The sequence below is a fragment of the Dysgonomonadaceae bacterium zrk40 genome (assembly GCA_016916535.1).
GTDB lineage: Bacteria > Bacteroidota > Bacteroidia > Bacteroidales > Dysgonomonadaceae > Proteiniphilum.
Genome location: CP070277.1, coordinates 57672 through 113345, shown reverse-complemented (window position 1 = coordinate 113345; position 55674 = coordinate 57672). Strand labels below are relative to the sequence as shown.

At 60.1% G+C, this 55674-nt stretch carries 58 protein-coding genes and 5 pseudogenes (2 of these 63 running past the window's edge); 11 read left to right on the top strand and 52 right to left on the bottom strand.

What is annotated here, in order from left to right:
* The 3 genes from JS578_13340 to JS578_13330 form a co-directional block, all read right to left on the bottom strand.
* Window positions 1-958: the 5' portion of a VWA domain-containing protein gene (locus JS578_13340; protein QRX65050.1), read on the bottom strand. 806 nt of this gene lie to the left of the window's left edge; the window shows 958 of its 1764 coding nt (coding positions 1-958); the start codon lies at window positions 956-958; the stop codon falls past the left edge of the window.
* A 26-nt stretch (window positions 959-984) separates the two neighbouring features.
* On the bottom strand, window positions 985-1959 hold the full coding sequence (locus tag JS578_13335; GenBank protein ID QRX65049.1) for a hypothetical protein: 975 nt from the start codon (window positions 1957-1959) through the stop codon (window positions 985-987).
* A gap of 109 nt (window positions 1960-2068) precedes the next feature.
* Window positions 2069-3019 carry a helix-turn-helix domain-containing protein gene (locus JS578_13330; GenBank protein ID QRX65178.1) on the bottom strand — a complete coding sequence of 317 codons (951 nt, stop codon included), beginning with the start codon at window positions 3017-3019 and terminating at the stop codon, window positions 2069-2071.
* Window positions 3020-3166: 147 nt separating this feature from the next.
* On the opposite strand from JS578_13330, the gene JS578_13325 reads away from it, so the two are divergent.
* Together JS578_13325 and JS578_13320 are read left to right on the top strand one after the other, a co-directional pair.
* Complete coding sequence (locus tag JS578_13325; GenBank protein ID QRX65177.1) at window positions 3167-3868, top strand: IS6 family transposase; 702 nt, start codon at window positions 3167-3169, stop codon at window positions 3866-3868.
* Between the two features lie 59 nt (window positions 3869-3927).
* A pseudogene (locus JS578_13320) lies at window positions 3928-4275 on the top strand (transposase).
* Between the two features lie 206 nt (window positions 4276-4481).
* Here JS578_13320 and JS578_13315 read toward each other — a convergent pair.
* The 11 genes and pseudogenes from JS578_13315 to JS578_13265 all read right to left on the bottom strand — a co-directional run bounded on the left by JS578_13315 (window position 4482) and on the right by JS578_13265 (window position 12992).
* Window positions 4482-5132: an ATP-binding cassette domain-containing protein gene (locus JS578_13315; protein ID QRX65048.1), complete on the bottom strand. Its 651-nt coding sequence runs from the start codon at window positions 5130-5132 to the stop codon at window positions 4482-4484.
* An 8-nt stretch (window positions 5133-5140) separates the two neighbouring features.
* A complete protein-coding gene (locus JS578_13310; protein QRX65047.1) occupies window positions 5141-5908 on the bottom strand; it encodes an ATP-binding cassette domain-containing protein in 768 nt (255 codons plus the stop codon).
* Entirely contained in the window at window positions 5901-6746 is an 846-nt protein-coding gene (locus JS578_13305; GenBank protein ID QRX65046.1) for an alpha-D-ribose 1-methylphosphonate 5-phosphate C-P-lyase PhnJ, read from the bottom strand. The genes JS578_13310 and JS578_13305 overlap by 8 nt, the downstream gene beginning before the upstream one ends.
* On the bottom strand, window positions 6739-7752 hold the full coding sequence (locus tag JS578_13300; protein QRX65045.1) for a carbon-phosphorus lyase complex subunit PhnI: 1014 nt from the start codon (window positions 7750-7752) through the stop codon (window positions 6739-6741). The genes JS578_13305 and JS578_13300 overlap by 8 nt, the downstream gene beginning before the upstream one ends.
* Window positions 7736-8311, bottom strand: a complete 576-nt coding sequence (gene phnH, locus JS578_13295; GenBank protein QRX65044.1) for a phosphonate C-P lyase system protein PhnH — start codon at window positions 8309-8311, stop codon at window positions 7736-7738. Before phnH ends, JS578_13300 begins: the two co-directional genes overlap by 17 nt.
* Entirely contained in the window at window positions 8308-8727 is a 420-nt protein-coding gene (gene phnG, locus JS578_13290; GenBank protein QRX65043.1) for a phosphonate C-P lyase system protein PhnG, read from the bottom strand. The genes phnH and phnG overlap by 4 nt, the downstream gene beginning before the upstream one ends.
* 34 nt (window positions 8728-8761) lie before the next feature.
* Window positions 8762-9277, bottom strand: coding sequence for a hypothetical protein (locus JS578_13285; protein ID QRX65042.1), 516 nt, complete (start codon window positions 9275-9277; stop codon window positions 8762-8764).
* A gap of 20 nt (window positions 9278-9297) precedes the next feature.
* Window positions 9298-10050 (bottom strand): ABC transporter ATP-binding protein, encoded by a 753-nt coding sequence (locus JS578_13280; protein QRX65041.1) that lies wholly within the window; start codon window positions 10048-10050, stop codon window positions 9298-9300.
* Complete coding sequence (locus tag JS578_13275; protein ID QRX65040.1) at window positions 10047-11099, bottom strand: iron ABC transporter permease; 1053 nt, start codon at window positions 11097-11099, stop codon at window positions 10047-10049. Before JS578_13275 ends, JS578_13280 begins: the two co-directional genes overlap by 4 nt.
* Window positions 11096-12193, bottom strand: coding sequence for an ABC transporter substrate-binding protein (locus tag JS578_13270; protein QRX65039.1), 1098 nt, complete (start codon window positions 12191-12193; stop codon window positions 11096-11098). The genes JS578_13275 and JS578_13270 overlap by 4 nt, the downstream gene beginning before the upstream one ends.
* A 193-nt stretch (window positions 12194-12386) precedes the next feature.
* Window positions 12387-12992: pseudogene (locus JS578_13265) on the bottom strand (hypothetical protein).
* An 829-nt stretch (window positions 12993-13821) separates the two neighbouring features.
* On the opposite strand from JS578_13265, the gene JS578_13260 reads away from it, so the two are divergent.
* Window positions 13822-14799: a LysR family transcriptional regulator gene (locus tag JS578_13260; GenBank protein QRX65038.1), complete on the top strand. Its 978-nt coding sequence runs from the start codon at window positions 13822-13824 to the stop codon at window positions 14797-14799.
* Between the two features lie 39 nt (window positions 14800-14838).
* On the opposite strand, the pseudogene JS578_13255 reads toward JS578_13260, so the two are convergent.
* From JS578_13255 to JS578_13240, 4 genes and pseudogenes are all read right to left on the bottom strand, one after another.
* Window positions 14839-15144: pseudogene (locus JS578_13255) on the bottom strand (IS21 family transposase).
* Between the two features lie 8 nt (window positions 15145-15152).
* Window positions 15153-15404, bottom strand: coding sequence for a hypothetical protein (locus JS578_13250; protein QRX65037.1), 252 nt, complete (start codon window positions 15402-15404; stop codon window positions 15153-15155).
* Between the two features lie 281 nt (window positions 15405-15685).
* Window positions 15686-16054 (bottom strand): hypothetical protein, encoded by a 369-nt coding sequence (locus JS578_13245; protein QRX65187.1) that lies wholly within the window; start codon window positions 16052-16054, stop codon window positions 15686-15688.
* Window positions 16055-16372: 318 nt separating this feature from the next.
* Window positions 16373-16816, bottom strand: coding sequence for an Rrf2 family transcriptional regulator (locus tag JS578_13240; GenBank protein QRX65036.1), 444 nt, complete (start codon window positions 16814-16816; stop codon window positions 16373-16375).
* 129 nt (window positions 16817-16945) lie between these two features.
* Between JS578_13240 and JS578_13235 the strand changes: the two genes are divergently transcribed.
* Window positions 16946-17635: a hypothetical protein gene (locus JS578_13235; protein QRX65035.1), complete on the top strand. Its 690-nt coding sequence runs from the start codon at window positions 16946-16948 to the stop codon at window positions 17633-17635.
* Between the two features lie 5 nt (window positions 17636-17640).
* Here the strand turns inward: JS578_13235 and JS578_13230 are convergent, their stop codons facing one another.
* From JS578_13230 to JS578_13195, 8 genes are all read right to left on the bottom strand, one after another.
* Window positions 17641-18834, bottom strand: coding sequence for an NnrS family protein (locus JS578_13230; protein ID QRX65034.1), 1194 nt, complete (start codon window positions 18832-18834; stop codon window positions 17641-17643).
* A gap of 8 nt (window positions 18835-18842) precedes the next feature.
* A complete protein-coding gene (locus JS578_13225) occupies window positions 18843-20063 on the bottom strand; it encodes an NnrS family protein (GenBank protein ID QRX65033.1) in 1221 nt (406 codons plus the stop codon).
* On the bottom strand, window positions 20060-20812 hold the full coding sequence (locus tag JS578_13220) for an ATP-binding cassette domain-containing protein (protein ID QRX65032.1): 753 nt from the start codon (window positions 20810-20812) through the stop codon (window positions 20060-20062). The genes JS578_13225 and JS578_13220 overlap by 4 nt, the downstream gene beginning before the upstream one ends.
* On the bottom strand, window positions 20809-21651 hold the full coding sequence (locus JS578_13215; GenBank protein QRX65031.1) for an ABC transporter permease subunit: 843 nt from the start codon (window positions 21649-21651) through the stop codon (window positions 20809-20811). Before JS578_13215 ends, JS578_13220 begins: the two co-directional genes overlap by 4 nt.
* Entirely contained in the window at window positions 21629-22645 is a 1017-nt protein-coding gene (locus JS578_13210) for an ABC transporter substrate-binding protein (GenBank protein ID QRX65030.1), read from the bottom strand. Before JS578_13210 ends, JS578_13215 begins: the two co-directional genes overlap by 23 nt.
* An 85-nt stretch (window positions 22646-22730) precedes the next feature.
* Window positions 22731-23159: a pseudoazurin gene (locus JS578_13205; GenBank protein QRX65029.1), complete on the bottom strand. Its 429-nt coding sequence runs from the start codon at window positions 23157-23159 to the stop codon at window positions 22731-22733.
* A 372-nt stretch (window positions 23160-23531) separates the two neighbouring features.
* Entirely contained in the window at window positions 23532-23783 is a 252-nt protein-coding gene (locus JS578_13200) for an AraC family transcriptional regulator (GenBank protein ID QRX65028.1), read from the bottom strand.
* A gap of 9 nt (window positions 23784-23792) precedes the next feature.
* Window positions 23793-24560, bottom strand: coding sequence for an IS6 family transposase (locus tag JS578_13195; protein ID QRX65027.1), 768 nt, complete (start codon window positions 24558-24560; stop codon window positions 23793-23795).
* 69 nt (window positions 24561-24629) lie between these two features.
* Here JS578_13195 and JS578_13190 point away from each other — a divergent pair.
* A pseudogene (locus JS578_13190) lies at window positions 24630-25598 on the top strand (transposase).
* A 235-nt stretch (window positions 25599-25833) separates the two neighbouring features.
* On the opposite strand, the gene JS578_13185 reads toward JS578_13190, so the two are convergent.
* From JS578_13185 to JS578_13150, 8 genes are all read right to left on the bottom strand, one after another.
* The gene (locus JS578_13185) at window positions 25834-26805 is read right to left on the bottom strand and encodes an arginase family protein (GenBank protein QRX65026.1); all 972 of its coding nucleotides are present in this window, start codon (window positions 26803-26805) and stop codon (window positions 25834-25836) included.
* Between the two features lie 75 nt (window positions 26806-26880).
* On the bottom strand, window positions 26881-27573 hold the full coding sequence (locus JS578_13180; GenBank protein ID QRX65025.1) for an ABC transporter permease subunit: 693 nt from the start codon (window positions 27571-27573) through the stop codon (window positions 26881-26883).
* Window positions 27570-28259, bottom strand: a complete 690-nt coding sequence (locus JS578_13175) for an ABC transporter permease subunit (GenBank protein ID QRX65024.1) — start codon at window positions 28257-28259, stop codon at window positions 27570-27572. The genes JS578_13180 and JS578_13175 overlap by 4 nt, the downstream gene beginning before the upstream one ends.
* A 5-nt stretch (window positions 28260-28264) precedes the next feature.
* Window positions 28265-29029 carry a transporter substrate-binding domain-containing protein gene (locus tag JS578_13170; protein QRX65023.1) on the bottom strand — a complete coding sequence of 255 codons (765 nt, stop codon included), beginning with the start codon at window positions 29027-29029 and terminating at the stop codon, window positions 28265-28267.
* 96 nt (window positions 29030-29125) lie between these two features.
* The gene (locus JS578_13165; GenBank protein ID QRX65022.1) at window positions 29126-29896 is read right to left on the bottom strand and encodes an ATP-binding cassette domain-containing protein; all 771 of its coding nucleotides are present in this window, start codon (window positions 29894-29896) and stop codon (window positions 29126-29128) included.
* 151 nt (window positions 29897-30047) lie between these two features.
* Window positions 30048-30977, bottom strand: a complete 930-nt coding sequence (locus JS578_13160; protein ID QRX65166.1) for a LysR family transcriptional regulator — start codon at window positions 30975-30977, stop codon at window positions 30048-30050.
* Between the two features lie 81 nt (window positions 30978-31058).
* The gene (locus JS578_13155) at window positions 31059-31940 is read right to left on the bottom strand and encodes an amidinotransferase (GenBank protein ID QRX65176.1); all 882 of its coding nucleotides are present in this window, start codon (window positions 31938-31940) and stop codon (window positions 31059-31061) included.
* A 51-nt stretch (window positions 31941-31991) separates the two neighbouring features.
* Window positions 31992-33035, bottom strand: coding sequence for an ornithine cyclodeaminase (locus JS578_13150; protein QRX65165.1), 1044 nt, complete (start codon window positions 33033-33035; stop codon window positions 31992-31994).
* 123 nt (window positions 33036-33158) lie between these two features.
* On the opposite strand from JS578_13150, the gene JS578_13145 reads away from it, so the two are divergent.
* Window positions 33159-33614: an Lrp/AsnC family transcriptional regulator gene (locus JS578_13145; GenBank protein ID QRX65164.1), complete on the top strand. Its 456-nt coding sequence runs from the start codon at window positions 33159-33161 to the stop codon at window positions 33612-33614.
* Window positions 33615-33727: 113 nt separating this feature from the next.
* On the opposite strand, the pseudogene JS578_13140 reads toward JS578_13145, so the two are convergent.
* Window positions 33728-34138 (bottom strand): annotated as a pseudogene (locus JS578_13140) (hypothetical protein).
* Between the two features lie 44 nt (window positions 34139-34182).
* On the opposite strand from JS578_13140, the gene JS578_13135 reads away from it, so the two are divergent.
* A complete protein-coding gene (locus JS578_13135) occupies window positions 34183-34884 on the top strand; it encodes an IS6 family transposase (GenBank protein QRX65175.1) in 702 nt (233 codons plus the stop codon).
* A gap of 254 nt (window positions 34885-35138) precedes the next feature.
* On the opposite strand, the gene JS578_13130 is transcribed toward JS578_13135, so the two are convergent.
* Together JS578_13130 and JS578_13125 are read right to left on the bottom strand one after the other, a co-directional pair.
* On the bottom strand, window positions 35139-35840 hold the full coding sequence (locus tag JS578_13130) for an SMC-Scp complex subunit ScpB (protein ID QRX65163.1): 702 nt from the start codon (window positions 35838-35840) through the stop codon (window positions 35139-35141).
* A 2-nt stretch (window positions 35841-35842) separates the two neighbouring features.
* Window positions 35843-36787 (bottom strand): DUF1403 family protein, encoded by a 945-nt coding sequence (locus tag JS578_13125; protein QRX65162.1) that lies wholly within the window; start codon window positions 36785-36787, stop codon window positions 35843-35845.
* Window positions 36788-36933: 146 nt separating this feature from the next.
* Here JS578_13125 and JS578_13120 point away from each other — a divergent pair, with 146 nt between their 5' ends.
* On the top strand, window positions 36934-38013 hold the full coding sequence (locus tag JS578_13120) for a site-specific integrase (GenBank protein QRX65161.1): 1080 nt from the start codon (window positions 36934-36936) through the stop codon (window positions 38011-38013).
* 25 nt (window positions 38014-38038) lie between these two features.
* On the opposite strand, the gene JS578_13115 is transcribed toward JS578_13120, so the two are convergent.
* The 5 genes from JS578_13115 to repA form a co-directional block, all read right to left on the bottom strand.
* Window positions 38039-38365, bottom strand: a complete 327-nt coding sequence (locus JS578_13115) for a helix-turn-helix transcriptional regulator (protein ID QRX65160.1) — start codon at window positions 38363-38365, stop codon at window positions 38039-38041.
* Window positions 38358-38723 carry a type II toxin-antitoxin system RelE/ParE family toxin gene (locus JS578_13110; GenBank protein QRX65159.1) on the bottom strand — a complete coding sequence of 122 codons (366 nt, stop codon included), beginning with the start codon at window positions 38721-38723 and terminating at the stop codon, window positions 38358-38360. The genes JS578_13115 and JS578_13110 overlap by 8 nt, the downstream gene beginning before the upstream one ends.
* A 177-nt stretch (window positions 38724-38900) precedes the next feature.
* The gene (locus JS578_13105; GenBank protein QRX65158.1) at window positions 38901-40220 is read right to left on the bottom strand and encodes a replication initiation protein RepC; all 1320 of its coding nucleotides are present in this window, start codon (window positions 40218-40220) and stop codon (window positions 38901-38903) included.
* 156 nt (window positions 40221-40376) lie between these two features.
* Window positions 40377-41363, bottom strand: a complete 987-nt coding sequence (gene repB / locus JS578_13100) for a plasmid partitioning protein RepB (GenBank protein QRX65157.1) — start codon at window positions 41361-41363, stop codon at window positions 40377-40379.
* 72 nt (window positions 41364-41435) lie between these two features.
* Window positions 41436-42641, bottom strand: coding sequence for a plasmid partitioning protein RepA (repA, locus tag JS578_13095; GenBank protein ID QRX65156.1), 1206 nt, complete (start codon window positions 42639-42641; stop codon window positions 41436-41438).
* Between the two features lie 900 nt (window positions 42642-43541).
* On the opposite strand from repA, the gene JS578_13090 reads away from it, so the two are divergent.
* The 3 genes from JS578_13090 (at window position 43542) to JS578_13080 (ending at window position 45234) form a co-directional block, all read left to right on the top strand.
* On the top strand, window positions 43542-44123 hold the full coding sequence (locus JS578_13090; GenBank protein QRX65174.1) for a L,D-transpeptidase: 582 nt from the start codon (window positions 43542-43544) through the stop codon (window positions 44121-44123).
* Between the two features lie 102 nt (window positions 44124-44225).
* Window positions 44226-44582 carry a hypothetical protein gene (locus tag JS578_13085; protein ID QRX65155.1) on the top strand — a complete coding sequence of 119 codons (357 nt, stop codon included), beginning with the start codon at window positions 44226-44228 and terminating at the stop codon, window positions 44580-44582.
* 319 nt (window positions 44583-44901) lie between these two features.
* Window positions 44902-45234, top strand: a complete 333-nt coding sequence (locus JS578_13080) for a DUF736 family protein (GenBank protein QRX65173.1) — start codon at window positions 44902-44904, stop codon at window positions 45232-45234.
* 62 nt (window positions 45235-45296) lie between these two features.
* Here JS578_13080 and JS578_13075 read toward each other — a convergent pair whose 3' ends face one another.
* From JS578_13075 to JS578_13030, 10 genes are all read right to left on the bottom strand, one after another.
* Window positions 45297-46217: a DUF2493 domain-containing protein gene (locus JS578_13075; GenBank protein ID QRX65154.1), complete on the bottom strand. Its 921-nt coding sequence runs from the start codon at window positions 46215-46217 to the stop codon at window positions 45297-45299.
* A gap of 273 nt (window positions 46218-46490) precedes the next feature.
* On the bottom strand, window positions 46491-47537 hold the full coding sequence (locus JS578_13070; GenBank protein ID QRX65153.1) for a toprim domain-containing protein: 1047 nt from the start codon (window positions 47535-47537) through the stop codon (window positions 46491-46493).
* Window positions 47534-51757 carry a strawberry notch family protein gene (locus JS578_13065; GenBank protein ID QRX65172.1) on the bottom strand — a complete coding sequence of 1408 codons (4224 nt, stop codon included), beginning with the start codon at window positions 51755-51757 and terminating at the stop codon, window positions 47534-47536. The genes JS578_13070 and JS578_13065 overlap by 4 nt, the downstream gene beginning before the upstream one ends.
* 299 nt (window positions 51758-52056) lie before the next feature.
* Window positions 52057-52635, bottom strand: coding sequence for a hypothetical protein (locus tag JS578_13060; GenBank protein ID QRX65171.1), 579 nt, complete (start codon window positions 52633-52635; stop codon window positions 52057-52059).
* 76 nt (window positions 52636-52711) lie between these two features.
* Window positions 52712-53011, bottom strand: coding sequence for a HigA family addiction module antidote protein (locus tag JS578_13055; protein QRX65152.1), 300 nt, complete (start codon window positions 53009-53011; stop codon window positions 52712-52714).
* 12 nt (window positions 53012-53023) lie between these two features.
* Window positions 53024-53299 carry a type II toxin-antitoxin system RelE/ParE family toxin gene (locus tag JS578_13050; protein ID QRX65151.1) on the bottom strand — a complete coding sequence of 92 codons (276 nt, stop codon included), beginning with the start codon at window positions 53297-53299 and terminating at the stop codon, window positions 53024-53026.
* Between the two features lie 261 nt (window positions 53300-53560).
* Window positions 53561-53965 carry a type II toxin-antitoxin system VapC family toxin gene (locus JS578_13045; protein ID QRX65150.1) on the bottom strand — a complete coding sequence of 135 codons (405 nt, stop codon included), beginning with the start codon at window positions 53963-53965 and terminating at the stop codon, window positions 53561-53563.
* Entirely contained in the window at window positions 53962-54222 is a 261-nt protein-coding gene (locus JS578_13040) for an AbrB/MazE/SpoVT family DNA-binding domain-containing protein (protein ID QRX65149.1), read from the bottom strand. Before JS578_13040 ends, JS578_13045 begins: the two co-directional genes overlap by 4 nt.
* A 60-nt stretch (window positions 54223-54282) precedes the next feature.
* A complete protein-coding gene (locus tag JS578_13035; protein ID QRX65148.1) occupies window positions 54283-54840 on the bottom strand; it encodes a hypothetical protein in 558 nt (185 codons plus the stop codon).
* 126 nt (window positions 54841-54966) lie between these two features.
* On the bottom strand, window positions 54967-55674 hold the 3' portion of the coding sequence (locus tag JS578_13030; GenBank protein ID QRX65147.1) for a ParB N-terminal domain-containing protein. Its footprint extends 1401 nt past the window's final position; 708 of the gene's 2109 nt are visible here — the last part of the coding sequence; its start codon lies off the right edge, out of view; its stop codon occupies window positions 54967-54969.

Here is a 55674-nt window from a genome sequence, read left to right as displayed (position 1 = left end):
CTTCGGCCTCGACCACCTCCACCGGGGCGGAGCCCAGCACACGTGTGCCCTCGTCCAGGAGATAGCGCACCTCGTAAAGGCCCGGATCTGCTGGAGCGATGAGGCTCGCTTCTGTTTCGTCCCGTACGCGCTGGTAGTCACCATAGGTGGTGTCATCCGCCCCAACGGGAACGATGGTGACATAATCCTGCGGATCGATCGCAGACGACCACGAAACGGTGAAGCTGGCACCGGTGAGCACTGTAGCGGGCACTTCAAGCTCGATCTCGGCATCGGCCTGCTGTTCCGGTTCGGGTTCAGGCTCCGTCACGGGCTCGGGCGGGGAGAGCGGCTGAAGGTCCACCACATTTTGCACATGAGCCAGCGCATCACGCAGCTCATCGGCATCTTGTGCGGGCACAAACACCCCGCCCGTGTTTTCCGCAATACAGGCAAGGCCGGCATGTTCTTCTTCGGTCAGATCAAAGCCGACCACATGGGCGGTGAAGTTGACGCCTTGCTGCGCCAGTTCCGCCGACAGCGCACAAGGATCGGCCTGGCAGGTTTCCAGTCCATCCGAAATCAGGATCACGGTAGCCTGCGTGTCGCGATACGAAAGAAGTTCGGCGGCCTGACGAACCGATTCGGTGAGCGGCGTGCGCCCGCGCGGTGTCACCTCGTTGACTGCCGAAATGAAGGCCGGCTGGTCCGGCGGGGACGGTACAATCAGGGTCTCGATGTCGGAGCAGTCTGCTTCGCGCCGGTGCCCATAGGCCATGAGCCCCACATTGGCCCCTTCGGGCCAGGTCGCGATGAGGTCACTCATGACATCGCGCGCGATCTCGACCTTGGAGACGCCGTCGATCTGCCCCCACATCGAACCTGAGCCATCATAAACGACCATCACATCCTCGGCGACCGCGATGGACGGCGTGCAGGCCGCGGCGAGCGTCAGCAACAAGACGGCAAAGGGTCTCATGATCAACTTCCTCGTATTGTTTCCCATCAGGCAAGTTCGGCGCTGGCATCTGGCCGTGCCCGCTCGCCGAAGGCACGCGCCTTGAGCTCGCGGAACTTGCCCGACATCTGCTCGAGCCGCGCATCCCATTCGGGATCGGGCCGCTGGCCTTCGATGGACTTGAAATAGACCTGCATCAGGCAGGTGATGGCGAAGGGTTCCAAAACTGCGGCCTTGACGGCCCAGGCGAACAAAAGCGCGAACACGAACCCGCCAGCCGACCATGCGCCCGGCATCAGGTAGACGATCAGCGCCGCGGGCGCGAGCATCACCAGAAAAACGACAAAGCTCAGGAGATAAACGATGATGGCCAGCCAGGCGGCGTTCTTGAGCATCACCTTGTAGTTCTGCCCATAGAGCACCAGCGCGTCCTTGGCCGAACCGCACGGATTGGTCGAGCCGGTTCTGATGGCGTAGGCCAGGATCACCTCGTCGATGAACCCGACCGCTACCCTCAGGAAGGCATGCAGGATGCCGGTCAATTGCCGGGCGCCGGGTATCGGCAATATGGTCAGAATACCCCGGACCAGCCCCGTGATCGCCCGCAACACGCCTTTGATGAGCTGGTCGACGGCGAATAGCACGCTGGCCTGCGCGAACCGCTCCGTCACGACGACTCTGCCATGCCCGACCTGCGAGCGCCCCGCGGGCATTGGCTTGCCGTCCATCAACTCGACCAGCACGGCAATATGCCCCGCCTTGACGATGTAGAGGATGTATTCGCGCGCCCAGTACATGACGGCTCCGACAATACCGAAGCCGATCAGGCCGCCCCAGAAGGTCGAACCGGCCTGAAAACCGGCATCGCCCAAAGCACCAACGCCAAATCCGATTCCCGCGCCAGCGCCGGTCACAAGAATATAGGCCAGCGTGATCCCGAAATAGACCGCCATCCTGAGCACGACGAAAGGCAGGGTCTGCATCATCAGACCCATCGCCCTGCCAACACTAAAATCCCACATGCACCCTCCGGTTACGCCCGCTCTCATCTGGCAGGCTACCCAAGGTATACCGAGTCCAGGCTCGATTGAGAATAGAGCATTTGCCCTATTGACAGCGCAGCACGGGCAGTTACTTCCCGCCAGCAAGTGTCGCGAGCTGCGCTTTACTGGAAATACCGAGCTTTTCGTAGATGTGTACAATCTGATTGCGAACGGTGGAGGGCGATGTGCCCAGGGCACGCGCGACCTGCTTGGTGGTCATGCCGGATGCGAACAATCGAGCGACTTCGCGTTCACGCGGAGACAAGCTCGAAAGGATCGGATGGATCGACAGGTGAACGAAATAATTTCGGCCGAATGGAGACAAACGCATGTCCAGCATTTGTCCCCGCCACCGTCGGCCGCGCTTGAGCGCGCTCATAACGTGGGCGGGAAGCTGTGCGACACGCGCACCCCATTCGTTTGCGGTAAAATCATGGAAAGGCCCATGGACGCACAGCACCCAACCTTCCCCGTCGATCAGCCCGACAGCTTCATGGCCTATCGCGGCGCGGCCGGTCCACAGTTCTCGGTTCATGCGCAGCGCCTGGGACAAGTGCGGCATAAGCAACTGCTTGAACATGCGCTCGGTGTCGGAGAAAGTCATCGGCCTGTCATCCGCGCAAAGTCCCACGAAGCTGACATAGCCGTCGGTTTTTTCACCGACGATGGTGGCCATCATGTGCGAAGCGTCGAAGCGTCGCCAATGCTCGTTGTAGGCCAGACTTGTGCGATAGTCCGGAACGTCATCGAAGCGGGCCGTCGCGCCCAGACGATTGAGTGTCAGATCGCAGAAGGCGTCCTCCCGGGCGACAGATGCCCACTCGCCCAATATCGCCTCGCTTTGGTTGAGAACGGTCAGGTCCGTGACCAGCCGGCCATCCGCCCAGCCGCCACCCCACACCCCGAAATCGAAGGGAATGAAGCGCTGCAGGTTTTTCAATACGCGGAGGCGGAGTACGTCGGGCGTACATTCCGAGGCGTCATGGTAAAGTTCCAGCAGAAAATCGCTGACTCTCAGTGCGTTCTCCGTTTCCCCCATCGCGACAGGCGCCTCTCCCTGTAAATGCTCCGTGCCAGCAAGCATATACAGAAGACGAGCAAATCTAAATGCTCAAGGGGAACAATACCAGTGCGTTAGGCATCGTCAACTTAACGAAGCTTGGACCTGAATGTGGGATGCTCGGCCATGACTGACCGAGATCCTCTTTACCGCCGCCATCGTTTTCCACCCGAAATCATCGCCCATGCGGTGTGGCTCTATTTCCGCTTTCCCCTGAGCCTGCGGATGGTAGAGGATTTGTTGGCGGCGCGTGGCATCATTGTCTCGCATCAGACCGACAGACTGTGGGCGGAGAAGTTTGGCCGGACCTTCGCCAACGAGATCCGTCGCCGGTCATCCGGGCGGCTTGGTGATAAGTGGCACCTAGATGAGGCCGTTATCTCGATCCGGGGCAAGAAGCATTGGCTATGGCGCGCCGTGGATCAGGACGGTTTCGTCCTGGAGGTCCTGGTGCAAAGCCGCCGCGACACCAAGGCGGCCAAGCGCCTGATGCGCAAGCTTTTGAAAGGCCAGGGACGATCGCCGCGCGTGATGATCACCGACAAGCTTCGCTCCTATGCAGCCGCAAAGCAGAAAATCATGCACGGCGTCGAGCACCGCTCGCATAAGGGCCTGAACAATCGGGCGGAGAATTCCCACCAGCCAGTCCGACGGCGAGAGCGGATCATGAAGCGCTTCAAGTCAAAGCGACATCTCCAACGCTTCGTTTCCATTCACGATCCGATCGCCAACCTCTTCCACATCCCTCGCCACGACATTTCCACCAGCCACCATCGCGAACTGCGCGCCTCAGCCATGAGCATATGGGCGGAAATCGCTCGGATTTAGTCGACAAGTCGAGCAACCGGGCAAACCAGAGCCTATCGGGTGTTAAGTTTACGGTGCCCCTTGATGGCCCCATCAATGGCATCGCCTTCACAGCATGGGTCCAGCAATGCCTGGTGCCAACGCTGAAGGCTGGCGATATCGTCATCCTCGACAATCTGGGAAGTCACAAAGGAAAGCCGGCCCGCGATGCGATCCGTGATGTCGGCGCGCACCTCTTCTTCCTGCCGCCATACAGTCCAGACCTCAATCCCATCGAGATGATGTTCGCCAAGCTCAAGACGCTCGTCAGAAAGGCGGACGAAAGAACCGTGGAAACAACATGGAGACGAATAGGTGAACTCCTGAAGGCGTTCAGCCCGCAGGAGTGTTCCAACTACATCAGACATGCAGGATATGGCTCAAAGTAAACCTGACAGACTCTAGGTTTGCTACTTCCTCGACTGTTGCCGTGCGCTGGATGATGGATGTGGGACGATGCGCCATGACGAAGTCGCGGGCGACATCTTCTCCGACAGGCCCGGTGCCCACCTTGCGCTCAACGAATACGGCAGCTCATTCTCCACCGCCGTTTCCGCCTCAATGAGCCTCCGGAATTACACCACGTGCGCGGACGCTACCCTTTTGTTAGATCCAGTGAGATCGCTGTCCTTGCCGTTGGGATGCCGTCCTCGGTTTGGTGCACGCCGATGAGCGACGCGGTGCCCGCTCTCGCCAAGTCCGATAGAAAAGACCAAATGATGGGGTGCAGCGGTCGATCGAGCGAGGCGAAGGGCTCATCGAGTAGAAGTATTCGCGGTCGCCGCAAGGCGGCGAGCGCGATGTTGAGACGTTGCTTCTCTCCACCGGACCAGGTCACGGCAGGCAGGTCCCAGATATGTGGCGGCAGCGCCAACTGCTCAAAGAGCCCTTCTATTTCGGTGAGGCAAGTGCCGGGCGCGGCCATCTCTCGGGCAAGGTCGAGTCCGGACTTGCCCGGAATAGCTGTCAGAAACTGCGTGCAATAGCCAATGGTCGAACGCCTGATCGAGATCAGTTCCACCACGGAAAGGGTGAGAAGATCGCGCCGCCACCCGCCGGTATCCAGGATCGCCGTGCCCGCGCTCGCCACGCGAGTACCGTAGATAAGGTCCAGCAGCGTCGATTTTCCCGAGCCCGAGCCGCCGACGACCAGTCCCACCTCGCCCGCCGTCAGCGTGAAGGTCGCCGGGCCGATTGTCCGGTCGCCATAACGTTTCGCAAGGCCTTCGACACACAGGATCGTCATTCGAACACTCAAATCATCGACGCGACGAGATCGCGACTTGCTGGATGGCAGGGATCGGCAACCAATCGGTCCGGCGGCGCTTCCTCGACGATCCGCCCCTCGTGCAGAACGATGACGCGGTGCGCGAGGAGTCGGGCTATGCGCAAGTCGTGGGTCACGAGCAGCATCGCCACGTCCGTCCGGCGCTGGAGTTCGGACAAGAGCCTCAGGAGCCGCGCCTGGGCGGACGTGTCGAGGCCCGTCGTTGGTTCGTCCAGGAGCAGGATGTCCGGCTCGTGCACGAGCGCGCGAGCGATTTGCAGCCGCTGCTGCATGCCGCCGGAAAAGGCGCCTGGCAGGTCCCGCATCCGCGCTTCATCAAGGTCCAGTGCCCCAAACCAGTGCCGTGCAGCCTCCAAGGCCCGGCCGAAGTGGCGTTCGCCATTGTCGAAGAGCGTCTGGGCGATGTTGGCGGCAGCGCTCGCGGCCAGGTCGAGCGTATCGCGGGCATCCTGTGCGACGAAGCCGAACCGCCGGCGGCGGAGCGGGACGAGGGCCTGCTCCGGCAGATCGTAGAGAGACAGCGGCGTCCCGTCATCGACGGAGAGCAGGACCTGACCCTTCGTCGGAGGCAGGCATCCGGCCGCCGTGCGCAGCATTGTCGACTTTCCCGCGCCGGATTTTCCAACGAGACAAAGAACCTCGCCTGGATAGAGCGAAAGCGAAGCACCTCGCACGATGCGCCCGCCGAAGGAGATGTGGTCAAGCGTCAGGAGGGGCTGCGGTAGGTCAGGCACTGGCGGCTTCCTCCGCACGCTCGGCACAGCATTCCGTGTCGGAGCAGACCCATTCGCTCGTTCCGTCGTCCTTGAGGAGAAGGTGGTCGAGATGGCTCGTGGCGCACCCGCATATCACGCATTGCCGTCCGTCCGAGGGATGACTGGTGTTAAAGGGAACGTCCTCGAAGGCGATGCTTTCCACGCGCGTATAGGGTGGCAGCGCATAGAGTCGGCGTTCGCGTGCCGCGCCGAAGATCTGGATGGCCGGTGAATTGTCGAGGCGGACATTGTCGCGCTTGGGGATAGGAGAAGGTGACATCAGATAGCGACCTTCCACCATGACGGGATAGTCATAGCCGGGCTGGGCGACGCTTCCGCTTCCCGCCCTCTCCTCGAAGAGCCGCGTATAGACCCGACCGTAGTCAGATGCCGCGTGCATGCGGGCCGCCTCGCCGGCTGAATTGACGAAGGCGCGCAGCGGGTCCGGCCGCGGCACCTGGTAGACGACGACCTGTCCCTCTGCGAGCATCGCCTCGGGCACGCGCTGGCGGACCTGGATCAGCGTTGCCTCACGGGTCCGGGTCGTGGTGGCAACGAAGGCGGTGCGCGTGAAGAAGGCGCGGATATTGACGGCATTCACGGTCTCGTCGGAGCCGTGGTCGGTCACTTTCAGACGGTCGTCTGCACCGATGAGGCTTGCGGTCACGACCATGCCGCCAACACCCCAACCATAGGCGATCGGCATTTCCGGCGCGATGAAGGGCACCTGGTAACCGGGAACGGCTAGTGCCTTCAGAATGGTACGACGGACGGAGCGTTTGCTGTCTTCATCGAGATAGGCGAAGGTCTCAGTCATCGTCGGCAAGCCTCCGGATCGTTTCGAGATCGGCCTGGAAATCGGAGTAGTGCGGCAGCTTGAGATGCGAGACGTAGCCGCTCGCCTCGACCCCGTCGCCATGCGTCAGCACTAGGTCCGGGTCGAGCCCAGATTTCATCGCCTGATCGACTGTCGCCATCGCCACGGCCTTGCGCTCGTTGGCGCCGAAGGCAACGCCGAAGCCCGGGGACAGATGCGATTGCCGCCCGTCGAGTACCGGGGCCACCATGCGGCAGGCCGTCACCTCGATATCGCCAACAGAGACGGTGAGGCCGAGCTCCTCCAACTCGACGAAAACCTCGACTTCCCCTGCGGAAAGCTCCTCGACATAGGGATGGGACGCGCCGGCGGTGCGAAGGCGCGTATAGGCAATGCCCGTCAAGAAGCCTTCCTCGCCCCGCACCAGATGGCCGAGCGTTTCGGATGCACCGTAGGGAGGACGCAGCGGCACCCGCGTGATGTCGACCGGCGCCTCCTCCCGCTCCTGACTCTCCCCGGGAAGGCGATCGCGGCAGCGGGATGAGGGAGGCGCGCATGGAGTGCTCGCAACCTCCTCGGGAAGAGGAAAAAAAGCCGCCTCCTCCATGAGCGAGAAATCGAGCAGCCGGTGGGTATAGTCGTAGGTCGCCCCCAGAATCTGGCCGCCCGGCAGTTCCTTCACCGCGGCTGAGATATGCCGGTCGTGACGGATGGCCGAAAAGTCGATAGGCGCGCTATGGCCCATACGCCGCAAGGTCGCACGATGGGCGCGCAGCAGGAACGTCGCCTCTGCCACGTCGCCCTGTGCCTGTTTAAGCGCAAGGGCTGCGAGGTCCCGATCGTAAAGCGCACCTTCGGTCATAACCCTGTCCACTGCACCGCGCATCTGCTCACCTATCTGGGCAACCGTGAGTTCCGGCACGGAGGGATCACCCCGACGCCTGCGCGCCAGCGCATCAAGACTTGCAGCGATAGCGGCCTCGCCGCCCTTAACGGGAACGTACATCGGATATCTCCAGCCTCACGCTACGGGGAAGGCAGGCGCACCAATCTCCCGCCGTCAGGATGAGGTCGACGCCGAGCGGATAGGCAGCGTTGTTGCACGTCCATTGCGCGAGAAACGTCGCCGGCAGGCCAAGGGGGGCGAGGGTCCGACCCCCGGGTCCGATTCCCGGCCCCGAAAGGTTGAGCGCCGGACCGCCCGAAAGGCCCGTGACCTCCGCAATGACCGTGGCGGAAAGATGCGGGTCGGCCGGGCTTCCCTTCGGAAAGATATCGATCCGATCCAGCATCTCGCCACGACAGAGGGCAAAGGTGCAGGACTTTCTATCCACCATCGGCCACCGCGCCGCGATTGCGCGATCCCGAATATCCACGAAGCTTTCGTCGATCCAGAGCGGTGTCGTAGTGTCGGCCAATGTTGACAGAACGACCGCGTGCGCCGCCTTGCCTTCAGCAAGGACCACGACTTTGCCGGGGTAGGAGAAGGCTTCCAGAAGCCGACGGAATACGCGCTGGTCCTCGTGGATACGATCCGTGCCACGCCGGTCGATCTCGATTTTCACGGTGCACTTCCTTGTCTCGTCGCGGTGAAGAAATGCGCCGCCGTCTTCTGCGCCTCCTCGGCCTTGCGGCATCGCCGCGCCATGATGGCGTCTTCGGCCGGCTGCAGCAGCTCCAATGCGAGCAGGGCGTGCGACTGCGGATCCTGCAGCAGCGCGTCGAAGAAGGCGGCGAGTTCAGCCCGCTCCGGATCGCGGCCGAGCACCACGGCATAACCGCGCCGACCGTCGATCTCCACGATGCAGCGCGTCATGGTCGCCTCGCCGAGATGGAAGGGCGTTCCCGTCACGGGCGCTTTCGCACACAACTGAAGAAGGCCGACCTCCGGTCCGACAAACCGGCGCGCCGCATGGCGCTGCCGGCTGCCGTCGAAGGCCGATCTCAAGAGGTCGATAGGGGCGCGGGCAAGCACCCCCATCCATTCACGACGCCCGCCCTCGGTGGAACAGTGCTCAGGCACGGCTGACCTTGGCGTCATAGACATCCTCGGGAGAGAGTGGCACCAGACGATCACCCATTTCGCGCTTCAACGCGGCAAGCTGTATCTCGTCTTCGGCTGTCCTGTCCTCCTTGCGAGCCAGCGTGATAAACTCGGGGCGGACATGGCCGGGACGGATCGTCACCTCAACGACGGTACCCCGATAGGTGAAGCGGAAGTAGTATTTGCCCTTGGGGCTTTCCTCGATGCCATCCCAACCGAGCGACCGGTCAACCGTGTAGCGGTCGTCCGTCAGGGCGCGCGTGACGAATTCGATGGCGTCGCGGCCGCCGGGGCCGGGAAACGCCGTATCGATGCGCACCTCGCGGCGCTCGATCGGGCGGCCCTCGTCGAGCAGCGGAAAGGCGCGTTGCATCACTTTCAGGCCATGCGCCACGCCGCCCGGAAAGGTGGTGCCGTGATAGTTCAGTAGTTCGGCAAAGCTGACGGTGAAGGTTTCGCCGTTTTCGAGATAGGTGATCGTATCCAAGATTGGCTCCTGTCTTGCGGTTATGATGGAAGGGCCGCCTCCCCGAAGATCGGGGAAACGACATCTGGCCGGCCGGGGCCGGGAGTATGGCGGGCAAACGGCACGCCGTAGAGACGGGCGAGTTCTCCGTCCGTCATCATCGCGGAGGCTTGGCCATAGCGGACCTCGTCTCCGGCATGCATCATCAGCGCCCGGTCCGCAAGGAACAGGCCGTGCTGCGGATGGTGGGTCGTAAAGATGATCGTATGGCCGCGCGCCTGCCGCAGGCGCATGAGGACTCCGAGCAGAAGGTCCTGATTGGCGAGGTCGAGCGAGGCGGCTGGCTCGTCGAGCACCAGTACTTTCGTTTCCGTCGCCAGCGCCCGGGCAAGCAGCACAACCTGCCGCTCGCCGCCGGAAAGCTGGCCGAAGGGCCGCCCGGCGAAACACTCGGCGCCCACGGCCGCGAGCGCGGAGAGCGCCGCCGCCTCGTCCTGCTTGCCCGGCAGGCCGAAAAGCCCGAGCCGCCCGGCCCGTCCCATCGTCACGATATCGAGGCAGCGATGCTGCTCGCCGCCACTTTGCAACTGCGGCACGTAGCCGACGAGCGCCGGCATGGTGCGCTCACCCTCGGTCAATGTCAGCGAACCGAGCAAGGTGCGCAGCAGCGTCGTCTTGCCCCGTCCGTTACGGCCGAGGATCGCCAGCACCTCACCCTCCGCCAGCTTGAAGCTGACATGGCGGAAGATCCAGCGCTCACCCCTTCGAAGGCCGGCATCCTTGAGTGTGATCATCGGGCAGGGCCTCCCTGCGTCTGGCGCGTGCACAGGAGATAGATGAAGACGGGTGCGCCTATGACCGCCGTCAGGATACCGAGCGGCAGTTCCGCGCTCGTCACGGTGCGGGCGAGCGTATCGACCGTCACCATGAAGCTGGCGCCGAGCAGCGCCGCCGTACCGTGGAAGCGGCGATGGCTTTCGCCGACGAGCAGGCGCGCGGCATGGGGAATGACGAGGCCGACCCAGCCGATGACGCCGGAAACCACAACGCAACCGCCGATGATCACCGAGATGACCGCAAAGACAAGCCAGCGCGAGAAGCCGACATTGACGCCGAAGGACCGCGCCTCCTCTTCCCCCATCGAGAGCACCGCGATGCGGAAACGCAGGCGATAGAGAAGCGCGATGGCGACGAGGATGACCGGACCATGCTCACCGACTTTTTGCCAGCTTGACGAGGAAAAGCTGCCCATCAGCCAGAAGACGATGGCGGGAAGCGAGGTCTCCGGATCGGCGACATATTGCGTGAGCGAGATCATGGCGGAAAACAATGCGTCTATGACGATGCCGGCCAGGACGATGGAAAGGATCGAACGCCCTGCCATATGCGAAATCACCGCCACCAGGACCAGCGCCGTAAGCGCCGAGGCGAAGGTGGCCGCAAACAGCATCGCGGCACTGCCTCCGACGAGCAGGGTCAGCGTGCCGCCCAGTGCCGCGCCGGAGGAAAGACCCAGGACACGGGGCGAGACGAGCGGATTGCGAAAGAGCGCCTGCAGGGCCGCACCGCAGAGCGCAAGTCCCGCTCCGACGATCGCTGCGAGCAGGATCCGCGGCAGGCGCACATTGATGAGTATGCGCTCTTCCATCGTTTCCGGTGCGGCCATGCTGGAAAGCCAGCGGCCGAGAATCTGCCATACGTCGGCAAGCGGTATGTGGAACCGCCCGGTGGCGGCGGAGACGAAAGCCGCCACCGCAAGGACAAGCACGAGCGACAGCCAGTGAAGGGCGCCGCCAGCCGCCTGCCCGTTCGAAAGCCGGGCCTCGGTCAGGGCGGACGTCATTTGCGGGCAAACTGCTCGTAGTTGGCGGCACCCTTGTTGAGTTCGAGCTTCAGCACGGCATCGATCTCTTCATCGGTGGGCGTATAGTTATAGAGCTGCTCGAAGCCGCTCTTCACCTCGGTGCGCAGGTCGAAATGGAAGAGGTCCGGATGGGCGAGATTGGCGAGCCACATCCAGGTGAAGGGGCTTTCATGGCTGGCGCTGTCCCAGACATAACCGCCGTTCGGCGTCTTGTAGACGCGACCAGCCTTTGCCGCGGCTGTCTGCGACAGGATTGCATCCTCCAGGATCGTTTCGCGGCCGGCGTCGGCTTCGTGCGCCGTCAGCATGATAAGGTCGGGGTTCCAGGCCGCGATCTGCTCTGCATTGACCTCGGCCCGGACGCCAAGACCTGCGGCGACATTTTCGCCGCCCACCAATGTGATGTAGAAGTTCTGGTAGCTCTTCTCACCGGTCGCCGTGAACTTGCTCTTGGAGGATCGCAGGTGCAGGATTCTCGGTCTGGTGGCGTCCTGATGCGCGGCAAGCGTCGCCTTGATCTCGTCGATCACCGCGTCACGCCATTTGAACAACGCCTCCGCCTTGTCTTGCTTGCCAAGGATATTGGCGACGAGGCGGATATTCTCCCGCGCCAGTTCCTCCGTGCCACCATTGCCGCCACCGACCATCAGCGCGACGGGAATACCGGCATTGCGCAGGGGGGCCACCAGTTCGTCGCCACGTCCGCCCCACTGGATGACGAGGTCCGGCTTCAGCGCAGCGATCGCCTCGACATTCGGCATCCACCCGTTGCCGCCCTCCGCGACAATGCCACTCTCGATGGACGCGGCATCCGGGAACATCTTTTTGAGAAGACCTGTTTCGAAGGCCTTGCGCGAAACAGGATTCATGCCGACCAGGTGCTCCGAGGAGCCGTCCACCGCAATGACAGTCGCGGCACCGGGCTGCGGCAGCGTTACGATCCGCTTCGCTGGGCCGGGCAGCGTAATCTCCGCGCCCGTAACATCCTTGAAGGTGACGGGATCAGCAAGGAGCGGCGCCGGCGAAAGGGCGAGAAGGAAAAAGGCGGCAGACAGGCGCAGTTTCAAAGTCATCGGTTGTCCCATTATTCATGATAATAATACTCATGTTTTTTTGTACAAAGGGGAAGGCGTCGTATCAAGTCGAACAAATCGGACAATGTGGAAAGGAATTTCGAACAGCGGCGCCATCGGGAAAGCTGCTGCCAGACAACTATCGATCGCATTAATGCCGACGACAGGTGACCGCCATTGACGGGAAATCGTGTCAAGCATTCGCACAGGCCCTCAGATTGGGTGCAAAGCGGTCGAGGAAGCGGGTCGTTGCAGGCATGAAGCGTGAACCGTGATGGAACATCGGGTCGAGCGAGGAGATGACCATCGTGCCGGCCGTCGAAATCGTGTCCATGTAGAGGATGGCGCGCCCCTCGCCGTCGCGAGCCAGAACCGGTGCGCCTTCCGGTGGCGTGAACCAGCCGTGCAGATGCCAGGTCACGTCCTGCTTGCCGATGTGGCGCATCAATGGGTGTGTCTTAGCCTGATCGGTCAGTTCGACCCCGAGATCAGCCCCAGGGGTGAGCCACCACCACCAATTTGTCGGCGTTCTGGTGAAATGGACCGCAGGAAGCCATAATTCCGACTGGCTTTCTCACAACGCGATCACCGTGCCGCCGGCATCAAGCTGGCGCGCGATGACAGCCCTCTGCTTGATCATGCGCTGGGCCGGGGTTCGGCATGGCACCCAGAGGATATCCTGGGGGCGCAGTACGTTAACGAGGTCCTCGGGTGCGCAGATGACATCGAAAATACCGGTATAGGCCGACCCTTCCAGACTATGGATATGATAGTAGGTTCCGGAACTCGACGCGACGATGCGTGGGCCCACCCTGCCTGTATCGCGCGCGCCGCCATAGCTCTCGGCCCTGGTCAGCGGCAAGTCTTCGAGCGGCAGTGTCAGCGCGAAGCAATTCGAGGAGAGGCAGGAACCGCCGTTTGCCCAGTTGATAATGCGCCGCGTCAGGTCCGGGGCGAGATTCCATTCAAGCCCGATCGTGCCGAGGTCATTGCCGGCATGGGAGAAGAACCGGCCACCCCGCGGCCTTGCCCACACCCAATCGACCGGGACTTGCGTGGGACCCAGCCCATTGACGGCCACCGCGCCCTCCGGTGGCGGATTGCAGCCGCGTCCGTAGAAACCCGCGACGCCCCTGTTGGTCTCGATCTTCTTCAGGTCGATACCGTCATAGAGCGAATGAGGATTGATCGACGACAGATCTAAATTTTGTCGTTTTGGTGCGACGATCGAACGATACTGACCGATGCCATCAACCAGCGGACGCGCCATATGGCCGTTGATGAACCAGCGCCCACCGTGATCGAGAAAAGACGCGAGCGCATCCTTGAGCGCCAGCATGGCATTCTGGTCGAGCTAATTACCGGTGATCAGCCCCTTGTGCGACATGAGAATCTCGGCCGTGAGATCGGCTTGCTCTGTGATGGCGACTTCTCCACGGAGCGCGGCAGCCCGAACCGTCTCGGATGGCTCTTCGAAAGTGGATTTCAAGAAAATCGTGGTCATGCTGCCCCCTACCGATCAGTTCTGTCTGCAAGGCAAAGTCATGAGCCAGCATGGTTCTGAATATCATGACTAGTACTATCATGTTTTTTCGGATAGGAGATGAGGTGGCGTTTGGACAAGTCGAATGAATAGAACAGATCGAACGATCATATCGAACAAGCTATCGGCGGTCTCGATACGGGATTTTCTCCTTGTTACGACCGTCTGGAAGCGCTCCAGCTTTAGGGTCGTTGCGCGGGAGTTAGGGATAAGCCCGTCGGGCCTCTCCCATCAGGTTCGCAAGGTCGAGGAAGCTCTTGGCACGACCTTATTCGAACGGTCCAGCCAGCAGGTGAAGGCGACCCTGGAAGGTGAGGTTCTCTTGTCTCACATTCAGGATGTCCTCGGGGTGGTTGGTAAACTTGACCTACTCGCCGTGAAGACGAGCCGGCCCTTCGGAGGGCACCTTAAACTTGGCGCGATCTCAACGATCGGTGCCTATGTTTTGCCTCACGTCGTAAATCTGTTCGAGGCAAACTTTCCTGATGTCAGAATTGATCTCCTGGAAGGCAAGACCGAAGGGGTCACCCAACGTCTGCGCGGAAGTGAAATTGACATGATGTTATCTTGCTGTTTCGCTGACAATGCGGATCTGGAAACAAAACCTCTGTTCACCGAGCGCTTTGATTTGATCGCCAACGTAGCTCATCCGCTTGCGGCAAAGACATCAATAAACGTTCAGGATCTTGATGCATCTGAGTTTATGACGATGGCAGACGGCGAGGGTTATAGCGAAGATACGCTACCTGCAGCGATACGCACGACACAGCACGACTACAATGCTTGTCGCACCGAAATCAGAGGGTTGAGTCTCGAAACAATCGGTGCGCTCGTTTCAATGAAAGGGGGGGCTAGTATGGTTCCTTCGTTAGCCTCTCCCCGGCTAAGTACCTTTCCTAATGTAAAAATTGTGAGCATCTCCGGCCGCGCGCCACAACGAACCATATACGCTTCTTGGCGCAGATCGTCGCCTCATCAGGAGGCATTTCATCAGTTGTGCCATATTTTGAGCGAGATGCAGGCGGTATGCGATCTTCCGATCGCAGGCGCGAGTTCCTTATAGTTGGTTAGAAAAGTTGCAAGGTCGTATTTGGTCTCCATTGTGGCCATAGGCGACGGGCACGGAATAGTCGTTCGTCTTGTAGCGAACGAGAGACTGGGCCGTCACCCTGGCGCTGGCTTGGTCGCAGGCGTCAAATGGCGACGCTGGCAAGGACTGCATGGCAGCCAGATCGCGCTGCAGTCGTTCACCGATCGTCTCGCTCTCACCGCGCAGCCTGTCACATTGGCGCTTCCGGCACTGTTCTTCCAGAAAGGCATTGAAAGCATCCCAGGTCGCAAACTGCGGGATGGGGACCATGAAGTTACGCCGGGCATAGCCGACAAGGCCCTCGACATTCCCCTTATCTGGCATGATCACGCTGACGCCTCGATATCTTTGCCGCACTTCGGTGGCAGGCGCACCACATCAGTAGCAATGCGTTCGTCTTCAACAATACGAGCGCGTTCGAGTTCGCTGAGAAGAAAATCGGCAAGGCCAGCATTCTGCTCGGCAAAGCGTTCGGCAAGAAGCAGAAGGCGCTTGTGGTCGGTTTTCGTCAGAACAATTGCAGGTTTGCGCAGTTTCTTTTGGTTTGAAGGCGCAGTCTGTCTCCTTGCTGAGATCATCAGCAAAATGAAGGCCGCGAGTGCGGGCGTTATCTCTGCTATCTAGGGATTTGTGTCGCTTGACAGGCGCTGTTTCGAGCGCCCGGTGGCAAAATGCCCGTGCCCCGCGACCGGGGCGCGACGCGACCAGGCCGGGGGCTATTTGCCTACGTTAAGGCGAACCCGTTGGGAGCGGAGATGGAAACTCGTATAGTTCATAGTGATAAGGTGTGTCCTCGCAATCGATCAAAGTCAAGTGGGCTGGCGTGGGAGCCGGTGCGGCGAAGTGTCTGATGTTAGCATTACAGTTGCGATTTTGATTTGATATGGGCTCGTCGCCAGAGCGACCATGAGATGATGTGTGCGGGTCGGATTTGCTGACGCGCGAGGCGGTTGGCGATGCGACGCACCGTTTTTGGGGGTGGCGCGGCGTTGGCATGATGGCGGATGGTGGCCATCATGGCGAAGGCGAGCATGACGAGCGAGACGTGGCGATGCCAGCCATGCCAGGAACGGGTTTCACAAGGTCGAACGTTGCATGGACTCGAAGCGGCTTTTCTTGCCCATCCGTAACCTTCGTAGATCATTCGCCCCTGCGTTCGCTCATCGGCGTCCCACTCGGTCTTGCTTCGGCGCTGGTGATTTTCTTGACCGTCTATTGGGGTCTTCATGCCGCCTTTTTCCGCGCGGACCGCTGGCTCTGGCGGATATGAACGGAGGCGATGGCGAGCTGGGGGCAGGCGCTCCGGAGCTGGCACTCTGACGGTGATCGAAGCCTACGAACAGTCGATGATGGGGATGCATGAAGAGATGATGGACGGCTTGCGCTATGACGATCCGGGCGTGGCTTTCGCGCCCGGCATGATACCGCATCACCAGGCGCGATCGACATGTGCATCTGGCGGCGTCAGCGCCGTATCGAAAGCGAGCCATTCCCGCCATACGCTGGCCATAGAGGAGGCGAGACGGATCTGTCTTGTCGTCTCGCCTTATGGCGGAGAGGATCGTGCCGGTGACCCCGGCCCGAAGACCTGGGGCGACAGCACGATGTCGGCGAGCGTGTAGTGATCAAAAACGGTGAGGAAGGATATAAGCGCTTCGTTCAGGATCGCCGGCAGCTTGCAGGTTTTCGTGACCACGCACTGGTTGCCGGTCGCAAAGCACTCGACAAGCGCGAAATCGGCTTCCGTTGCACGAATGACCGCACCGAGATTGATCCGCTCGGGCGGCAGCGCCAGCCGGAAACCGCCGGAGCGCCCGCGCACGCTGACCAGATATCCGTGTCTGGTCAGAACATTCACGACCTTCATCAGATGCGTCTTCGAGATCGCATAGGCGGTCGACGTCTCTTCGATGGTGATCAGCCGGTCGCCGGCGGATGCCGCGTACATCAATACGCGCAGCGCATAATCGGAAAAGGTTGTCAGACGCATGAACGCACTCCGTGGATGCTGTGGCGGCGGAACGCAGAGGACGTTCCGCATCCGGGCATTTCCTCTGTTGCCGGTATTATCATATACCGAAGATGAATCTTATATTTCGTCCGAAGGCGGGACCAAGACATGACGAATTTTCTGCTCGCGATTTTCGCTTTCCTGCTGGCCCATGTCATTCCGCCGGCGCCCCCCGTGCGGACAAGGCTGATCGCCCTGCTAGGGCGTCCTGTCTATCTCTTCGCCTATTCTTTTCTGTCGATCCTGCTTCTGGTCTGGATCATCGTCGCGGCCCGGCAGGCACCGTTGATTTATCTCTGGTATCCAGCGCCCTGGCAGGCTCTTGTGCCCGTAATCGCGATGCCGTTCGCCTTCTGGTTCATCACAGCCGGGCTTGCGGCGCAAAACCGGCTTTCGATCACCTTCCGGCGCAGTGGCGAGGCGGGCGCGCATGGCCCGATCACCGCCATAACCCGCCACCCCGTGCTGATCGGTTTTCTGATCTGGTCGCTCGCCCATATTCCGCCGAACGGGGATGTCGTGTCGCTGATCCTGTTTGGCGGCATGGGGTTGCTCGCGCTTGCCGGAATACCTGTGCTCGACCGTCGTGCGCGCCGCCGGTTGGGCGATGGCGAGTGGGCGACGGTGCGCGCGCAAACCTCCGTTGTGCCATTTCTGGCGCTCATTGAAGGGCGCACGCATCTGCGGATGGATCGAGACTTCTGGCTCTGGACCAGCCTTGGGCTGGCCTTCTATGTCTGGTTCCTGTTGCAGGGACACCGTCTGCTGATCGGCGTCGATCCGATGGCCTGGCTGTAACCGTTTCAGCCGCGAGGCCTGAGCAGCATTGGTCCGTAGACCACGCAGAAGCCGGCAAAGGCGAGAACCCACGCCAGACCGGCGAAGGGCATCAGCGTGAATGTCCAGTTGGGATTGAAAGCGGCCGCAAGACGCAGGACCAGTGCGATCATGATCGCCAGATAGATTGCCGCCGTTGCCGGCGGCGCCGTCAGCGGATGGCCGGTGTGGCCGCGGCTGGCGCGGGTCATGATTGCAAGCGTCATGCCGCCGATGGCGCCGACGGTCCAGCAGTGGATCGCCGCACTTTCAGCGCCCCCATCGCCCGTAAAGGCAGCATAGCCGGCGAAGACGAAGCCGAGACTGACCGGCAGGAACGCCAGATGCAGAATGAAGACCAGCGGCTCAGCCAGGGTTTTCAGTGGTCGCCAGCGCCATTGCCGGAACAGGTTGAAGGCACCGATGGCCATCAGCAGCAAACCCAGCACCGGCTCTTCTATGTCGAATGCAGGGAACACGACCCATGCGCAGAGACCGGCAGCGCTCATCACCATCACGAACCGGTCGAATTGGCCGAAAGCAGGCGGAAGAACCGGAGAACCCTGCTTCTTGAGCCAGTTTCGGGTGAAGCTTGGAACCACCCGGCCGCCGATGATCTGGATCAGCATGATGATGAGGGCGATCGCGGCGCGTTCGGCATAGACCGACGTGCCGTAGCGGCTGTTTTCGTAGTAAAACAGGATCTGCGTGGTGGTAAAAAGGGTGAGAACCAAGACCACCTTCAGGTTCCGCCAGTTACGCCCGGCCAGAATTTCCCGCGTCAGAAACCCGATCAGCGCCAGCGGGAAAGCGAGGGCAGCGAGATAGACAAGGGCGGGCGTCAGCGAAGCCGAAAAGGCGACGAGGACCCGCGCGCCAAGCCAGAGGCCAAACAGGCCCGCAAGCGGCCAGCCGACCACCGGCAGACGGCCCGTCCAGTTGGGAACGGCGGTCAGAAGAAAGCCGGCGATGATCGCTGGAACATAGCCGTAAAGCAGTTCGTGCACATGCCATGAGACGGGCGTGAACATGCTCGGCACTTGAATAAAGCCCAGATACCACGGCACCCAGAGTGCGATCAGCAGGGCGGCGTCAAGCGCGCCGAAAAGGAAGAAGGGCCGGAAACCATAGCTGAAAATCGCCGGTCCCTGCCATGCGCGCAGTCTTGCCATTGTCGTCATTGTTCTTCTCAGCAATCATGTTGGTTGAGTGTTGCAGGATCGGCGAACGCTGGCCAGTAGACCCTGAGCCAGAGCAGAAAGCCGCCGGCCCAGAAAATTGCCGCCACTGCGTGGTGGTGACCGACGAGCCCGGACGCGATCCCGAATTCTGGAAGAGTTCGGATTGCGATCGCGATGACGATCAGTGCGATTGTAATCTTCGTCGCCACGGAGAATGCGAGCGGCTGACCCGTGTGTCTTAATCCGGCAATGCAGAAGACCGCGATGACGCCGAGGCCAAGCCCTCCCATCAGGGCTATGTGCAGGCCGGTGGTTTCCATTACCGGCAGCCCTAGCCGGGCGCAGCCGATCGCGATGAGGCCGATGCCTGCCAGCGCGCTTGATCCGGCCAGCACTGCGATTTCAGCCCGGAAAAAAGCGCGTCCGACGAAAGCTTCGGCCACGCGGTCGAGAAAGGCCGCACCGGCGGCGATGAAGACAAATCCCGTGACCTCGGAGGACAATCCGGAAAGTTCCGCCGCGATCAGGATGGTCATCACACCGGGGGCGAGATTGAGACGCCCGGGATGCGGCCTGAACGGGGATGTCTCTCCCGAAGGATCCAGAATGTCGTTGGTAACGGGCACTGTGATGCGTGCCAGAGCAAGACCGAGCAGCCCGAGGAAGATGAAACCCGAAAGGTGGGTGAAAAGCTGCGCATGTTCCACGTTTCCGGTGGCGAAGGCATAACGCGTTGCCGTTTCGCAAAGCCACAGGCCTGCAAGCCAAAGGATAAAACCGGTCAGTCTGCTGTTCTTCTTGTCCAGGCTGACGCGAAGCACATAGGCCGCAAGAAAGCCGGTCCAGACAATATCCGTGATGGCGCCTATCCAAAAAACACCCTCAGCGCCGACCAGCCCGCAAATGCGTGCAACACCCCAGATTGCCGCGAGTGCATAGAGCGCCTTGCCGCGAAGGCGCGGCGTGTCCGTCCATTCCGGGATGGCCGTTGTTAAGAAGCCCAGAAGTGCAGCGCCGAACGCTCCGATGATCATCTCGTGCACATGCCAGATGCTCGGTGGTATTGCCCCAACCGCGGGAAGTTCGTAGCCATGGACCACCACCCACAGGAACGGCCAGACGGCCGCGTAGAGGGCGCTCAAGGGGAAGAACAGCCGGAAACCTTCATCGCCGAGAACGTGCAGGAAGCTGCGCCGGCCGCGCAGAACGGATGTATCGACAAGGCTCATCCGCTCATCCTTTCGTCGACGTCGTGAATATGACGAAAGGCGGTGTCTTCGCGTATCCAGCGCTGCGAAAGCGCGAAAAGCTCGGCATCGTCGCGCATGCCAGGCGTTCCGGGAACCAGACGTTCGCCGACAATCCCGCCGCCGCCGACATCCAGCACGGCCACTCGGTGGGCTATCCGTGCGGCTTCCATCAGATCGTGGGTCACGAAGATACCGCCGAAGCTGGACGATTGCGTCGCGGCGATCACGAGATCCTGCATCCGCCGTTTCAGTGCAACATCCAAAGCGGTGAAAGGCTCATCGAAATAGATAAAGTCCGGCGCGACAATCAACGCGCGCGCGATTGCGCAGCGCTGGCGCATTCCGCCGGAAAGCTCGCCCGGATATTTTTCAAGGTCGTCCGGTAGGAGTGCGACCTTGGCTGCAACAGACTTCAACCTCGCCCTGGCCTCCCGGCGCGAGGTGCCGGAGATCCTCAAGGGATAGACGATATTTTCGGCCGCCGTGGCCCAGGGCAGCAATCTCGGTTCCTGAAAAATCATCGCATGGCGTTTGTAATTGCGCTCAACCCGACCGCCGATTGGCGTCAGCAAGTCAGCAGCAAGGTGAACCAGCGTGCTTTTTCCGCTGCCGGAGGGTCCAACCAGGGCGACGATCTCGGACGCTGGTACCTCAAGGTCGATATGGTCCAACACCGTGCGGCCGAGATAGGCATGACGGAGCCCTTTCAGGGTGAGGCCGGTCTTCATCGTTTGACCCCCCACGGAATTTCGGCTCGTCGCCAGCGCTCGAACTCGGACCGGATTGGATGGATGACGCCATATTCGAAGATCAGCAGCGCGATCACCGCGATCATGACCCAGGCGAGCGCCTGCGTGATATCGAGATAACTGCGGGCTGCCGACAGTTCGCCGCCGATTCCGCCGACATTGGCCAGCAGTTCGGCCATGACCGCGACCTTGAAAGACATGCCGAGGGCCAGCGTCAGGGCGGGAAACAGATGGGCAGTGAGTTGTCGCAGACGCAGGCTTGTCATCCTGCGCCAGGCATTTGCGCCGAAGACGCGCGCCATGTCATCGAGCTTCCGGTCGCGGCTCAGAATACCCTCGGCCGTTCCCGCAAAGATGATGGGGACGGCCGTCACCACCACAGTTGCGATGACGGTTCCGTCGCCCGCGCCGAACCAGATCAGGGCCAGAACAATCCAGGCGATCGGCGGCACGCCGATCAGGATCGTGATCAGCGGCCGCGCTAGTCGGATCGTTGCCGGGGAATGGCCGGCGACCACGCCGAGCAACGCACCGGAAAACGCGGAGAGGAGGAAGCCCTGGAGCGCACGTCCGACAGTCTGCGCGATCAGCGACCATGCGGCTGGATCGGACAGGATCGACCATGTGGCGGTAAGTGTTGCAATCGGGGAGGGCAGAATGAACGCCCCCCATTGCTCGTGCCCGTATTGCCAGACGGCGGCAAGCAGCGAAAATGCTGCCAGCCCCGCAAAGCCGGACCAGAGAAACTGCCCGGTCCGGCCGAGGCGATCCAGCACGGGGCGCAAGACGCTTGCGCTAAAGTAGGTAAAATCCGTCATCAGGAAGCTTTCCGCCGATAATGCCGGGATCGCTGTCGGCAAGGATCGACAACAGGGATTCGATTGCCGGTCGCGCCGTGGTTGCCTGTGTTGCCGTCAGGTTGGAATAGCCGATCGCTTCTTTCAGAACAGGCCAGGGCATGCCAAGCGCAGAGGCCGCGTTGTTGGCGGCTTCTGCCGGCTCTGCGTTGACGGCGGCCGTTGCCGCAACCAGTGCCTGATGAAGTTCGGGGATGAGGGTTCCATTGTCTTCGAGGAATGGCTCTGTCACCGCAAGGCCTGCCTGCGGCAGAACCGGCGGCACATTCATCGTCTCGCCCCAGGCTTTCTGCACGTCGATTGCGCGGGTGACTGTCACACCCGCGGCCTTGCCTTTGATGATGGCGGCTGAAGCGGCCGGCTCCGGCACAAGCGCGGCGTCGATCCTGCCGCTCAGCAGGAGTTGCATGGCTTCGATTGGCGTGCCGGTGGTGTCGAGCGAAAGGTCTTGTTGGGGATTGATATCGTGGGCCTTGAAAAGTCGCTTGAGGATTAGATCGGGCGTGTCGTTGCGGAACGGGACCGCAAGCTTTCTGCCGCGCAAGGCTGCGACCGTTTGCAGAGACGGGTCGGTGACGATGATATAGAGCAGTCCGTTGGTCAGCGTGTTGACAAGCCGAACGCCGAAGCCGCGATTATACATGTTGGCGGCTGCCTGGACCGGCATCACCACTAGCGACATCTGGCCGGAGGTGATCCCGGCACGGACTTCGTCGGGATTGCGCCAGACGTTGAATGCGGCCTTATCGGCGATCTTCGAGAACGCGCCCGTGGCCGCGGCCTGAGCGAGCGTGATCGACGGTCCGGCAGGCGGCCCGGATAGCGATATTTGCGCAAGCGGCGCCGCGGCTGCGGCATGGCCCGCGCCAAAGCCGATTGCGGGCAGGCTTGCCATGCCGGCCATTCCGGTAAGGAACGTGCGGCGGCGAAGTGGGAAGGTTTTCAGGCCGTTCATGAGGGATTCCTTTCGACTGCTTCAGGACAGTCGATCTGCTTGTCGGGATGGGCCATCGAAGATTTCCTTTTGCATGTCGTAGCGTTCAAAGCGCGTCGAGATAAGCCTCGAACCGCTTGCGCGCGCGTGGCGGGACACGACGGCTGACGAGGCCGTCAGGCGCCTGTACGTCACCGACCGCGATGATCATGACCATGCCCATGGCGTAATGCGGTTTGCACTTGATGGCGTAAACGCCCTCGGTATCGGGCGAAAACAAGACTTCCTCGTTCAGCCGACCCTCGAAGCCGGCTGCACCTTCGGGAACCATGCCGTCAATGGTTTCGGCATTGTGTCCCCGGTCGGCGGCAACAAAGCGCACAGTATCGCCGGGCTCAATGACGAGCAGACCGGGCTCGAACACCATGATGCCATCGTCACCCCGGTTGAGCATGTTCACGACATGATCTGCGGCCCGCACCGGGGCCATCGTGGTGGTCAGGACGAGAAACGAGAGGGCGAAGATGCGGAACATGGGGGCACCGGTCAGTGTATCGGCCAGTCCTTAGCGACCGAGTCAGAATAAAACATGTATTTTATACTCATCTTTTATGGTGACGGTCAACGATTGCTGCTAGGGCGGGTCAAGTTGACGCAGTGCGACCGGCTATTAGCGCATCCTGCGATGCCGACGAGCCTTGAACGGTATGAAACCAATAGCCGGCTGCTCGACAGTGATCGGACGAACTGGCTTCAGAAACATTCAGCGCAAATGCTGGGAATCATATGCCGGCAATGGTCTTGATGACCGGCGGGCAGGGTGTGCGTCTGACGACGCGTTTCGACCACGAACAACGTATGAGGACAAGCTTCGTGTCATGGCGAGCTCCGCGTGTCGTTCTGTTGGTCAAACGGCGCCATAGCGGCTGGGCAGAACGCCTTTTTCGGCGCGGAAGGCCTTGCTGAAGTGGCTCAGATTTTCGAAGCCGACGGCGAGGGCGGCTTCGGTCACGCTTGCGCCGGCCGAAATCAGGTCGGCGGCGGCTTCGATCCGGGTTGTCCGCAGGTAGGCGTGGATCGATTTTCCGATTGTCAGGCGGAAACCCTCTTTCAACGGCTCTGTTGCAAAAAAATCCAGCTGGCAAGGCAAGGCCCTCATTTTCTGCTGTCAAGCGGTCTGACCTTGTAGATTCTGGGCGAGCAGTTCCACGGCTTCTGTCAACGCGCTCGGCCCGATACCAAAAGCACGTTCAACGATGCGCGCTTCCCCACGGATGTCTCGTGTCAGGTTGAAAATATTAGCCTGGCCCTTGCGCAACGCCCGCATGACCTCGAAGCCCTTGATCGTCGCATATGCCGTCTTCAACGTCTTGAACCCTCTGACGGGTTTGATCAGCTGCTTTAGCTTACCGTGGTCAGCTTCGACGACATTGTTCAGATATTTGACCTGCCGATGCACAAGGTCATTGGGGCATCTGCCTTCGGCCTTCAACTGCGCGATGGCAATCCCATAGGTCGGCGCTTTGTCAGTGTTGATGAAAGTCGGCTTTTCCCAGTCTTTCAGGCCGTTCAAAGCTTTGCCGAGGAAGCGCTTGGCCGCTTTGGCATTGCGTGTCGGAGACAGGTAGAAATCGATCGTGTTGCCGAATTTGTCGACGGCCCGATACAGATAGGTCCATTTGCCGCGAACCTTCACATAGGTTTCGTCAACGCGCCAGCTCGTTGACTGTGGTCGGTGCCAATGCCAGCGCAGCCGTTTTTCGATCTCCTGCGCGTATTTCTGGACCCAGCGATAAATCGTGGAATGATCGACGGGCACACCGCGCTCACCCATCATCTGTTCAAGATCGCGGTAGCTGATCCCATAGCGGCAATACCACCGCACCGCCCATAAAATCACGTCACCCTGAAAATGACGCCACTTGAAATCGCTCATCAAAAGTCCCGCTGAAAATTGTCCGCACTCTTTCGGGCATCGGCAAAATTTTTGCAACAGAGCCCCCTGCTTTGGGGCAACGGGAAATCGGCCTCTTTAGATGGCAAATTCTTCCGCGCCAGCGACCGGGCCGCCAAGCACGGCGACATCAATTTGCACTACGGCGATGAGCCAGGGACAAAATTCTACAGTCATCTATCCGACCAGTACGGGTATTTCGGAATATTACCTATCAGCCCGACGGAAAGCGAAGCGGCTTATGTTCTCGACGGACTCTTTGACCACGAAACGATTTTGGAAATCGATGAGCATTTTACCGATACCGGTGGCGCCAGCGATCATATCTTCGCGCTATTCGCCCTGATTGGCAAACGCTTTGCACCACGGCTCCGCAACATAAAAGACCGGAAATTCCACGCCTTCGAAAAAGGCGATGTATATCCCGGGATAGAAAACCACATCGGAGCGCCCATCAATACGGCGCTTATTCTCGACCATTGGGATGATTTGCTGCGCCTGGCCGCCTCGGTCACTGCACGCCTTGTCGCACCCTCGATGATCCTCATGAGGTTTTCGGCTTCCTCGGAATCAAACAACCTAGCCAGAGCATTACGAGAAATCGGCCGCATTGAGCGAACGCTGTTCAAGATTGAGTGGTATTCCAGCCCTTCGTTGCGTAGACGCTGCCAAGCTGGCCTGAATAAAGGGGAGGCTGCCCGCAAACTGAAGCGCGCAGTCTTTTTCCATGAACGCGGTGAAATCCGCGATCGTTCCTACGACAGCCAAGCTTTCCGAGCATCCGGTCTCAATCTTGTTGTCAGCGCCATTGTTCACTGGAACACAGTTTATCTCAGTCGCGCGGTTGCTCATCTGCGTCAAAGGGGGCGCTACATTCCCGATGAACTGTTGAGGCACGTCTCGCCACTCAGTTGGGGGCACATAAATCTCACCGGTATATACTCCTGGGACTCTGAACAGCACATGCCAGGAGAGTTCAGCCCCTTGCGACTTCCGAACGGTCGCGCGGTTGCTGCATAAAGTTCACATTTCGTTCGCTCTTAGCGGATGACGCGATCGGCGACCACTACGATCTGGCGATGGGCCGCTGCGGACGCGATACGCCTGAGGAGATGACCGTCTTCAAGAATGGCGGCGGCGCCCATCTCGATACCATGATCGCCGCCTATATCGCCCGCGCCTGCGCCGAGGCGTCTCAGAACCCGTGATATTGCCGCTTCCCCAGGGTTAAAGTGGAAGCGGCTCCTTCATCAGGCTAGACAGGTTTTGCCGCCGCGCGCTGACGGGCGAGAATGCCGAGCGCGGAAGTGATGACGCGGGCAAACGACAGCGCGCCCAGCCCATCGATATCGCGCTCCGGCATGAATTCGACAAAATCCATCGCGGCGATGCGGCCGCGTTTGGCAATCCCGAACAGAAGGTCGAGGGTCTGGAAATAGGAGAGCCCGCCCGGACCGCGCGCGATCACGCCCGGCACAAGCGTGGAATCGAACGCGTCGGCATCGAAACAAACGATGACATCGGTGCCATCCGGGATCATGTCGAGCACCGGCTCGAGGCCGTCGCGACCGAGCTGATGGGCGGTAAAGAGGCTGGCGCCCCAACGCCTGGCATCCTCGACGTCCGACGCCCTTGCCGAGCCGATGCCGCGCGCGCCGACCTGAATGATCCGCTCGATATGGCCCATTTCGGATGCCCGGCGCATTGTCGACGACAGCCCCATGTTCTCGCCCATGTGGGAATCGCGCCAGTCGATATGCGCGTCGATCTGAACGATGGTATATTTACGACCGGTCTCGGACAGCGCGTCGATCATCGGGATCGGAATGGAATCGTCGCCACCGAGCAGGACGGGAACGGCCCCGCGCGAGATGACCGTGCTGACGGCCTTGCGGATCGTGCCCCGGTTGCCCGCCGCATCGTTTTCGTCGAAGGGCAGGTTGCCGCAATCGACGGCGCGCAGACCGGACTCGGGAAACACCGGACCGCCGAGATCGAAATCGAAATGGTCGACATTGGCTGTCAGGGGCGCGGTTGCCCGCCTGAGCGCATCGGGAGCATTGCGGCAATAGGCGCCGGCGCTGGCATAGGGCGTGGCGCAGGGCGCGCCGATGATGGCAATCGGGGCGTCGAGCGTCGTCAGCTCACCGCAGGCGTCCAGCCCGAGGAAGGTTTTGGTGTCGGCGGCTGCGCCGAAAAGAACGCCGAGATCGACGGATTCAGTCATGTCTTCTCCTTGTCTGCCAGGTCTGGGACGCGGGCAGATCGTTTGTCATTGTTTGAATGCGGATCGTCCGCGCGGTCAGTGAAGTCTTGGCTGCAGGTATCCGGCATAGCGGCGCTGAACGAGCTGGAAGGCGGAGACCAGCACGAATGTCATTACCAGATAGATACCGGCCGCTGTCACGTAGGGTTCGAACTGGATATAGTCGTTGAGCGAGATCTGCCGAGCGACGCCGGTCGTCTCCAGAAGCGTCACCGTGCTCGCAAGCGAGGTCGCATGCAGCATCATGATCATCTCGTTGCCGTAAAGCGGCAGCGCACGAGTCAGCATGGCCGGCAGCAGGATGCGTCGGGCCGCGGCAAGCGGGGGAATTCCGAAGGCGCGCGACGCCTCGATCTCGCCGTGCGGAATGTGCCGAAGCGCACCGGCAAATATCTCGGTGGTGTAAGCCCCGGAATTCAGCGCAAGCGCCATCAGCACACAGACCATCGGGCTTGAAAGCCAGGGCCACAGAAAACTCGTCTGGATCAGTTCGAACTGCGCCAGGCCGAAATAGATCAGGAAGAGCTGCACCAGAAGCGGGGTTCCGCGAAAGACCAGCGTATAGGCGTGAACCGCGCCGCGGATCGCACGGTTATTGCTGTTGCGCAGGAAAGACAGCGGCACGGCGATAGCAAAGGCCAGTAGAAGGGCGAAAAAGGTCAGCACCAGTGTCAGCTTCGCGCCTTCGAGAAACAGGAGGCGGTTTTCGGCGATGATATCCCAGTTCATGCTCCGGCCTTTCTCATGCCCGCATTGAAATGCGCCGCGACGCGCGCGAGGCAGAATGTGGAAAGCAGCGTGAGGGCCAGATAGAATGCGCCCGCAACGAGATAGAAGGTAAAGGGCTGTCCCGTCGCTTCAGCTGCGCCCTTGGCCCGGAACATGACGTCCTGAAGTCCGATCAGCGAAACCAGCGCCGTTGCCTTGGCCAGCACCAGCCAGTTGTTGGTAAACCCTGGCAGCGCCAGCCGGATGAGCTGCGGCAGCACGATCCGAAAGAAGATCCGCGCCCGTGCGAGGCCGAAGGCCTGTGCCGCCTCGATCTGGCCATGCGGAATGTTTTCCAGTGCAAAGCGGAAGGTTTCGGTCATATAGGCGCCGAAAATCAGCCCCAGCGTCGCAATCCCGGTCGCAAGCGGCGGAAACTCGACCCACCAGTCCAGACCCCAGAGCTGGAACAGCTGGTTGAGCAGCGCCGGCAGGCTGTAGAACACCAGCAGGATCATGACGAGGTCCGGAATACCGCGAACGATGAAGGTGTAGGCCTCGGCCGCGCCCCGCAACGGCCGGCTGTGCGAGCGCTTGGCGAGCGCTGCCGCCATGCCGATCAGCGTCGACAGCAACAGCGCCGCAAAGGCCAGGAGAAGGGTCATCCCTCCTCCTGCCAGGATCGTCCAGGTGTAATCGACGAGCATATCCGTCAGTCACCGAAATACTGGGCGTTGAGCGCATCCAGCGTGCCGTTTTCACGGACGATCTCGAGGCCCTTGTTGATCTCTTCCAAAAGCGCGGTGTTTTTCTTGCTGATCGCGATCGCCACGCCCTCGCCGAATTCCGGCGCGTCTTCTCCGGTCAACTGCGGGCCGACAAGCTCATAACTTTCAGCCTTGTCGCCGCCCAGGAAACCCGCCGTGATCTGTGCCTGGTAGCTGAGCACGACATCGGCGCGCTTGCTTTCCAGATCGAGATAAGGCGCGCTGCCGGTGTCGTAGCGCTTGATATCGGAGTCGGCGTAGACGCGGGTGACATAGGCATCCATCGGCGTGCCGCGCTGAACGGCGATGGTCTTGTCGGCAAGACCTTCCGGCGTGATCGTAAGGTCCGAGTCCCTAGCCGCGACGAAACGGAAGATCGGATGGCTGTAGATGTCGCTGAAAGCGATGACCTTGCGGCGCTTGTCGGTCACCGTCAGCTGCGAAATCAGCGCATCGTATTTGCCGCTGATAAGGCCGGGGATCATCCCCTCCCAGGCGGCATTGGAGATGACGCAGTTAAGTTCGGCGGCCTCGCACACGGCCGTCATCAGGTCGATGTCGTATCCGACGAGCTTGCCGTCCTTGTCGATCGATTCGAACGGCGGGAAGGTCGCGTCCGTTGCGACGATGACCTTTTCGCCGGTCTGGGCGTAAGCCGTGCCGGTCGCAAGGGCAAGCGCGATGGCGGCGGCGGAAAGCAGTCTTTTCATAGGTCTGTCCTCTGTGGTTTTCGGGGGTGGAGCGGCAGTTGCGGAACGATCCGGTCTGCCATTTCTTATCGGCGTTCGGCGGGACGATGCGCCCGGTCAATGCCGCAATTGTCCGGCCAGGAATTGCTGCATGCGTTCGCTCTCGGTTTGGTCGAACACGCGCGACGGCGCGCCTTCTTCCTCGACGCGGCCCTGATGCAGGAACATGACCTTGGTCGAGACGTGGCGGGCAAAGCCCATCTCATGGGTGACGACCACCATGGTGCGGCCCTCTTCGGCGAGCGCCTGCATGACCTTGAGCACCTCGCTCACCAGTTCCGGGTCCAGCGCCGAGGTCGGCTCGTCGAACAGCAGGACCTCGGGATTGACGGCAAGCGCGCGGGCGATCGCCACACGCTGCTGCTGGCCGCCGGAAAGATGGGTGGGGTATTTGTCGAGAACGTCCAGACCGAGGCCGACCTTGGTGAGGTTCGCCTTCGCCAGTTCGGTCGCCTCACGGCGCGACAGGCCCAGCACGCTGATCGGCGCTTCGATGATGTTGGACAGCACGTTCATATGGGACCAGAGGCAGAAATTCTGGAAAACCATGGCAAGGCGGGTGCGCATCAGCCGCAGCTCGCTGCGGTTCAGCACCCTCAGCATGCCGTCGCGGTCCCGCACCGTTTCCAGCCTCTTGCCATCCACGGCAATCTCGCCCTCATGCGGACGTTCCAGGAAGTTGATGCAGCGCAGGAACGTGCTTTTGCCCGAACCGCTGGAACCGAGAATGCTGACGACATCGCCGGCGGCCGCACGCAGCGAAACGCCTTTCAGCACTTCGTGCTGGCCGTATGATTTGTGAATGTCGCTGACGGCGAGTTTGTCCATTTCATACTCCGGAGCATGTCTCGGGCGGAAGGTCTCCCGCGGAGCGGGCCGGGCATCGGCAAACGCCGATGTCTAATTTTCAGGCACAATAGATGCGTGTCGGATTTTTGCGCAAATGATCATTCCTCAAGCGAATCATGATCTGTTTTCATCAATCGGGAGAGGGTAGCGTGTCGACCATGTCGTCCTGCCCGAAGGCCGCCAGAAGCCAATGCAGGAACAGGCGCGGGCCGGCCCGCTCCAAGCTGTGCAGGTGGACAACGACATACCAGCCGCCAAAGGCATCGATCGAGAAACCGAATGGTCTTATGAGACGGCCCTGGCGAATATCATTGCGGGTCAGCGTTTCGCTGGCAAGCGCAAACCCGACACCGTTGAGCGCAAGATCGATGGCGATGCCGAGATCGCTGCAATAAAGGTGGCGGGCGCGGTCGAATACATCGCCGTGGCCGCATTCGGAAAGCCAGCGCCGCCACTCTGCCCCGTCGTCCCGATGCAGCAGAAGACAGTTTTTCAACGCGCCCGCATCCGGCGTTGCATATCCCAGACGCTGAAACAGCACCGGCGAACAGACCGGCGTGATGTCGACATCGGCGAGACGCGCCGACCACCGGTTTGGCCATCCGCCCTGCCCGAACATGATACCGAGATCGACATCAGCTGTTTCGGGGACGAGATGATTTTCAATGAGCCGGATATGGCATTCAACCGTCGGGTGCCTCTCGCTGAAATCCGCGATATTCTTCGCAAGCCAGGCGCTGGCGAACATCGGCGGACAGGCAATGTCCAGCCGCCCGCCGGCGAGCGGCTGTTCGGACAACATGACCGCGGTCGACAGGATATCCTGCAACGCCTTCGCAACGGTCTTGTAAAACAGTTGCCCGGCATCGGTGAGCCTGATCCCCCGCCCCGCCTTCTCGAACAGGTCATAGCCGAGATCGCCCTCCAGCCTGCGCAGCTGATGACTGACGGCGCTGTCGGTCAAGTTGAGCTCGGCCGCCGCCCGCGCCATGCTGCCATGGCGGGCGGTTGCCTCGAACGTCCTCAGCGTCTGCAAAGGCAGATGTCGCAGATCCTTCACGTCGACCTCAATGTTTCGGCGCCCGGTCCTGGTGGACGATCTGTCGCCTGACGCAATGACGACCGCCCAGGCCGGCCGCTTCTATCGTCTGGCGAGGTGAATGCCCGCCAGGGTGCAGCGCACCGAGCCGCCGGCGTTCTCGATCGTCGGAATGTCCAACGCCACAATGCTTGCCGTCTTTTCTATCGCTGCAATCTGGTCGGGACGCAAGGCGTCGAGCGCAGTCGTGGAAAGGGCGAGCAATCGCTGATCGGGCGCCTGAAGCTCAAGCGCATTGCCGGCAAAGCGGGCGATCTGGTCGTTGTCGAGAGCAATGATGTCCCGTCCGGTCCGTCGCAACCTGTCGAGGATCTCGGCCCGCCGGTCGGGTTCGGTCATCATGTCCGGGCCGATCAGCACGAAACCGGTTCCGATGCACATCAGGACATTGGTGTGATAGATCGCCATGCCCTCAGGGTCGCGCGCGTCGAAGACCATCGGTTCGAAATTGAAGTGGGTCGCGAAACGCTCGAGCGCGACCGGATCGGCGCGCTCGGAACGTACCACATAGGCCACCCTGTCGATATGATCGAGCACCATGGCGCCCGTTCCCTCGAGGAAAAGACCGTCGGCTTCCAGCCCCGAATAGTCGATGACGTCCTGAACGCGATAGTCGCGTTTCAGCATTTCGATGATGTCCGGACGGCGTTCGAGCCGCCGGTTTCGCGCCTTCATCGGAAAAATCGCGATATGCCCGCCGGCATGGGTGGAAAACCAGTTGTTTGGAAAGACAGAATCCGGCGTCGTATCCCCCTCGTCCTCGAACATGTGCACGGCAATGCCGGCCGAAGAGAGCATTTCGCCGGCGCGGGTGATTTCATCATAGGCCCGGCGCCTGAGGTCCTGCCCGGTTTCGGGAACCTTCTGAAACCGGTTGTCATTGGCCGTTTCGGTGTTGACGGTGAAATGATGCGGCCGGACCATGACCACCGCGCTCGCCGCCTGCGGCGAAAAGAAGAAAGGGCGCGCCATGGTTCACACCGCCCGCTGCAGCATACCGAAGAGATCGCGCGTGTCGTCCGGATCGGCGATCATGTCGAGGTTGTCGTAGAGTTCGGTGCCTTTGATCCGCTCGGCGACATAGCGCAGCGCGGTGAAATCCTCGATCGCGAAACCGACGCTGTCGAACAGCGTGATCTGGCGTTCGTCGGTGCGCCCGGCCTGGCTTCCCTCGAGCACCCGCCAGAATTCGGTCACCGCGTAGTCTTCGCCCATCTGCTGGATTTCGCCCTCGATACGCGTTTGCGGCGGATACTCCACGAAGGTGGTCGCACGCTTCAGGATATCGGGATGCAGTTCGGTCTTGCCGGGGCAATCGCCGCCGATGGCGTTGATGTGGATGCCCGCCCCGACCATGTTGTCCGTCAGGATCGTGGCATACTGCTTGTCGGCCGTGCAGGTGGTGACGATCTCGGCGCCCTCCAGCGCCTCCTCCGACGAGCGGCAGGCCTTCACCGACAGCCCGCTGCCTTCCAGATTGCGGCAGGCCTTCTCTGTTGCGGCCGGGTCGATGTCATAGAGCCGCACCGCCCTGATGCCGACGACGGCCTTCATCGCCAGCGCCTGGAACTCCGCCTGCGCGCCATTGCCGATCATCGCCATCGTTCCGGCATTCTTCGGCGCCAGATGGCGGGCAACCATCGCCGACGTTGCCGCTGTCCGGATAGCCGTCAGCAGTGTCATCTCGCTCAGAAGGACCGGATAGCCGGTGGCGACATCGGCCAGCAGCCCGAACGCCGTGACCGTCTGGTGCCCCGTCAGCTTGTTCCTGGGATGGCCGTTGACATATTTGAAGCCGTAATGACCGCCATCGGAGGTCGGCATCAGCTCGATCACGCCATCGGCGGAGTGGGCGGCCACGCGCGGCGTCTTGTCGAACTGGTCCCAGCGCCGGAAATCCTCTTCAAGCGCTTCGACGAGTTCGATCATCATCGTCTCGATGCCGACATTGTGCACCAGCCGCATCATGTTCTCGACGCTGACGAAGGGCACATAGGCTTTGGTGGAAGGTGACGGCATTTCAACCTCTTTTCGTTTTGATCCTCTCAGGAAAGCTATGCCGATTTGAATGCTAGCGAAAAGCGCAAAACTGTACTAAATTTGTTGCATATTTAGTCTATTTGAACAAATGGATTGATCAATTTGAACAATGAACGCGACAATACCATAGCCAAATACGTTCCCGATCGCCTTGACAGGGACATTATTTCGCATCTGCGCAGCGATGGCCGGGCCTCGCTTTCCAAGCTCTCCGACACGCTGGGGATTGCCCGCGGCACGGTGCAGAAACGCCTCGACCGGCTGATCGATACCGGAACCCTGATGGGCTTTACCGTGCGGGTGCGCGAGGATTACGAGGATGATCGGGTTCATGCGGTGATGATGATCGAGGTCGTCGGCAAATCGACCACCCAGGTCATTCGCAAGTTGCGCGGCCTGCCGGAGGTCTATTCGCTGCACACGACCAATGGCAACTGGGACCTCGTCGCCAATATCCGCACATCGACGCTGTCGGAATTCGACAGGGTCCTGCGCGAGGTCCGGATGATCGAAGGCGTATCCAACAGCGAGACCAGCCTGCTTCTGAGCAGCGTGTGACGGCGCCGGCCGTTCTGCGAATCATCACCGGCGCGAACGAATGCTATCGAGCGACGCTTGAAAAGCGCGAGCCACAAGAATCCGGAAAAAGTAGAAAAGGCACTGATTGAAGCCACCATCGGTCGCAGATGCTTGGCACGACTGCGATTGGTCATGAAATAGCCGAAGATGCCGGCCGAAAGCGGGTAGTTTTCGTCCACCGCACCCTTGCCCATAACGGTCGTCGCCACCGGCAGGCCGAATGACTCCTGGAGGGCGGCGAGTTCTTCGGCCGCGCCAGATACATGCACGCCGCCACCCGCGATTATCAGCGGACGCTCCGCCGACGCCAGCAATTTGGCGGTCTGGGCAACTCGTTCCGGGTCCGGGCGGCTGCGATCGAGTGGAAATGTGCCGAGAGACGCCGTCCGGGCATCGTTGCGGCTCGTTGCTGTTTCCACGAATATGCCGATCGGGACGATCAGGACGGCCGGGCCTGGGCGGCCCGATGCAGCCGCGGCGAAAGCCATATCGATATAGGGCATCGCCAACTTAACGAAGCTTGGACCTGAATGTGGGATGCTCGGCCATGACTGACCGAGATCCTCTTTACCGCCGCCATCGTTTTCCACCCGAAATCATCGCCCATGCGGTGTGGCTCTATTTCCGCTTTCCCCTGAGCCTGCGGATGGTAGAGGATTTGTTGGCGGCGCGTGGCATCATTGTCTCGCATCAGACCGACAGACTGTGGGCGGAGAAGTTTGGCCGGACCTTCGCCAACGAGATCCGTCGCCGGTCATCCGGGCGGCTTGGTGATAAGTGGCACCTAGATGAGGCCGTTATCTCGATCCGGGGCAAGAAGCATTGGCTATGGCGCGCCGTGGATCAGGACGGTTTCGTCCTGGAGGTCCTGGTGCAAAGCCGCCGCGACACCAAGGCGGCCAAGCGCCTGATGCGCAAGCTTTTGAAAGGCCAGGGACGATCGCCGCGCGTGATGATCACCGACAAGCTTCGCTCCTATGCAGCCGCAAAGCAGAAAATCATGCACGGCGTCGAGCACCGCTCGCATAAGGGCCTGAACAATCGGGCGGAGAATTCCCACCAGCCAGTCCGACGGCGAGAGCGGATCATGAAGCGCTTCAAGTCAAAGCGACATCTCCAACGCTTCGTTTCCATTCACGATCCGATCGCCAACCTCTTCCACATCCCTCGCCACGACATTTCCACCAGCCACCATCGCGAACTGCGCGCCTCAGCCATGAGCATATGGGCGGAAATCGCTCGGATTTAGTCGACAAGTCGAGCAACCGGGCAAACCAGAGCCTATCGGGTGTTAAGTTTACGGTGCCAGTTTCGGAATTCTCCGGCATCGAAATGTCCCGACTGTTTTGCTTTTCATCGGACACCGAAAAGTCCGCCTGGCTATTTCTTATGACCTGCTCTCCGGGAAGTCGACGTCTATACGTTGGCCGTGTTCAGGTGTTCGTCCTGCCTTGATCGATTGGCACATTGCCGTGGTGCGATCCTCCCGCGCGTCCCGCGCCCTCATTCCTCCTCGCCCTCGACGACGGCCCCCATCGCCTCCTCCTGCACAGCGGCTCTGCTGAGCAACCCCGCATCCTCAAGCGCCTCGATGTCTGGGAGGTCACGCAACGTCTCCATCCCGAATGCGGAGAGGAAGTGCTTCGTCGTCACATAGGTATAGGGCGCGCCGGGTGTCGGGCTGCGGGGGCCGGAGGCGATGAGGGCGGCGTTGCGGAGCGAGGCGATCGTGTCGCGGCTGACCTCCTTGCCGAAAATCTTGCCGAGTTCGGCGCGGGTGATGGGCTGGAAATAGCCGATGGCCATCAGCACCATGGATTCGAATTCGGAGAGTGCAGCGCCTCCGCCGCGCGTCGGGGCGGCCGAAGCGCGGATGGCGTCGGCATAGGCCGGGCGGCTGCGGTGCTGCCAGCCGCCGGCGACCGGGACGATCTCGTAGGGCCGGCCGGTGAGTTCTTCGCGGAGATCGTCGATCAGAAGATCGATGCTGCAGGCCTTGCCGACGACGCGGGCGAGCGTTTCGCGGGTGACCGGTTCGGCGGCGGCGAAGATCACAGCCTCCACCCGCAGCATCCATTCGCGCCAGCGCAGATCGGGCGGCAAGGCCTCGAGCTCCCGGTCGAAGAGGCGTTCGCCTCCCGCCTTTTCGTCTGCGGCATTCGCTTTCTTGCGGCGGGACGGCCTGTTATCTGCTGCTCCGGTCATGGTCACAACCCGTAAATCCGGAAGGAAGAACGGCCCGACAATTCGCGCACGGCGCCGAAACTTTCGAGCCGTTCGAACAGGCGCGAGGCGGCCCAGCGGGAAAGATTGCTGCCGGGCGCGCTGGCCGGGATAGCGTCCTCGTCCAGCAGTTTCTGAATGACCGGGCCCGCGCCCTTGGTCCGCACCTTCGGCGCGACGGTCACAAGAACATCCGCCCGACGTGCAATCGTGTCTGCTGTCCGCAATGCGTCCCCTGCCCCGTCAGAGAGTGCCAAGCAGACCGCGCGTGCGAAAGCCGGCTCGCCCGGCCGCACACGCCCCCTGCCGCCGATAGTTCGAAACGCCGGGCCGTAGCGCTCGGCCATCAACAGCGGCACGGGACGGTCCCACTTCAGCAGGGTTGCGATCATCATGTCGGCCATCGCCCAGGCCAATGGCTCGGCATCCGGACGGATGGCGAGGATCGCGGTGATGAGGTCGGCGATTACGAAGGGAACCGCGCGGCCGGACTGGAGCGCGGTATCGGCCAGCTCCGGTACGGCGGCAAGGTGGTCGTTGAAGGCGAGCCCCATCAGATCGGCGAGATCCCCCACCTGTTTCTCAGAAAAACCGGGTTTTCGGGCGGCAAGCCTTTTGTGAGCCAAAACCATCCTGCCAGCGGGGCCTGGATCGTCGCCGGCGGCGGTGAGCAGGACGGCGTCGCGCAGCGCCGCCTCGTCCTCGTTGCGACCGCTGAGACGGACGGCGGCGGCGGCGCATTTCAGGGCCTGCCGTTCGCGCCAGCAGCCGGCCCAAGGCGGTTCAGAGCGGACGAGATCATCAAGGGATTTCAGGGCGATACCGGCCGAGAAGGCGGCATCGCTTTCGGTGATATCGCTCCCGCGCGGGCGGGTCCAAGCTGGCAAAGGCGCGGCGGTTCTGGCGGGTGTTTCGGCGTACGAATCCATGACGCCAACGCTAACCGAAACGAGCAGTTAATGCCATAATAATCGACATAACCGCACAGCCTGTCTTTTGTGTATTATGATTGATAATCTTGCATTATCGTTCATAATGCTCATTATAAATGAAAAACCCCATTTTGAGGCCCTCAATGCCCGAAAACGACGACGATCCGCACGACAGCCCGTCTCGCGGCACGAGCGCCGCTTATGAATTGCAGCCGTCCGGGGCGTCGGGCGCGGTGACGGGGCATCTCGCGCCGCTGGTCGAACGCGCCCGCGGTTACGTCGACGCCTCGAGCGCGGCCAATACGCGGCGCGCCTATGCCGCCGACTGGGAGCATTTTTCAAGCTGGTGCCGGCGCAAGGGGCTTGCGCCCCTGCCCCCCGATCCGCAAATCGTCGGGCTCTACATTACGGCGCTTGCCGCAGGCGAAGCCGCGCCACGGACAAAGCCGAGCGCGGTTTCCACCATCGAACGGCGGCTTTCGGCGATCACGTGGAACTATATGCAGCGCGGTCTTCACCTTGATCGCCGCGACCGCCATATTGCCACGGTGCTTGCCGGGATCCGCAATCGCCATGCAACCCCGCCCCGCCAGAAGGAGGCGATCCTGCCGGAGGAGCTGATTGCCATGCTGGAAACGCTCGACCGCGGAACGCTCCGGGGTCTGCGCGATCGCGCCATGCTGCTGATCGGCTTTGCCGGAGGATTGCGTCGCTCGGAAATCGTCGCGCTCGATTGCGGTCGCGACCAGAGCGAGGACGGAAACGGTTGGATCGAAATCTTCGACAAGGGCCTGCTGGTGACGCTGCGCGGAAAAACTGGCTGGCGGGAGGTCGAAATCGGCCGCGGCTCCTCCGATCTCACCTGCCCGGTCGCCGCCGTCGAAACCTGGCTGAAACTCGGCAGGATCGGCCATGGCCCGCTGTTCCGCCGTGTCACCGGCAAAGGCAAGGTCGTCGGCCCCGAACGGCTGAAGGACCAGGAAATTGCCCGCCTCATCAAGAAGACGGTGCTTGCCGCCGGCATTCGCGGGGAGCTGCCCGAGGCCGAACGGGTCAAACTGTTCTCCGGCCATTCGCTGCGCGCCGGCCTCGCCTCCTCGGCCGAAGTTGACGAGCGCTATGTGCAAAAGCAACTCGGTCACACGTCCGCCGAAATGACAAGGCGATACCAGCGCAGGCGTGACCGGTTCAGGGTCAATCTCACAAAGGCCGCGGGGCTTTAGAAGCCCCTCCCCTGCCGTGGCTCTTTCAGAGCTTTGGGCCGTGTCGGGAGCGCTCCGCAATGCTCGACAGATCAACTTTCTTGCCCGCGACATCCGCGACGATCTTCAACGTGCCGCCAAGGGATTCAACATAATCGCGAAGCGTCGACAGTTTCATGTCGGCCCGCTTCTCCAGTCTCGAAACATTGTTCTGCTTGATACCTGTTCCAACGGACACATCCTCCTGCGTCCGTCCGGCAAGTACGCGCAGTTCCCGCAGATTGTAGGCCGCAACAAGCTCGCCGGCACGCTTTTCAATAGCGCCTCGTTCTTCTTCAGGAAGCGTCTGCATCAGCTTATCGAGATCATCCATGTTTCTTCTCCAACTCGCTCAAATGCTCATCGTACCGTTTGTCCGCCAGATCAATCAGGCGCTTGTAAAAGAGTCTCTGGCTCACACCGCTCTTTGCACCGCCGCAAAGGACTATAGCCTTTCGCTCCGGATCGAAGGCAAACGCGAACCGCCATTGCACCTTCAACACCTTGACGCGCAGTTCCTTCATGTTCGCGTGTTTGGAGCCTTCGAGTGTGTCGACCTCAGGCCGTCCCAGTCGAAATCCCTTTTCGCGAAGCAGCACCAGATGCGCGAGCAATTCGACCCGAACATCTGCTGGAAGATCTGTGATCTCGCCTTTGAAGCGGTGATGAAACGCGACCTTCCATTTCGTCATTTAATATCCTAAATGATATAGATACTTTGGGATATATAGTCAATTTCTCTCCTCAACGCAACGGTAACGCTTCCTCTGGAGGTGCCGGCAAATAATGAATTATCCGTATCTCCTATGTCCGGACATCGGCTTTTCTCACCAATGCGGCAGGTTCCGTGATGACGCCTGCGCTCCAAGTCATCTCCCCGGCTTTTTCAGCGAGCGTGCCAGGGCGGGCGAGACGGAAAGACCATCATCGCGGCGGTCCTCCCCTCTCCCGTCGGCATCGGGTTTTGGCGGCGGCTCGTTGTTTCCAGCCTCGATCCGTGCCCTGAGCAGCGCCATGACCATCGGCCAGACGGAGAACTGGCCGTCGCGGGCGCGGTCCGTCAGGTTGCGCAGATAGCCGCCGGGGCTGACGACGGCTTCGCCGCGCTGGTAGATGGCGGCAAGGGTGATCGCGGCCTGTTTGTCGCCCATGATTTCGGCCGCCTCCCGCCAGGCGCTGGGACTGACGCCCAGCATCGGCCGGGCGATCTCGGCGACACCCAAAAACTCCCGCCAGTTACGGATCGAGCCGCCCTTTGCCAGATCCCGCCAGCCTTCGCAGGCGTCCAGCACCAGTGCCAATGGCATTTCCCGCTTCGGCAGGCTGTGCAGGTTGTCGGTTTCGTCGGCGCTGCCACTCGCTTCTGGTCTATTTCCTAAGCCATATTTAGATTCAAATTGGGATTCTGGGTTTGAATTCTGTTTGTGACGCTCAGAATGAGACTCATTGGCGTTCTTTTTTTGCGGATTTACGTGAAATTCCAATGTCTCACGCACTTCCTCGTGCAGCAGGGCCAGAGCATCGCAAATATCCTCGGCGATCGCCAGGTCGGGGCGGCGCGGAAGCCGGTCAATGATCTCTCGATAAATGCGCGTCATCTTCGCCCATTCGCCCGGAACACCCTCATCGAGCCCGGCCTCGATCATCTTGACGATGTCACGGCGCAGCAATGTCAGCCGTTCCCGGGCGCATTTCAGCGCCAGACGCTCCTCGGCGATCCGTGCGGCCATCGCCTCGAACTCGGTCGCCCTGGCGACAAGCGGCGACAGGTCGAAGCCATAGGCCTGCTCGACCTGCCCTCCCCTGCCCTTCCTGGCGAAGCGCTTGCCGTTCGGACTGTCGCGGCGGATGATCAACCCGCACTCGACCAGGACGGCCAGATGGCGGCGCAGCGTCGCCGGCGAGATGCCGTTGGCGCGCGCGATCAACTGCTCATTGGAGGGCCAAACCACGAAGCCGGTTTCCTCCGCAAGCTCGTTCTCGGGATAGAAGGTCAAAAGCGCGTTCAGGATCGCAAGGCCGCGATCACTCGCCCCCAGCGCTTCCCGCGCCTCGCGCACAGTATGGAACAGTTTCCACTTATTGAGCCGAGCCCCCTTCGGGGCTTCCCGCGCCACTTTCTGACTTGAAAGCATCGCGAGCGACATCGGCCGCCGCCCAAAGGGCGTCGTTGTCATCGCATTGTCCATGGTTCACCTCTTAAAAAGGCAAAAGAATCCGCCCCTCCCCACATCGAATGCAGGAAAGCCTCTTGACGGAAACGGTCGGAAATGCGAATCAGTAGGTGCTAGTTACAAATCGGCTTCCGGACGCTCGTCGTTTGGGGGCCTTTTTTCTTTTGCGCGTTATCCTTTCTTCTGCTGACGTTGAAATTCGTCGTAAAGCGCTTCTAACTGGGCGGAAAGATAGGTGCCAAAGGCATCCGCATCCGCAGCCTTGAGTGAAAGAGAAAAACCGTTTGTGGCGTGCTTTGTTGTCACGCTCATCTTATTGTCAGCCAGCGACCATTTCTTCTCGCTGACATTCTTCAGCCTCGCCCGCCTTCCCTTGCGCTTCAGCTCCTCAAGCAGCGCCAGGCATCGTTCCGGTGAGCCGAGCTCCTGAAAACGCCCCTCCCCCACAAACTGACGCGCCTGTTCCAGCTTTGCTGGCGGCAGCAGCAAACGTTTTAGCTCATCCCAACGATCGCGGCCGATCCCTTTGGCCGCCCCGATCTGCTCGAGAATGTCCGTCGGGATGCCCTCCGCGATCGAAAGCATGCGCGAAAGCATGGCGTTATCAATGCTGAGCGCCTGACGGATGGCCTGCCTGTCGATGCCGGATTGCTGCAGCCGGCTGGCAAACAGCGCCTTTTCGATAAAGGAGAGGTCCGCGCGCGCCGTGTTCTCCTGTCCCTGGGCCACCACATGCGCAAGCTCCTCGAGGTCGCGAATAATCGCACGGACCTTGATGCCAAGCATCTTTGCCGCCCGGGTGCGGCGATGACCATATACGAGCATGAAGCGGCCGGCGACGTCCGGATTGGGTCGCACAAGGATCGGCGAAATCTGCCCAGCCTCGCGAATGGCTTCAACCAGCACATTCAAGGCTTCGCCATCTTCCTCGATGCGGTCGACATAGGGCGATGGATCGATATCGTCCGGGTCCAGCATGACAACTGTCTCGCCGTCCTGGACACGCAGCGAATTCTCCGCCATTTCCTCAAGCGATAGCAACATCGAGCGCGATGCGCCGCGCAAGGCATATGCGGAGCGCCCGTCTTGCCCAGCCTCAGGCTTATCGCTGGCCTCTTTCGGGCTTATGACATGGTTCAAAAGGTGCTTGCGTGCCATATCAGTCCCCCCGATCGCGTGACAAGTATTTGAAGATGCGACAAAAAACTTCTGTTCGTACGGCTGGCAACATCACTTGCGTCCCCATGCCTGGTGGATGAGTTCGGCAATCTCTCCATTGACGTCGTTTAGGCAGCCGATCGCACGGTCATAGGTCGTTCGCGTGAACTGTACACGCTCGACCTCGTAGAGCGTCTGCTTGGTAATACCTGCATCGGAAATGGCTGTGGACTTGACCATGTGGTTCTTGAGCATCCTGCTCCCGAACATCGCTTGCATAAAGCCGACCATCTGTGCCTGCGGTCCGTCTGTGGGCTCATAACGGGTCACCAAGTAGCGGAACCAGTTAAGCTTCACGCTGGCACCTACGCCGCGAATTGAATCAAGAATGCCGCCCAGCATCAGCAGGAACTGGCTCATTGACAGAATATCGAGCATTTGCGGATGCACGGTAATCAGCACTGAGGTCGACGCAGTCAGCGCCGTCAAGGTGAGGTAACCCAGTTGTGGCGGGCAATCGATCACCACGACATCATAATCGGCTTCAACCTCCTTCAGCGCCCTGGTGAGGCGGGTGAAGAAAAGTCGGCCTTCCTGAGACGACCGGTCGGTGGCGGCAAGCGGTGTCTCATATTCATATTCCTGCAGCTCGAGATTTGCCGGTACGATATCGAGTCCGGGAAAGTTGGTCGGGCGTATGATCTCGCTGATTGGCTTGATCTGGTCATCATAACGCAACGCCTCGAACAGAGACGGTGAGTTGTCGAGCTCCGGCTGGATACCGTGCAGCGCAGTGAGCGAAGCCTGCGGGTCGAGGTCGATCGCCAGCACGCGGTGGCCGGTCAGCGCCAGATACTGGGCGAGGTGAGCCGTGGTCGTGGTCTTGCCTGAGCCGCCCTTGAAATTGACCACGGAGAGAATTTGCAGATCGTCACCTGGTCGACGATGAGGCACATAAAACTTGTCGGAGCGGCCATTCTTGTCCAGAAAACGGCGCAACTCTAGGATTTGCTCGGCCGAATACGAGCGGCGGCCGGAGGCTGAAACGACGGGGGAGGGGCCCTTGCCCTCTAAGTGCAGTTTCTTGATATGGTTCTGGGTGACGCCGAGAAACTCCGCAACCTCGGCAATGCCAAACAGCCGCAGTCCCTTCTGTGCATTCGGGGGGAACTGCTCAATGCGCAGCAGGTCGAGCTTATCCGAGATAAGCTTTCCCTGATCAAGGATCTCGTCGGCAAAATCGGATTTGCCGGTGTTTGCAACAGACTGTGTCGTCAAGGAATCACTGCCATCGACTCGGTTAATTCTCTAAGAGCGCTTTTTATACGGTTACTGATGAAAAAGCGTTATTAGTATGGACCGATTCGTCGAACGTGCAAGGTATTTTTAGTTAACGAGAGATTAACGCATCGCCGGGCAAAATACGAAGTGAATGCCGTTTAGGTCAGCCAGCCTAACGAGTGTCGAGCCACGTAAATCAATTAACCACGGATCAACCGGAAGCGTAACGACAAAATTCCAGTAACTCACTATTTTTTCTAACAATAATCCCATTCTTTACGGCTGGCAATCGCACGAGTCTGTCTGGAGCACATTTCGAAGAAGGGAGGTTATTGGGAATGACACACGGGATTGTTGGAGATCGTACAAACCAGCACAAGATATCTGGCAGATGAGATGACTGGTGGCGCCGTAGCAAATGACGATTACCTTTAATCGGCTTCGCAGTGATGCTAAGAAATTTCGAGTGGACGAACTGAGCACCGCCATGTGCTCTGGACCAAAGCCACACGCAAATTAGTGCATCTATGATCTGAGGGCTAGCCGGGTGGGCATCGAGCCCATTCGGAGTGAGCATAGGGCCTTCACCACACTAACGCTCGGGCGACTTCGTAGCACATGCGCCATAATTCTCTGCCGTGAAGCAGACCGCCTGGCATCACGTCACCCGCGCAGCCGGGCGCGTTCTCTCGCGTGGGGAGAGCTTTTGGGGCTTTTCACATATCGCTTGGACCGACCTCAAAATCCTGGAAAAGTGGTGCGCTTCGCCACCTCGTCGCCTAGACTGGCGAAGGCCAAGCTGTCAGACTTCATGACGCTAGTGACACTAGTCATTGGGATCGCGCATGATAACACCATGGCCGTCCTTTTCGCTCAATGCAGGCGATGCAGCTGGAAATGCCGAAACCAATTCAGATTACGGGAGCACTGGCGTCCCTAGTCATAGTCTTCCTTCTTCTCGGTTGCGTCGCGGATCCTTCGACGGAAGTGACAATAGATGCCGACCAGCAGAAAAGCGGCGGCGGGCCATCGCTGATTAGCTTCAAGACAACAGAACCGCCCGGAACAATCATCGTAGAGCCGGATGACCACAAGCTCTATCTTGTCCAGGAGGCCGACACGGCGCTGGCCTACAACGTGGCAGTCGGCAGAGAAGGCCATGACTTTTCGGGAAAGGCTGTCATTGGGAGGAAAGCCGAATGGCCGACCTGGACGCCAACGAGCTCAATGATACGCGACCGTCCAAAGGTGAACGCACCTATAGCCACGGGACTGCCCGGCAGCGAGACGAATCCGCTCGGCGCTCGCGCCCTATACCTTTACCAGGATGGCACCGACACGCTCTATCGTATTCACGGCACGAATGATCCGTCTTCGATTGGAAAGTCAGTTTCGAGTGGCTGCATCCGCCTGCTCAACAGCGATGCCATTGATTTATATGATCGTGTAGGCGTAGGCACCCACGTCGTCGTCCGTTAGAATTGATACGAAAGTCTTAGTGAAAACTGTCATCAAATGCTCAGGATTCGTTGACACTCCGCAATTTAGCCGATTGATTAAAGGGTGTAGTACACCTCTGCAATGCATCAAATTCGGGACGACATCATGCCTCAAGCACGCAATTTTCTTCGCTTTACCAATGAAGCTGGCCTTGAGGGTGAAATTCATCATAACGGTACGCTGTATCATATCATTGGCGAACCGTCGGGACCTTATAACTTCCAGATGTTCGGGTATTCACCGCGCGGCCGAAAAGTCGCGATCGGCGGCATCGGAAAACGCTTCGACGCGAATGGGAATGAATATCTGCATTTACGCGTGTCACTCCCAGGCGGCCCGTTCGAAGCAGACTTGACCGATGATCCACGAACAGTCGCATTCCTGCCTCTTTCTTCTCAAAACATCGCGACGACGTCTGATACGGCGACCGCGGTTTAAACAAGCGCGCGCAAAGTGCTTCCAGCAATAAGGTCGCGGCCAATTGGCTGCGGCTTTGTCTCGAAGTCCGCCGCCATCTTTTCCCTTCGCTGTCAATGACCAAGCATCTGCAAGGCAGATGACATCTGTTGAACCGTGCCTCGGCTTCGCCTGCGGCCGCACCACCTCAACAGATGTGTCATGACAGTGAATGAAAAAGCCGTCGGGCGGGCAGCGCCCTCCCTCCTTTGCCCCCGGAAAACTTGGTTTTCCAGGGAAAAGGAATGGATGCCTTGCCCATGGCGGACCGTTGAAAACAACGCAATCGACGGAGCAAGAAATGAAGAATATGGAGCGCTTGAACTACGTGCAGTTTGACGCAACGCGGGAAACATTCGAAGGCAATATCGCATCGCTTGAGTTTGACGAAGACATTCGCGGCGTCAAACTTGACAACAACAATGAAGGCTCACCTGCATATCGCGTTTACGGCAAAACCCCGAAAGACCGGGAGGTGGAGATCGGGGCAGTTTGGCGGCGTAAGAACGAACAGGGTCAGGAGTACTTTCAGATGTCGGTGCATATGCCGGGACGCACTGTGCGGGCAAATCTTGGCAAGTATCCGGGCGAGATCGATGACAAGCTCATGTCAGTGATCTTCTGGCGCGATTAGACAGCCAAATCCAGGGCCGGCGCTTCGGCGTTGGCCCTTTGCTTCAGGGGATGAAGATCGGCCTAGAAGCCGACCTTCATGAGCGGAATACCTGCCTTGCGTGCCTTGTCGGCCAGGTTCTGGTTGATGCCATTACCGGGCGTGACGATCATCCCCTTGGGCATCATTTCGACAATCTTGTCGTTGCGCTTGAAGGGCGCGGACTTGTTGCGGTGCGCGGTCCAGTCGGGCTTGCAAACCACCTGCGCCACCTTGCGAAGTTCTGCCCATTTGGCGGCGATGAGCTCGGCCCCCTTGGGCGAACCGCCGTGGATCAGAACCATATCCGGGTACTTTTTGTGCGTCTGGTCGAGAGCATGGAAGATGGTCTCGTGGTCCTGATAGTCGGCGCCGCCCGTGAACGCGATCTTGGTGCCGGTCGGGCAATAGATTTCCTTCTCTTCGTGGCGCTTCCTGGCGAGATAGTCGCGACTGTCGATAACCGCTGCGGTAAGCCCATTGAACGAGGTCTTTGAACCAGTGCGCGGTAGCCATTCACAGCCGACGCTTACCCTATAGTGATCCGCGGCAAGATCTCGCATCGCCTCGAAGGCATTGCGCATTTCAGTCAGCGTATCCCCTTCGGCAGCTTTCCTTTCCAGTTCGACGCTGCTGATCTCACTGCCATCCTGCACAGCGATCAAGCTTCGCTGTTCGGCTTCATTGTCATCGAGCTTCTTCTGCGCTCGGGTCAGACGGCGGTGAAACACATTGGCGACGGCCCACAGCACCTCGGACAGTTCGTCTTCCAGCCGGGTGTTGGTGAACATGGTTTCGAGGCTTTCGAATATGCCGGCGACACCGATCTCAACAGTCTCTGCGTTGGGAAGAGGGCGGTAGTCGTGCTCATCGCCGTTCGGGCGGTAGCCAAAGAGGGCGATTTCTTGGAGGAGGTGCGCGGTCGGGCTCTGCGGCTGCTGAACTTCGGTTGTGTAGGCGTTCATCGGTTCGTCCTCTCGTTTTCCTTGCGGTTTGTATGGGGCGATAAAAGAACCGAAAGGGCAGGGCTGACACCCGTAGGGCCGAGCGCAAGCGCTGGACCCGAACCGAAAAGAAAAGGGGAGGGTCCACCGAAGGTGGAAACCGCTTTTGTTGAGAGGCGGGGTTGTCCTTTGTCCTGCCAGCCGCCTTTGCGGTCGGCTTTCGGTTCATCGCCAAAGCCATACAAGCCGCTACGGAAAACGACTTGTCAGGCGAGACCGCACGCCGGCCAACCGTTATGGCATGCGCAGACTGGCCCATGGTACCGGCCTGGTGATCGCCGCCATGATCTGCCGGTTGAGGTTTTCCCGCAGGATCTGCCTGCCGAACTTCCGCAGATCGTCGTTGAAGTCGTCGAGCGTCGGCACAAGATCGACCACCTCGATGCCTCGTTCTTCGGCCCGGCTGCGCAACTGGCGGTTTGCCAGTTCGCCGGCATCATCGTTGTCGCGGCCGATGAACAGCCGCGTGCAGCTCGATGGCGGATCGAACAGAGACAGATGCGTTGCCGTCAGACAGGCTGCCAGCTCCGCGCCCGGATACACCGAGCCGATGGACAGCACTGTTTCAATGCCTTCTCCGGCGATGATGTCACCGCCCGCCTTGCTTGAGTGAAACCGCACGGCGTTGCCGTAGAGCTGGCCCGAAACCCGCTTGGGTTCGGCGATGCGCGCGACAGAGTTGTTTTTCAGATCGAGCCAGGTCCGCGCACATGCCATGACCACGCCGTCATTATCCGTCACGGCCGCCAGCATGGCAGGCAACTGCCGGGACTGACCGTCCTCATCGCGGAAGAAAACGCGGGGATGATACTTGAGGGCTGGCCCGAAGCGGCTGATATCTCGCCCGCGCAGATAGCGCTCTACGGGCGTATCCTTGAACAGTTTGCCGTAGGAGAAGAGCTTTCGGCCGGATTCGACCTGATCGAAATTGGAGGGTGGCTTCTCTTGATCGTTCCCGGCTCGCCCAAGATCAGCCGACACTTCCGGCAGATTCAGGAAACGGCGTGCTTCCTTGCAGGTTTCGGAAAAACTGCCTGTCCCGACGATACTCTCCAGCAGATCGAGAAGATCACCATATTCATGGGTCGCACGATCGGCCCACTTGCCAGCCCTGCGCGTGCCGGCGTCTTGAAGACGCACGGCCATGGATCTACCGGGGTCACCGTACTTGTTCCCCACCTGCCAATAGTTGCCCGCCCGCCGACCGGCGGGCAGATAGGTCCGGCAGAACTGTTCGGTTCGCGCAGCGAGCTGATCGGAAAGTTGGGAGGCAGAAATCATGTCCACCTCTCCCTGACTGCGACGATTTTCGTGCCTTCCAGCACTTTTGCGAGAACGCTTTCGTCGTCCGGAACGAAAAGGCGTGTCTTCCATGCGATGGTCTCCGTGTAGCAGCCAAGCGCCTTGAAAGCTTTCAAATCCCTCGGTTTGAAGTCTAGCATCTCGATGCGGTGGCGATCCATCACTTTCGACCGCCGAAGCTTGATTTTATTGGACAATGTGAATTGGGCATTGCCAATGAGGAGGGCTTTCAGCACCTCCTCGGGATCAAGCTTGATGGCATCCAAAACGCCAAGCTGAGCCGCGAAATTGACCGCATCGATATGGGTCAGCATGCGGCCCAGGATACGCTCTCCGTCCTCGGCAGTGAGGCGGTAGACCTGCGTGTTGGACTGTGGAAGGTGCTGCCAGATCGGCAGCAGAAGGCCGGCGACAATCGTGATCGTCGATGTGTCGAATTGGGGGATGGTCTCAACCTTGGTTGCCCATGCCCTTTCGAACGCAACGCGATCGATCGGCTTCCAGCTGGAATCCGCCAGCGTCGATCGGTGCATCGCCTTTTTAAACATCGGCTGGATCAACTGCACGCGCCGGATCGGATCGCCCGCTTCGGTGAACCAGGTCGCCGATGGGATAACAATGGCAGCGTCGCCGGTCTTCTTGTCGAGATAGGCTTGGGCGTCAGGCTGACGCTCCAGAAACCGGCGCGCATCGTCGAGCGACATCGGTTTGTTGCGGGTCAGCCTCTCGATCGTCAGGATCTCGGTCTTGCTGTGACCGTGTTCGTAGATCGGCACGCGCTTTTTGACGGTGAAGCGTTCACCCGTGAGCGTCTCAAGGCCGACCTCATAGGTGCCAGCCTCAATCGCCTCTTCGACGATCCCGTCGAGGATTTGGGTGAATGCTTCAAACACCGTGTTCTGCATGGCAATCGTGAGCGCCAGGCAGCGGTTGAGAAACTGGCTGATCGGGGGCAGGGTTTCGCGTAGCGACCCGTCATGATCGGTCAGCGCCAGACCGGTCACCTCCTCGAACTTCGTCAGCGAGCACGACGGAATCTTGCCAGCATAGAGCTGGCTGAAGAACCGGCGCAATGCAGCGCGGGCGTAGTCGCTCTCCAGATTGTCTTCCGGTCGGAACATATTTTGACCGCCAGTCTGGCGCTGACCTTTGGTGATGGCGCCAAGACTGTCGAGGCGACGTGCGATCGTGGACAGGAACCGCTTCTCGCCTTTCACATTGGTCGCACAGGGGCGGAACAAGGGCGGTTGCGCCTGATTGGTCCTGTGCGTGCGTCCAAGCCCCTGAATGGCCGCATCCGCGCGCCATCCGGCTTCAAGCAGATAATGGACACGCTTGCGCCTATTCGTCGCTGCAAGATCGGCATGATATGAACGGCCGGTCCCGCCGGCGTCCGAGAATGCCAGTATTTTCTTGCTGTCGCCCATGAACGCATCGGTTTCGGAGTAGTTCGACGATGCCGGACGGCGCTCCAGTTTCATGCGCCCGTCGCGCGTCTTGACGATCCGGCGCGAGCGGCCGGTGATTTCGGCCACCTGTTCGGTCCCGAAATGGCAAATGATCTGGTCAAGCGCCGACTGAACGGGAGGCAAGGCGCCAAGATGCTCGATGAGCTCATCACGCGCTTCGAGCGCTTCCCGGCTGACAACCGGATTGCCGTTTGCATCGTGAACCGGGCGGGAGCGCAGTTCCCCGTTCTCGTCCTCGAAGGCTTCGAATAGCTGGGTCGGAAAGGAGCTGTTGAGATAGTCCAGCACATATTCGCGGGGCGTCACGTCTACATTGAGGTCGTTCCACTCCGATGGCGGGATTTCCGCGATACGGCGCTCCATCAGCGCCTCGCCGGTCGAGACGATCTGGACGACGGGCGCATGACCATCATCGATGTCCGCCTGGATCGCCCGCAACACCGAAGGGCATTTCATCGCGGTGATCAGATGGTTGAAGAACCGCTGTTTGTTGCCCTCGAACGCCGATCGCGCGGCGCTTTTGGCGCGCGGATTAAGCGTTGCTCCGTCCGCCGTGATACCGACGGCTTCCAGCGCCTTCTCAAGGTTCTGGTGAATGATCTGATACGCGTTGGCATAGGCGTCATAGATCTCGGTCTGTGCCTCGGTCAGCTCATGTACGAGCATCTCATACTCGACATCCTTGAACGAAAGCAGGCGAGCCGTATAGAGGCCAAGCGCCTTCAGGTCGCGTGAAATCACCTCCATGGCGGCGATCCCGCCGTCTTCCATGGAGGCGATGAAATCGGCCCGCGTGCTGAACGGAAAGTCGCCGGTCTGCCAAAGGCCGAGCCGTGAGGCATAGGCCAAATTGCTGACCGTTGTGGCTCCGGTCGCCGACACATAGAGCACGCGCGCGCTCGGAACGGCATTCTGCAGGAGAAGCCCAACGCGACCCTGCTCCGATGGCTTGCGTTCGCCGCGCTCGCCTTTGGCGCTGACGGCATTGGCCATTGCATGGGCTTCATCGAACGCGATCACACCGTCGAAGTCATGACCGATCCAGTCGAGGATCTGCGCAAGGCGGCTTTTCTTGTCCTGCCTGGCCTGGCTGCGAAGCGTGGCATAGGTCACGAACAGAATACCCGGCTGATCAGGGATCGACCGTCCTTGCGGAAAACTTGAAATCGGAATGATATCGGCGGCCACGCCGCCGAGCGCCTGCCAGTCACGCCGGGCATCCTCGATGAGCTTGTCGCTGCGCGAGATCCACAGCGCCTTACGGCGCCCCTTCAACCAGTTGTCGAGAATGACGGCCGCGACCTGTCGACCCTTGCCGCAACCGGTCCCATCACCGAGAAAGAAACCGCGCCGGAACCGTGCGCTTTTCAGGACGGTCTTCGAGGCGTCCTCCGGCAGCGCTTCGACCGAAAACGCGCTGGCTTCAACCTTTGCCGGCTGGATCGACGCAAAGTCGTCGACCACATCGTAAGTGCCTTTCAGAAACGTCTCATGGGCCTCGCCGGCATAGATCACGGTTTCGAGCTGAGGGGCTGACAAGACGCCATCGGCTATCAGCTGCGCTGGAAGGCGGGGCCGATAAGAAGGAAGCGGGGCCTGTACGGACGCCATGGCGGCCGACTGAACCAGTTCGCCAGGATGCGGCTTGGCGTGATCGATCGCGATCGTCTGAACCTCGTAGGGCTCATAGATTTCATCGGAGCCCTGACCGCCAGCGCTGATGTCGTCGCGGGCCTGATAGGCGACGTCGCAGATCTCGGCGTTGTCCAGGGGATGCGCTGTCGAGGTTTTAACGGTCGCGCGTGCCTTGGCGCGGATCTGTGCCAATGCCGGGGCGGCCGGAGCCGGGTGCGGCGTTGTCGAGGAAGTCGTCGTTGCCAGTCGGGCAGGGCAGTGCTCAACCACAAGGTCCAGCAGCTCGCCCGCGGTTTCGCAGCGCGCAAACGCTAGCGGCTCGACCGTCTGCGGCACCTTGTCGAACACGGTCAGGCGCGTCTCGACGGTCGTGCCATGCCGGGCATAGGCTTTGCCCGAAATCGAAGCGGTGAAGACAACTGAAGCCGTTTGCTGCAGGTCGTTGAAGAACGAGCGCCACGAATGCGACTGCGCCGTAAAGGAAGCGCCGGAAATCAACACAAGGCGGCCGCCAGGGCGAAGTCGGGCGAGGGCAGAGCGCAAATGATGCGCGGTCGCGGCCCTGTAACGGCGAGTGACGCCCGGGGCGGCCGAAAATGGCGGGTTCATGAGAATGACCGACGGATCGACCGACGGGTTGAGCCGGTCATGGATTGTGCCGGCATCATGGCGGGTAACGTCTGATCCGGCGAACAGCTCAGTCAGCAAGGCTGCGCGCGTTTGCGAAATCTCGTTGAGATGCAGGTCTGCGCCGGCTATGGCGGCGAAAGCAGCCAAAAGTCCCGTGCCGGCCGATGGTTCGAGAACATGGTCGTCGGCGGTGATCGCCGCCGCGTGCGCGGCGGCGAATGCTATGGGCAGGGGAGTGGAAAATTGTTGAAGGGCCTGAGATTCATCGGAGCGCTTCGTCTGGCTCGGCGACAGGCTGGCGATGGTCTCGATCATCGTCACCAGTTGCTGCGGCGTCTTCGCCTGCTTGCGCATGGTGGCGCCGTACTTTTGCAGGAACAGAACCTGGGCGCATTCGGCAGCTTCGTAGGCGTGCTTCCACAGCCAGGTTCCGTCTGTATCGGAACCACCTGAGGCTCGTTCCATGGCATCACGCAACGCAGATGACGAGATGCTGGTCCCGCTTTCGAGGATTGGCAACAAGACCCTTCCTGCGTTCAAAATGGCGGCGGGATCATCGGTGACGGGGGTTCCGGTCGTAAAGGCTTCGACGATGGTCATGGGGATCTCCGGCTTGGTTGACGGTTGAGACCTCCCCTTTCTCTGTCCTGGGAAGGTTCAAACCTTCCCGGTCCCCCTCTTGCTTTTGGCTTCGAAGGCGAACCGCAACATAGAAAAAGCCGCCCGGTTGTTCGGACGGCTTTTGATTTTCGATTGATAGATGCCTATGCGGCGAGAACGCTACGCGCTTCCGTCAGGCAGTCAGCCATTGTTGAAAAGCCCCAGCATGAATCGATGACTTCATCGTCGTCGCCCATGATCTCAAAACCGCAATAGTCTCCACGAAGATAGGCGTCGTAAACATCCACTTCCGCCCGCAAAATGTCGATCGCGCGCTCGCGCATTTTGGAGGATAGCCGCTTGGCGCTGAATTCAGTCCTGGCGTCTTCGAGTGTGACGAAAACGTATCCGACCTGACCGCTGTCCCACGGGCAGGAAAATCCATTGGTGTTCATCGTTAGGCCGCTATGGTCATAGAGGTACAGCGGCAGGATGATCGCGTTTCGCAGAGCGCGTTTTTCGATCGCTTCCAGATCGAAAGGTGCTTCATCTTCATAGCCGGCAAGAGCGATGAACAGCTCCTGATTGTTGCGATAGCTGTGCTTGTCTCCAAGGTTATAGCGGGGATGCCAGCAGATCATCGTGCCCAGCGTGTCGCACTCGACACGCGGGTTCATCGGATCGGGATCGGGGATGATCCGGATTGTCTTGTCATTGAGGGTTTCGCGGTGCAGTTCAAACATGCCGTGCTCCTTGTTCAGATGCACGGCGAAAGCGCCGTCCTCGAACATCGAGGCGGCGCTTTTTGCAAGGCAACTTCTATGCTGCCGTATCGAGCGTCGGAATGCTGGATACGTCGACGGTGCGTTCGGCGTGCCAGGTATCATAGGCACTCTGCATGCGCAGCCAGAGGCCGGCGCCATTACCGAACAGTTTGCCAAGTCGAACAGCAACTTCAGGGCTGACCGGTTTTCGCTCTGCCAGGATGGCATGGAGCTGCTGACGCGATATGCCAAGAAGACGGGCGATCTCGCTGATGGACTTGCCCGTGGCCGGGATAACGGTTTCACGCAACAATTCGCCCGGATGCGACGGGCAGCGGTCAGGATTGCGGGCCATAATCGTCACCTCTCAGTGATATTGTTCAAAGTCGACCACATAGGCGTCACCATTCTCGAACTCGAATGTCACGCACCAGGGGCCATTGACATGCACCGTATAGCGGGTTGGGCTAAAACCGGTGAGGCTATGAAAATTGAAGCCGGGAATGTTTAGATCCTCCGGCCTTGAAGCCGCGTCCAAAGCATCGAGGCGCAGCAGGATTCGCTTGTGAAGACGGGCGTCTATTTTCGACTTTCCCGTCTCCCACAGCGCCTTGAGTTGCTTGTTGGCGAAGCCTTTTATCATGACAGAACCGTAATCAATCTGATTACATATGTCAACCGATAGATTACACCTACGCATAGTGCGATGCGTAGCACGGCTTTCCATACCACAGACGGGCATGAATGAAGGATTCCGGGCTGAAGCCACTGTTGGAGATTCTGACGCGCCGGGCCTACCCGATGAGCTGGCCTGCCAGGCTGGCCTTGGCTGTATGCTCAGGAAAGGTTGCGAGGCCTCCTCAAGAGCTTAGCAGCAACGATCTGGCATTTTCCGGGATTGAGCTCATGCTATCCAGTTCTCAACCTCGAGGCCGGGCACTCGCAAAAACTCGCGCGTATTGGCTGTCACCAGAACAGCATCGACAGCCAAGGCATGGGCTGCAATCAGAAGATCATTTGGACCGATGGGCGTACCGGCTGCTTCGAGGCCTGCTCTGATGCGGCCGTACCGGGCATGTGCTGGCGCATCCAATGCGAGTATTTGCATGCCGCCAAGAATGGCCTCGACCTGGGCTGTCAGCTTGGCAGACCCCTTGCGTTCGCAGCCATAGCATAGCTCAGCCGCGGTGATAATGCTGACGCAGATCATATCCTGCCCGACATCAGCGATATGGCCGACGACGGCGCCGGCCGGATTACGCGCGAGATCCGACACGATATTCGTGTCGAGCATGTAAAGGCGGCTCAAAGGTCGATTTCCCTTGCTGGCAGCAGGGTCTCATCGACGTCGGGGAACTGGTCATCAGGGCCGAGCGGCTTCAGTCGCGCCAGAATGTTCAGAAGATTTTTGTTGGGGGCAGGTTCGATCACAAGTCGGCTTCCCTCCCGATGTATCAGCACACGGTCGCCCGGAAGTTCGAAATCGGCCGGGATACGAACCGCCTGACTCTTGTTGTTGCGAAACAACTTGGCTTCGCGTGCTTCGGACGCTTGGGGCTGGGGCATGATAACCTCCTGTCAGAATTTTGTATATACAGAAGCATATACTAGGCCGGATGTGAGATTTCAAGCGTAGTGCGAAGCGTAGCACGGCTTTCCATCCCACAGACGGGCATGAATGAAGGATTCCGGGTTGAAACCGCTGTTGGAGATTCTGACGCGACGGGCAGGACCGATAAAGTGGTCGGCATACGGAACGACATGCTCGGTCATCGGCGCCTCATTCTCGCTCGACGCGTCGATCGATCCGATCGGTCGGACCTCGGCCATGGACTTGCCGATGAGCTTTGTGACCTGCCAGAAATCGACGTTTGTCTGATCATAGCCCCAGGACGCCACGAAGATATGGCCAATCTCGATGCCGGCGTTTGACGGCCGATAGCGCTTTTTGCACGCAAGCGTCCTGCGGCGGTCCTGGAAGCCTTCTTCGATCCGCTTCTCGCGCGCTTCCGGGCTTTTGAACCAGTAATGCCACTCGGGGCGCGCGCGCTTGTCGACGAACAGCTTGGCGCAGGGCCTGCCGCGGTTTTCGAACAGATAGGCGACGGCATCGGATTCCGGATCGGAACGCACGTCAGCACCTTCGGGGATGAAGTCTTCTCGTTTCGGTCTGTAAGCTCGCATGGGTTTTGTCTCCGTATCGAACGGCGGAGAAAACAACTTTCTCGCTCTTGTTTTCCGTTCACGGAAAAGACGGCCGCCCTCTAACTTGAGAGCGACCGTCCACCGGAGACCTGGTGGTGATGGGATCTATTCAGCGGCGGCTTTCAGGAACGCCGGCAGCACATCGGGCTTCGGGTTTTCGACCTCGCCCTGCGGCTGCTCATCAGAACTTTCGAAGGCCATGCCGTCGGGCAGCCAGCGCGCGGTGCGCCTGGCCGTTTCCGGATCGATGCCGACCCGTTCGTCAGCGCCCTCCCGGAAAGCCGCTTCCATCGAGGCGGCGAGCGCGTCTTTCTTGAAGTCGCGGCGCTCATCGGCCCACTTCTGACCGATAACTTCCGCGGCGACGGAAAGGGCATGCTTTTTCGGGACGCGCGACCAGTAGTTTTTCGCGTCCGGACGCCAGCAATTTGCAACATCAGTGCTGCAACGGCGGCCGATCTCCTCAAGAACCGGCGAGCTATGGTCATCGTTGGCCAATTGCTGCTGAACAGCCTGCGCCGTCGCCCAGGCGAACAGCGCCTGCTTCTTTTCCATCGGCAGAGCCGACATCGTGATGAAGTCCTGCGGACTTTCGAGCGAGATCCACGACAGGTCGAGCGTGTTCTTGATTTCCTCAAGCATGGCAGCCGCGATCGTATCCTCCAGATATTCACGGCTCTTGAAGACCTCCGCCTGACGCATCGAGATATCGATCGGCGCGGCGGCATAGGCGATGGGCAGGCGGACGATCATCGAATAGAGCATCGCGTCGAAGGCAGTTTGATAGTCGCTGGCAAGGTGGGCCTGTAGGTT

Bases quoted from the DNA above. Each gene is read 5' to 3' on its own strand.
- JS578_13335 (QRX65049.1), bottom strand. From the start codon at position 1,959: ATGTGGGATTTTAGTGTTGGCAGGGCGATGGGTCTGATGATGCAGACC.
- JS578_13330 (QRX65178.1), bottom strand. From the start codon at position 3,019: ATGGGGGAAACGGAGAACGCACTGAGAGTCAGCGATTTTCTGCTGGAA.
- JS578_13325 (QRX65177.1), top strand. From the start codon at position 3,167: ATGACTGACCGAGATCCTCTTTACCGCCGCCATCGTTTTCCACCCGAA.
- JS578_13315 (QRX65048.1), bottom strand. From the start codon at position 5,132: ATGACGATCCTGTGTGTCGAAGGCCTTGCGAAACGTTATGGCGACCGG.
- JS578_13305 (QRX65046.1), bottom strand. From the start codon at position 6,746: ATGACTGAGACCTTCGCCTATCTCGATGAAGACAGCAAACGCTCCGTC.
- JS578_13300 (QRX65045.1), bottom strand. From the start codon at position 7,752: ATGTACGTTCCCGTTAAGGGCGGCGAGGCCGCTATCGCTGCAAGTCTT.
- phnG (QRX65043.1), bottom strand. From the start codon at position 8,727: ATGGGGGTGCTTGCCCGCGCCCCTATCGACCTCTTGAGATCGGCCTTC.
- JS578_13280 (QRX65041.1), bottom strand. From the start codon at position 10,050: ATGATCACACTCAAGGATGCCGGCCTTCGAAGGGGTGAGCGCTGGATC.
- JS578_13275 (QRX65040.1), bottom strand. From the start codon at position 11,099: ATGACGTCCGCCCTGACCGAGGCCCGGCTTTCGAACGGGCAGGCGGCT.
- JS578_13270 (QRX65039.1), bottom strand. From the start codon at position 12,193: ATGACTTTGAAACTGCGCCTGTCTGCCGCCTTTTTCCTTCTCGCCCTT.
- JS578_13260 (QRX65038.1), top strand. From the start codon at position 13,822: ATGAATAGAACAGATCGAACGATCATATCGAACAAGCTATCGGCGGTC.
- JS578_13250 (QRX65037.1), bottom strand. From the start codon at position 15,404: ATGATCTCAGCAAGGAGACAGACTGCGCCTTCAAACCAAAAGAAACTG.
- JS578_13245 (QRX65187.1), bottom strand. From the start codon at position 16,054: ATGAAGACCCCAATAGACGGTCAAGAAAATCACCAGCGCCGAAGCAAG.
- JS578_13240 (QRX65036.1), bottom strand. From the start codon at position 16,816: ATGCGTCTGACAACCTTTTCCGATTATGCGCTGCGCGTATTGATGTAC.
- JS578_13235 (QRX65035.1), top strand. From the start codon at position 16,946: ATGACGAATTTTCTGCTCGCGATTTTCGCTTTCCTGCTGGCCCATGTC.
- JS578_13230 (QRX65034.1), bottom strand. From the start codon at position 18,834: ATGACGACAATGGCAAGACTGCGCGCATGGCAGGGACCGGCGATTTTC.
- JS578_13225 (QRX65033.1), bottom strand. From the start codon at position 20,063: ATGAGCCTTGTCGATACATCCGTTCTGCGCGGCCGGCGCAGCTTCCTG.
- JS578_13220 (QRX65032.1), bottom strand. From the start codon at position 20,812: ATGAAGACCGGCCTCACCCTGAAAGGGCTCCGTCATGCCTATCTCGGC.
- JS578_13215 (QRX65031.1), bottom strand. From the start codon at position 21,651: ATGACGGATTTTACCTACTTTAGCGCAAGCGTCTTGCGCCCCGTGCTG.
- JS578_13210 (QRX65030.1), bottom strand. From the start codon at position 22,645: ATGAACGGCCTGAAAACCTTCCCACTTCGCCGCCGCACGTTCCTTACC.
- JS578_13205 (QRX65029.1), bottom strand. From the start codon at position 23,159: ATGTTCCGCATCTTCGCCCTCTCGTTTCTCGTCCTGACCACCACGATG.
- JS578_13200 (QRX65028.1), bottom strand. From the start codon at position 23,783: ATGAGGGCCTTGCCTTGCCAGCTGGATTTTTTTGCAACAGAGCCGTTG.
- JS578_13195 (QRX65027.1), bottom strand. From the start codon at position 24,560: ATGAGCGATTTCAAGTGGCGTCATTTTCAGGGTGACGTGATTTTATGG.
- JS578_13185 (QRX65026.1), bottom strand. From the start codon at position 26,805: ATGACTGAATCCGTCGATCTCGGCGTTCTTTTCGGCGCAGCCGCCGAC.
- JS578_13180 (QRX65025.1), bottom strand. From the start codon at position 27,573: ATGAACTGGGATATCATCGCCGAAAACCGCCTCCTGTTTCTCGAAGGC.
- JS578_13175 (QRX65024.1), bottom strand. From the start codon at position 28,259: ATGCTCGTCGATTACACCTGGACGATCCTGGCAGGAGGAGGGATGACC.
- JS578_13170 (QRX65023.1), bottom strand. From the start codon at position 29,029: ATGAAAAGACTGCTTTCCGCCGCCGCCATCGCGCTTGCCCTTGCGACC.
- JS578_13165 (QRX65022.1), bottom strand. From the start codon at position 29,896: ATGGACAAACTCGCCGTCAGCGACATTCACAAATCATACGGCCAGCAC.
- JS578_13155 (QRX65176.1), bottom strand. From the start codon at position 31,940: ATGGTCCGGCCGCATCATTTCACCGTCAACACCGAAACGGCCAATGAC.
- JS578_13150 (QRX65165.1), bottom strand. From the start codon at position 33,035: ATGCCGTCACCTTCCACCAAAGCCTATGTGCCCTTCGTCAGCGTCGAG.
- JS578_13135 (QRX65175.1), top strand. From the start codon at position 34,183: ATGACTGACCGAGATCCTCTTTACCGCCGCCATCGTTTTCCACCCGAA.
- JS578_13130 (QRX65163.1), bottom strand. From the start codon at position 35,840: ATGACCGGAGCAGCAGATAACAGGCCGTCCCGCCGCAAGAAAGCGAAT.
- JS578_13125 (QRX65162.1), bottom strand. From the start codon at position 36,787: ATGGATTCGTACGCCGAAACACCCGCCAGAACCGCCGCGCCTTTGCCA.
- JS578_13120 (QRX65161.1), top strand. From the start codon at position 36,934: ATGCCCGAAAACGACGACGATCCGCACGACAGCCCGTCTCGCGGCACG.
- JS578_13115 (QRX65160.1), bottom strand. From the start codon at position 38,365: ATGGATGATCTCGATAAGCTGATGCAGACGCTTCCTGAAGAAGAACGA.
- JS578_13110 (QRX65159.1), bottom strand. From the start codon at position 38,723: ATGACGAAATGGAAGGTCGCGTTTCATCACCGCTTCAAAGGCGAGATC.
- JS578_13105 (QRX65158.1), bottom strand. From the start codon at position 40,220: ATGGACAATGCGATGACAACGACGCCCTTTGGGCGGCGGCCGATGTCG.
- repB (QRX65157.1), bottom strand. From the start codon at position 41,363: ATGGCACGCAAGCACCTTTTGAACCATGTCATAAGCCCGAAAGAGGCC.
- JS578_13090 (QRX65174.1), top strand. From the start codon at position 43,542: ATGCCGAAACCAATTCAGATTACGGGAGCACTGGCGTCCCTAGTCATA.
- JS578_13085 (QRX65155.1), top strand. From the start codon at position 44,226: ATGCATCAAATTCGGGACGACATCATGCCTCAAGCACGCAATTTTCTT.
- JS578_13080 (QRX65173.1), top strand. From the start codon at position 44,902: ATGAAGAATATGGAGCGCTTGAACTACGTGCAGTTTGACGCAACGCGG.
- JS578_13075 (QRX65154.1), bottom strand. From the start codon at position 46,217: ATGAACGCCTACACAACCGAAGTTCAGCAGCCGCAGAGCCCGACCGCG.
- JS578_13070 (QRX65153.1), bottom strand. From the start codon at position 47,537: ATGATTTCTGCCTCCCAACTTTCCGATCAGCTCGCTGCGCGAACCGAA.
- JS578_13065 (QRX65172.1), bottom strand. From the start codon at position 51,757: ATGGAACGAGCCTCAGGTGGTTCCGATACAGACGGAACCTGGCTGTGG.
- JS578_13060 (QRX65171.1), bottom strand. From the start codon at position 52,635: ATGTTTGAACTGCACCGCGAAACCCTCAATGACAAGACAATCCGGATC.
- JS578_13055 (QRX65152.1), bottom strand. From the start codon at position 53,011: ATGGCCCGCAATCCTGACCGCTGCCCGTCGCATCCGGGCGAATTGTTG.
- JS578_13050 (QRX65151.1), bottom strand. From the start codon at position 53,299: ATGATAAAAGGCTTCGCCAACAAGCAACTCAAGGCGCTGTGGGAGACG.
- JS578_13040 (QRX65149.1), bottom strand. From the start codon at position 54,222: ATGCCCCAGCCCCAAGCGTCCGAAGCACGCGAAGCCAAGTTGTTTCGC.
- JS578_13035 (QRX65148.1), bottom strand. From the start codon at position 54,840: ATGCGAGCTTACAGACCGAAACGAGAAGACTTCATCCCCGAAGGTGCT.